This window comes from Serratia sp. C2(1) (assembly GCF_036352655.1).
Taxonomy (GTDB): domain Bacteria; phylum Pseudomonadota; class Gammaproteobacteria; order Enterobacterales; family Enterobacteriaceae; genus Serratia; species Serratia inhibens.
In genome coordinates this window covers 287,313-344,487 of the sequence record NZ_JAZFBA010000002.1, presented here as the reverse complement: position 1 = coordinate 344,487, position 57,175 = coordinate 287,313, and the positions used below count along the sequence as shown (strand labels likewise).

The window sequence follows — 57,175 nt, the reverse complement described above, 5'->3', positions numbered from 1 at the left end:
CGTGCTGGTTTCCGGTAACGGCCTGGCGGCCGTTCCGTGCCCGCTTAAGGGCGATTATTTCTTGTCTTTGACTTCTTCGAACTCAGCGTCAACCACGTCGTCGTCTTTCTGCGCCGCGTTGTCAGCACCGGCATCAGCGCCTTGCTGAGCCTGCTGCGCCTGAGCCATTTCCAGCAGCTTGCCGGAAACCTGCACCAACGCCTGGGTCTTGGCTTCGATATCGGCTTTGTCTTCGCCTTTAACCGCCACTTCCAGATCTTTCAGCGCCGCTTCGATAGCCGTTTTGTCTTCTGCCGGCAGTTTGTCGCCAGCTTCTTCCAACTGCTTACGAGTGCCGTGGATCAGGTGATCGGCCTGGTTACGGGTTTGCACCAGTTCTTCGAACTTACGGTCAGCTTCGGCGTTCAGTTCGGCATCGCGCACCATTTTCTGGATTTCTTCTTCGTTCAGACCAGAAGAAGCCTTGATGGTGATTTTCTGCTCACGGCCGGTATTCTTGTCTTTGGCGGACACGTGCAAAATACCGTCGGCGTCGATATCGAAGGTCACTTCGATCTGCGCCATACCGCGTGGAGCAGCCTGGATGCCGTCCAGGTTGAACTGGCCCAGCGACTTGTTATCGTTAGCGCGTTTACGCTCACCCTGCAGCACATGGATGGTTACCGCAGACTGGTTGTCTTCAGCGGTAGAGAACACCTGGCTGTGCTTGGTCGGGATGGTGGTGTTTTTGGTGATCAGCGGAGTCATCACGCTACCCATGGTTTCGATACCCAGCGACAGCGGGGTAACGTCCAGCAGCAGAACGTCCTTCACATCACCGGCCAACACGCCGCCCTGAACCGCAGCACCTACCGCAACGGCTTCGTCCGGGTTAACGTCTTTACGCGGTTCTTTACCGAAGAAATCAGCGACTTTCTTCTGAACCATTGGCATACGGGTCTGGCCGCCCACCAGGATCACGTCCTGAATGTCGGAAACCGACAGGCCTGCGTCTTTCAACGCCACTTTCAGCGGCTCGATGGAACGCGCAACCAGATCTTCGACCAGCGACTCGAGTTTGGCGCGGGTCACTTTGATGTTCATGTGTTTCGGGCCGCTCGCGTCTGCCGTGATGTACGGCAGGTTGACGTCGGTCTGCTGAGCGGAAGACAGCTCAATCTTCGCTTTCTCTGCAGCTTCTTTCAGACGCTGCATTGCCAGCGGATCCTTACGCAGATCCATACCCTGTTCTTTCTTGAATTCTTCAACCAGGTAGTTGATCAGACGACTGTCGAAGTCTTCGCCACCCAGGTGGGTATCACCATTGGTTGCCAGAACTTCGAAGGTTTTTTCGCCGTCAACGTCGTCGATTTCGATAATGGAAATATCGAAAGTACCGCCGCCCAGGTCATAAACCGCGATGGTGCGGTTGCCGACTTCTTTGTCCAGGCCGTAAGCCAGGGCTGCAGCGGTCGGTTCGTTGATGATGCGTTTTACTTCCAGACCTGCGATACGGCCGGCGTCTTTGGTCGCCTGACGCTGTGCGTCGTTGAAGTAGGCAGGTACGGTGATAACCGCTTCAGTTACCGGTTCGCCCAGGTAATCTTCCGCCGTTTTCTTCATTTTCTTCAGCACTTCAGCAGAAATCTGCGGAGGTGCGATTTTCTGGCCTTTCACTTCGATCCAGGCGTCACCGTTATCCGCGGCCACAATTTGGTACGGCATGATGTCTTTATCACGCTGTGCTTCTTCGTCCTGGAAACGACGGCCAATCAGGCGCTTGATCGCAAACAGGGTATTTTGTGGGTTAGTCACAGCCTGACGCTTAGCCGGCTGACCAACCAGAATCTCACCGTCTTGGGTGTAGGCGATGATAGAAGGAGTTGTGCGGTCGCCCTCGGCATTTTCCAGCACGCGCGCCTTACCACCATCCATAATTGCTACGCAGGAGTTGGTAGTCCCCAGGTCGATACCAATAATTTTGCCCATCTAAACGTCTCCACTAATAAATTCATAATCGGTCAGGTTGCTAACCTATATGCGGGCGATTTTTTGCTTTTCAACTGCCCGCTATCTCAGTCTTTCCCGCGGTCAGCAACTGCGGTTGCAAATAAGATGGGGCCATCCGACTCAGCATCAAGGGGCAAGGTGAAAAAAATTTCTTTTTTATCGTCACTCAGATCATTGTTTCCTGTTCAGGGGATCATTATGATGCCGCGCGCTCTGATGGAAGTTACGGGTTTTTCGGCCATTCAGACCATTTATGAATTTACTTAGCTATTTCCGTTAACTTTCTGTTATCGCAGAGGACATATGCACACCAACAAGTTGGCAAATCCCGGCCCTCTCGGCCTGATGGGCTTCGGGATGACCACCGTCTTGCTGAACCTGCACAACGCGGGCTTTTTCCCACTGACTTCCGTCATCATCAGCATGGGGATTTTCTTCGGTGGCCTGGCCCAGATTATGGCCGGCCTGCTGGAGTACAAGAAGGGCAACACCTTCGGCATGACTGCCTTTATCGCCTACGGCAGCTTCTGGCTGAGCCTGGTCGGCATTCTGCTGCTGCCACGCCTGGGTCTGGCCGAACCGACCGACGCTACCGTATTGGGCATCTATCTGGCGCTGTGGGGCGTTTTCACCCTGTTCATGTTCTTCGGCACGCTGTGCGCCAACCGCGTGCTGCAGTTCATCTTTGCCAGCCTGACGCTGCTGTTCGCCCTGCTGGCGATTGGCAACGTCACCGGCAACCACGCGCTGCTGACCTTTGCCGGTTATGAAGGGGTGATCTGCGGCGCCAGCGCCATTTACCTGGCGATGGCGGAAGTGCTCAACGAGCAGTTTGGCCGTACGGTGCTGCCGATTGGCGAAGTGACGGCCAAACGTGCGGAGCCCGCTCTGGCAACGGCGTAATTGCCTTTGTCCTGAAACAAAAAACCCTGCGTCGCAGGGTTTTTTGTTAGCTGTAGGAACCGGCGCGCTGCGCCTTGGTTTCACTGTTTAAATCGCGATGCAGGTAAATGCCCAGCAGCAGCCCGATGCCGGACAACGCCAGTACGTAGTAAGCAGGCGCTAATGGGGTTAACTTCATGATCAACGTGACAAATATTGGGGTTAAACCACCAAAAACAGCGTATGCAACATTATATGAGAACGAAATCCCGGTAAACCGCACTTCCGCCGGAAAAGCCCGCACCATCACGTAAGGCACGGCCCCTACGACCCCAACGCTGAAACCCACCAGAGCGTAACAGGCAAACAGCATTTCCGGGTGCACCCCCACCGTCCGATAGAACAGCCAACTGCAGCCGGCCAGCAATAAACTGCCGACGATAAAGGTTTTACTGGCGCCAAAGCGATCCGCCGACAGCCCGGCGGCAATGCATCCGGCAATCAGCATGACGGTGGCAATGCTGTTGGCCTGCAGCGACAGCGCCGGGGCAATGCCAAACTGCTTTTGCAGATAGGTGGGCGTCATCAGAATGACCACCACGATACCGGCGGAGAGTAGCCAGGTGAGCAACATAGAGACCGCCACTTCCTTGCGATGATTAAGCACCACGGATTTTAGCGGCAGCTCCTTGGCCAGCGCTTTGCGCGCCTGCATCTCGACGAAGATGGGCGTTTCCTGCAGCCAGCGGCGCAAATACATCGCCACCAGCCCGAAGATGCCACCGAGCAGGAACGGGATGCGCCAGCCGCCGCCGAGAATGGTTTGTTGGCTTAATGTGGTGTTGAGCACCGTCGCGATCAGCGATCCCAGCAGGATGCCGACGGTCAGGCCGGCGGTCAGCGTGCCGCAGGCGAAACCGATACGACGGCGCGGCACATGCTCGGCGACGAATACCCAGGCGCCCGGCACTTCACCGCCAATCGCCGCCCCTTGCAACACACGCATCAGCAACAGCAGCAGCGGCGCGGCAATGCCGATATTGGCGTAGGTGGGCAACAGGCCCATCGCCAGGGTCGGTAACGCCATCAGCAGAATACTCAGGCTGAACATTTTTTTGCGGCCAACCCGATCGCCGAAATGCGCCATCACGATGCCGCCCAGCGGCCGGGCCAGATAACCGGCGGCGAAGATACCGAAGGTCTGCACCTGTCGCAGCCATTCCGGCATGTCCGCCGGGAAAAACAGCTCGCCCATCACCGCGGCAAAGAAAACGAAAATGATGAAGTCATAAAACTCCAGCGCACCGCCGAGGGCAGCCAACGTCAGAGTTTTGTAGTCTTGCCGGTTTAACCGGCGATTATTATCGTGAGGCATAGGGTACCGTCGGAAAAGGCTGTAGAAGTAAAAGCCGCAGGCTTTCTGTAAACGAATTCTTACTATAGCGGCAAATTATTTTCACACCAGACGGACTGAAGCTAATCTCACAGATTGCTGAAATTTAGAGGTTTATCTCGCGGCGCGCGTTCTTCGGGCGAAATGCTGCTACCACCGCCTCCTGCGTTTCCACATAAGGCCCTTCGAGCAGTTGGATGCAATAAGGCACGCTGGCGAAAATGCCGTGCACCACCGTCTTGCCCTGCTCATCCCTCACCCCTTCCAGCGTTTCCTTGATCGACTTCGGCTGCCCGGGCAGGTTGATGATCAGCGCCTGTTTGCGGATCGCCCCCACCTGGCGTGAAAGAATTGCCGTTGGCACATAGTGTAGGCTGATTTGCCGCATTTGCTCGCCGAAGCCGGGCATCACGCGATCGGCTATCGCCAGGGTGGCATCAGGCGTCACGTCGCGTCGCGCCGGTCCGGTACCGCCGGTGGTCAGCACCAGATGGCAACCCATCTCGTCCACCAGCTCACACAGGGTTTGTTCGATAAGCGTCTGCTCATCGGGGATCAGGCGGGTTTCCACTTTAAAGGGCGAGACGAGCGCGGCGGTCAGCCACTCCTCCAATGCCGGAATGCCTTTATCCTGGTAAACGCCGCCGGAAGCGCGGTCGGAAACAGAAACCAAACCAATACGTAATATGTCCATGCTTAACCTCTACAGCCTGATGGGTTCACTTCCCATCCTGTTATTAATCCTGAGAGTATAAAGTGTCTGGCCCACCGCCGGGCGCGGCGAGCATAAAAAAAGGCGGCCTGAGCCACCTTTTTCGCGCTGATTGCGGTAATTACAGCAGATCGGCGATCATTTTTTCCAGCTTGCCCTGGTCTACGGCAAACTTGCGGATGCCGTCGGTCAGTTTCTCAACGGCCATTGGATCCTGGTTGTGCTGCCAGTAGAACTCAGGTTCGGTCAGCGCAGCAGGGCGCGCTTTTACTTCGCCGGTGTAAGCCAGTTTACGCTCCAGTGCGCCTTCGCTCTCTGCCAGTTCTTTCAGCAGCGCAGGGGCGATGGTCAAACGGTCACAACCGGCCAGTTCGATGATTTCACCCACGTTACGGAAGCTGGCGCCCATCACCACGGTTTTGTAACCGTGTTCTTTGTAATACTGGTAGATCTCGGTAACGGAAACCACACCCGGATCTTCGTTTGGCGCGAACTCTTTCTTGTCGCCATTGGCTTTGTACCAGTCGAGGATACGGCCAACGAACGGAGAAATCAGGAACACGCCGGCCTCAGCGCAGGCGCGCGCCTGAGCGAAGGAGAACAGCAGGGTCAGGTTACAGTTGATGCCTTCTTTTTCCAGCTGTTCCGCTGCGCGGATGCCCTGCCAGGTAGAAGCCAGTTTGATCAGGATGCGATCGTTGCTGATGCCGGCATCGTTGTACAGTTTGATCAGGCGCTTGGCCTTGGCAACGCTGGCTACGGTGTCGTAGGACAGGCGTGCGTCCACTTCCGTGGAGATACGGCCCGGAACCAGTTTAAGGATTTCCAGACCAATGTTGACGGCCAGCTTGTCGGCGGCATCGGCGATCTGCTGCTCGCGATCGCTGCTCTGCTCGCGCGCCCAGGCAACGGCTTCGTCAATCAGTTTACGGTATTCAGGAATTTGAGCTGCATTGAGGATCAGCGAAGGATTGGTTGTGGCGTCTTGCGGTTGATACAGCTTCATTGCCGCGATATCGCCCGTGTCCGCAACCACAGTAGTGAGCTGGCGCAGGGAAGTTAATTTATCGGTCATGTTGGCATTATCTCATCGTTTGTGCATGAACTTTTGGCATCGTTCAACCATGCCCTGCCTTGATAATAACATGCGCAAGGCCCGGTGCAAGGCTGGAAAATCGCGGCCAGACGGCGTTGGTTTTTTCCTTGGGCGAGCAACCGTTTACGCAGATATCTTTCGTCATTTCCGAACTAATGAAAAGGCAATAACGTGCTATCGATGAAATGAATTATGTTAAATTCGCGCCAAATCAGGCGATAGAGCCGAAGAGATGAGAAAAATCTCAATTCATCTGAACCCGACGACGCTCAGCTAAGCTCTTGTAAAAACTCGCTCAAGGTAGTTTCACCCGCAGTGGATGCTGTGCGGTACGCAACAAATTTCAACAAGGAGGGATCCGTGACGGACCTGATAGATTTTATAAACACCGTTTTATGGGGGTCGGTACTGATTTATTTGCTGCTGGGTACGGGCATTTATTTCACCCTGCGTACCCGCTTTATTCAGGTTCGCCATTTCAGCCACATGTTTTCGGTACTGAAGCACGGCAACAAGAGCGACAGCGCAGGCATCTCTTCTTTTCAGGCGCTGTGTACCACCCTGGCGGCGCGCGTCGGTACCGGTAACCTGACCGGGGTGGCGATAGCCCTCACCGCCGGCGGCCCAGGCGCGATCTTCTGGATGTGGGTGGTGGCGTTTATCGGCATGGCGACCTCATTCGTCGAAAGCAGTCTCGCCCAGCTCTACAAAACCAAAGACGATCAAGGTAATTACCGCGGTGGCCCGGCCTACTATATGGAAAAGGGTCTGGGCATGCGCTGGATGGGCGTGCTGTTCTCCCTTTTCCTGATCATCGCCTTCGGTCTGGTGTTCAATGCTGTCCAGGCCAATTCCATCGCCCAAGCCTCCGCCGTCGCTTTCAACGCGAAGCCGCTTTATGTGGGGATCGGTCTGGTGTTGCTGAGCGGCATCGTGATCTTCGGTGGCATCCGTTCCGTCGCGCGCGTGGCCGAACGGGTGGTGCCGCTGATGGCCGGTGCCTACCTGCTGCTGGCTTTCTGGGTGATTGGCCACAACATTGAACAGATGTCGGCAATCCTCATGCTGGTGATCAAGAGCGCCTTCGGGCTGCAGGAAGCGGCGGCCGGCGCCGTCGGCTATGGCATTTCGCAGGCAATGACCCAAGGCGTTCAGCGCGGTCTGTTCTCCAATGAGGCCGGCATGGGCTCCGCGCCCAATGCGGCGGCCTCCGCGTCACCTTACCCGCCGCATCCCGCCTCGCAGGGGTACGTGCAAATGCTCGGGGTATTCATCGATACCATCGTTATTTGCAGCGCCACGGCCGCGATCATTCTCTCCTCAGGCGTGTTGGATCAGCCGGTAGCCAGCATCAGCGGCATCGATATGACCCAGCGGGCCCTCTCCGCCGCCGTCGGCAGTTGGGGCGCGCCGTTTGTCGCCGTCGCCATTTTCTTTTTCGCTTTCACCTCGATCATTGCCAACTATGCTTACGCCGAGAGCAATCTGGTGTTCCTTGAGCACAACCACCCGGCAGGGTTGACGATTTTCCGCTGCGCGGCGCTGGGTATGGTGATGTTTGGCGCACTGGCCGAGCTGCCGGTGGTGTGGAAAATGGCCGACACGTCGATGGCGCTGATGGCGATCACCAACCTGACGGCGATCCTGCTGCTGTCGCGCGTGGCGTTGAAACTGGCCAACGACTACCACCGTCAACACAAGTTGGGGCAATTGCCCACTTTCAACGCCAACCGTTTTCCCGAGCTGAAATCCCAACTTGAACCTGGCATATGGGATAAAGGTTAACTTTTGCGGGTGCGTTTCGCCTATCAGACCCATTGCCCCTTTTTCTCGCGCTTTTTGCTACAGTACCCATTCTTGGATAAACAGGATTTGGCCATGCTCGTTATTATTTCACCTGCAAAAACCCTTGATTACGAAAGCCCGCTGGCGACAGAACGTTTCACGCAGCCCGAATTGCTGGACAAGTCGAAGCAACTGATCAAAATCTGCCGCGAACTGACGCCGGCACAAATATCCAGCCTGATGGGCATCAGCGATAAACTGGCCGGGCTGAATGCCGCTCGCTTCAGCGACTGGCAACCTAAATTTACCCCAGAGACCGCCCGCCAGGCGTTGTTGGCTTTTAAAGGCGATGTGTATACCGGCCTGCAGGCGCAGGACTTCAGCGAAGAGGACTTTGATTTCGCTCAGCGGCACCTGCGGATGCTGTCCGGCTTATATGGCGTGCTGCGCCCGCTCGATCTGATGATGCCTTACCGGCTTGAGATGGGCATCAGGCTGGAGAATCCGAAAGGCAAGGATTTGTACGGTTTCTGGGGCGAGCAAATCACCAAAAAGTTGAACGAAGCGCTGGAGCAACAGGGTGACGACGTGGTGGTCAATCTGGCTTCAGACGAGTACTTCAAATCGGTGAAACCGGCCAAACTGCACGGCACGCTGATCAAACCGGTCTTCCTCGACGAGAAAAACGGCAAATATAAGGTGATCAGTTTTTACGCCAAAAAAGCGCGTGGATTGATGAGCCGCTTTATCATCAAAAACCGCCTGACACAGCGCGAGCAATTGGTTGATTTTAATCTGGAAGGCTATGTCTTCGACGAAGCAGGTTCCCAGGGCAACGAACTGGTGTTCAAACGCCCCGAACAGTAAAAAAGAACGCAAAAAAAGCCGTCGCAATGACGGCTTTCGTTTTTAGGCTGAGCGATTTCAGGCAGGCAGAGCCATCAGGAATTTACGCAGCTCGGCGAAACCGGCCGGCAAGCTGTGGGACAGCAGCGGCAAATCGGCACGCAGCGCCAGCGCCTTCGGCAACGGCAGCTCCTGGCCGAGGATCTCTTCCACGCTCTCCTTGAACTTCGCCGGATGCGCAGTGCCGAGGAATAAACCAAACTCCCCTTCTTGCAACTGATCGCGCAAAGCGCGGTAAGCAATCGCAGCATGCGGTTCTGAGAGATACCCCAATTGCGCCAGTTCCCGCATGGTGTCTTTGGTGGTTTCATCGCTCACCGCCGCACGGCCCAACTCTTTCAACTGCCAGATTTTACGGCGGAACAGCTCCTCCACGCGCGGCCAGTTGTTCGGTTGGCTTACGTCCATCGCATTCGACAGCGTAGCGACCGTAGCGTGCGGCTGCCACTGACCGTTGGTCAGGAAGCGCGGCACGGTGTCGTTGGCATTGGTGGCAGCGATAAAACGCTTCACCGGCAGGCCCAGCGACTTGGCCAGCAGGCCGGCGGTCAGATCGCCGAAGTTACCGCTTGGCACCGAGATCACCAGTTGATTGCGCGCTTCCTGCGGCAATTGCGCCACCGCTTCGAAGTAGTAGCAAATCTGCGCCAGCAGGCGGCTGATATTGATGGAGTTTGCCGAGTTCAGGTGCAGCGCCTCTTTCAACTCCTGATCGTCAAAGGCCTGTTTCACCAGTGCCTGGCAAGCATCGAAGTCACCGTCGATCGCCACGGTGTGGATATTGCCGCCCAAGGTACAGAACAGTTTTTCCTGCAGCGGGCTGATTTTGCCCTGCGGATACAAAATGACCACGCGTACGTTCTTCAAGCCATAGAAAGCGTGCGCCACGGCGGCGCCGGTATCGCCTGAGGTCGCCGTCAGGATAGTCACCGGCTGATCGCCCGCCACTTCCGCCAGCATCTGCGCCATAAAGCGGCCGCCGAAGTCTTTGAACGCCAGCGTCGGGCCGTGGAACAACTCCAGACAGGCAATGTCGTCTTCTACTTGCGCAACTGGCGCAGGGAATTCAAACGCCGCCGCCACGCGCTTATGCAGCGCCTCTTCCGACACTTCATCGCCGATAAACGCCGACAGGATACGGGTGCTGCGGGTGACAAAGTCCTGCTCCAGCAGGTGATCGATTTCGGTCAGTTCGAACTCCGGCAGCTCCAGCGGGAAAAACAGCCCTTGCTGTTTGCCCAGGCCCTGTTTGATCGCCTGTGCGAAGCTGACCTGCTCGTTGTGATCCTTAAGGTTGTACAGTTTCATGCGTTATCCCAGTAGTCGTGCGCCTGCGGTATCCAGACGGCAAATATGAACAAAACCTTCGTCGTTTTGCAGATAATGATTGGTCAGCCAGTCGGCCATGCGTTGTGCGGTGGCGCCGTCGTCACAGACGGCAAACAGCGTCGGGCCGGAGCCAGAGATACCGCAAGCCAGCGCACCGATGTCCTGCGCGGCCTTGCGCGCGTCGGCAAAGCCCGGCAGCAGGCGGGTGCGGTACGGCTCGGCAATCACGTCCTGCATCAGTTTGGCTGCCAGACGCGGCTGCTGAGTGTGGCAGGCATGGATAAAGCCCGCCAGATAGCGACCATGGCTGATGCAGTCCTGACGGCGGTACTGCGCGGGCAGGATAGCGCGCGCTTCGGCGGTGGATACCTTGATGCCCGGATAGGCCATCACCCACAACCAGTCTTTAAAGCAGGGCACTTCCTGGCTGATGAATCCCTCTTCTTCCAGCATCAGTTGCAGGCCGCCCAGGTAGCATGGCGCCACGTTGTCGTAATGCACGCTGCCGGAGATGCGGCCTTCCAGCTCGCCCATCAGGCTCAGCAACGTCATTTTGTCCAGCGGACGATTGCAGAATTCATTCATCGCCATCAACCCGGCGACCACCGAACAGGCGCTGGAACCCAGCCCTGAACCGATCGGCATGTTTTTCTCAAGCCGCATCGCCACCGGGATCTGCCGGCCTATCTCCTGGCAAAAACGCTCCCAGCATTGATAGACGATATTTTCTTTCGGATCGTCGGGCAACTTGCTGACAAAGCGGCCGGCGTTTTGCAGGCTGAACGTTTCGGCGGCTTCCACGCTGACGCAGTCGCCCAACAAGGTGCCGTCGATTGGCGACACCGCCGCACCCAGAACGTCGAAACCGACGCTGACGTTGCCAATTGAGGCCGGTGCATACACCTTAACCATATTAAACTCCCAACTTCCATGACAGTGTGCGCAACAGGTCGGCAAATACCCCCGCCGCAGTCACATCATTACCGGCACCGTAGCCGCGCAGCACCAAAGGTAATGGTTGATAATAACGGCTGTAGAAAGCCAGGGCGTTCTCACCGTTCTTCACTTTATACAACGGATCGTTGCCGTCTACCGCATCAATGCGAACCTGACAGCGGCCATCTTCGATCACGCCGACATAGCGCAACACCTTACCCTGCTCGGCGGCGTTAGCCACGTTGCGGGCGTATTCTTTATCCAGCTCCGGCAGGCGTGCCAGGAAGGTTTCCACATCACCGGAAGCGTCAAAGGACGGCGGCAGCACCGACTCGACCTCAATATCCTCCAGCTCCAGCTTGTAACCCGCCTCACGGGCCAGGATCAATAGCTTGCGGGCCACGTCCATACCGGAAAGATCGTCACGCGGGTCCGGCTCGGTGTACCCTTTGGCCCTGGCCTCCAGGGTCGCCGCCGACAACGACATGCCTTCGTCCAGCTTGCCGAAAATAAACGACAGCGAACCGGACAGGATACCGGAGAAACGCGTCAGCTCATCGCCGGCGTTCAGCAGATTCTGCAGGTTCTCAATCACCGGCAAACCCGCGCCGACGTTGGTGTCGTACAGGAACTTGCGGCGCGACCCGGCAGCGGCGGTACGCAGCTGTTGATAGTAGTTCATCGACGACGTGTTGGCCTTCTTGTTCGGCGTCACCACGTGGAAACCATCGGCCAGGAAATCCGCATACTGGTCGGCAACCGCCTGGCTGGAGGTGCAGTCGACGATCACCGGGTTCAGCAGGTGGTACTCCTTCACCAGACGGATCAGGCGGCCAAGATTGAACGGCTCTTTAGCCTCGGCCAGTTCCTCGTTCCAGCTGTCCAGAGCAATGCCGTGCACATTGGTCAACATGGCTCGGGAATTGGCGATACCGCATATACGCAGATCGATATGCTTTTGCTTCAGCCATGGCTGCTGGCGATAAATCTGCTCGATCAACGCGCCGCCGACGCCGCCGACGCCGATGACAAACACTTCAATCACCTGATCGGTATTGAACAGCATCTGGTGGCAGACGCGAACGCCGGTGGTGGCGGAATCGTTGCTGACGACCACCGAGATGGAACGCTCCGACGAACCCTGGGCGATGGCGACGATGTTGATATTGGCGCGCGCCAGCGCGGAGAAGAAGCGAGCCGAGATGCCACGCAGGGTGCGCATGCCGTCGCCCACGACCGAGATAATCGCCAGCTTTTCCATCACGTCCAGCGGCTCAAGCAAGCCGTCTTTCAGCTCAAGGTAGAATTCGTCTTCCAGCGCACGGCGCGCACGCTGCAATTCGCTCTGCGGCACGCAGAAGCTGATGCTGTACTCGGAAGAGGATTGGGTAATCAGCACCACCGAAATACCGGTGCGCGACATCACGGCGAACACCCGTGCGGCCATGCCGACCATACCCTTCATCCCCGGTCCGGAAACGTTGATCATCGCCATGTTGTTCAGATTGGTGATGCCCTTTACCGGGGTATCGCTATCCACATTTTCACCGCCGATCAGCGTGCCGGGAGCCTGCGGATTGGACGTGTTTTTGATCAGGCAAGGGATTTGGAACTGGGCAATCGGGGCGATAGTACGGGGGTGAAGCACGCTGGCGCCAAAATAGGAAAGCTCCATCGCCTCCTGGTACGACATCGATTTCAGCAACCTGGCGTCCGGCACGGTGCGCGGGTCGCAGGTATAAACGCCATCGACGTCGGTCCAGATCTCGCAACAGTCGGCGCGCAGACAAGCGGCCAGCACCGCGGCAGAGTAGTCGGAACCGTTACGGCCCAGCACCACCAGCTCACCCTTGTCATTACCGGCGGTGAAACCGGCCATCAGCACGATATGATCCGCCGGGATAGCCGCTGCGGCGATGCGCAACGTGGATTCGGTGATATCTACAGTCGACTCCAGATAATGCCCTTGGGCCAGCAGTTTCTCTACCGGATTGATCACCGTCACCGGGAAACCTTTGGCACGGAATACGCCTTCCATGATGGCGATGGAGAGCTTCTCGCCACGGCAGATAATCGCCGCGTTCACACTGTCCGGGCACTGCCCCAGCAACGCTACGCCGTGCAGCACCTGCTTCAGTTGGGCGAACTCCTGATCGACCAGGGTCTTCAGGCGATCGTATTCAAAACCTGGCAGAGCCTGCGCCAGGCCGCTCAGCAGATCTGCGAAGATACGCTCCGCATCGCTCATATTTGGCAGAATGTCTTGCCCGGCCACCGTTTTTTCAATCATCGCCACCAAGTGATTGGTGATCTTTGCAGGTGCGGACAATACCGTGGCCACCTGTCCCTGACGTGCGTTACTTTCCATGATATCGGCAACGCGCAGAAAACGTTCTGCATTCGCTACCGAGGTTCCGCCAAATTTCAGCACTCGCATTTCTGATCTCTCCCGAATTTAAGCCGAAAAAAAAGCCCGCACTGTTTAGGTGCGGGCTTTTTTCTTTTGTTTCCTGTACGCGTCAGCCCGCCCCGTTACCTGTGGTTTCGGTGGTGGTAATAATTGTGATAATCAGGCTGATGTTTCGCATTTTTCTGTCTGTCTCATTAAATACTCTGTCCCCTCTATTGGTTAAAGCAATCGCTTTCCCAAGTCAAATTATTTCTTGTTTTTGCTCATTGGCCGCCCCGCCTGGCGGCTGAGTAATGCGATAGCAGAAAAACAAAATGACAGAACAAAAAAACAACCTGAAGGCACTTTTGCAGTGAATCATACTGCTTAAGGGCCAGCACTTGCGGGTATCACTTTGTGAGCTTTTTTTCGATGTCATGCAGCAAAGTATGCAACATCGCCGTATCCCGTTGTGGCAGCGCACCCAGCCGCTGATGCAGCCAATCGCGCAATTTTTGGTCATCACCGACCCCCAGCGCCCCCAATAATCCTTCGGCGCGCCGACGTAACGCTCGCAATTGCCCCTCATTGGCCATCGTCTCCTGAGGCGCGCTGACGCTCATCAGTTCCGACAACTGGTAGCAATACACCATTACCGCCTGACCGAGATTCAGCGAAGGGTAGTCCGCCTGCATAGGTACGCCGGTCAGCAGATCGGCCAGTTCCAGCTCTTCATTGGTCAGGCCGGAATCTTCGCGGCCAAACACCAGCGCCGCCTGGTTTACCCACTGGCTGCGCTCGCCCAACTGCCCCAACAGCTGCTGCGGTGTACAGTAATAATGGAAACGCGCGCGGCTGCGGGCGGTGGTGGCTACGGTGAAATCCACGTCCGCTAACGCCTGTGCCAGGGTGGGATAAGTTTGCACGCCGTCGAGGATATCCCCCGCCCCATGAGCGACCCAGCGCGCTGCCGGTTGCAGGTGCGCTTCGCTGTCGACGATGCGCAACGAGGTGAATCCCATGGTTTTCATCGCCCGCGCCGCTGCGCCGACGTTTTCCGGCCGTGCCGGAGCCACTAAAACAATATGAAGCTGCATCAATACTCCACAGAAAGAGGAATCGCGAGTTTTTGACTGTTCGGGATAGTCTGATTATATTTACAATTGCGCAACAAAAATCCCGGCAATTGCTACAGAAATGTGTAAATGGGTTATTGAACAGATAAATTGGCTGTAATAGATATTATTACTACTTATGTTTTACTGTTCTTATTAATCAATATGTTAAAATAACGCCCTCACCAATAAGCTCATAATTGTAACCCATTAAGCGTAACAATGCTGAATCGTAGACAGAATTTATGCTTCTGTGACTTAAGCTGGCAGTTCTGTAAGTGTTTTTCACAAAACTGTTAACGTGCTACAATTGAATTTGATATATGTCAACAAAGCGTAGTTTTGTTGGGTGATGAATTCGGCACGCACTGTTATATTGCTGTTAATAGGGTTAGGATAACCGCCGTTTTGGCACCTTTGGGGCGTAGGGAATAGCCGCTCCACCAAGCTAGCGATCTTGTTGACATTAGATGGAAAGTGCATCAAGAACGAGTTTACGTACTTTAGTCATTTGGTAAGAGGGAACGTGAGCGCTATCTCTGCCCTCGTCTAAGAAAACAAAGACTTCTGTACTTCCTATTTTCTATTTTGTTGGCAATTTTAGGTAGCAAATATGCAGACCCCGCACATTCTGATTGTCGAAGACGAGTTAGTCACTCGTAACACCCTGAAGAGCATTTTCGAGGCGGAAGGCTACGTTGTTCATGAAGCCAATGATGGTGCAGAGATGCACAACATCCTGTCTGAAAATGATATCAATCTGGTTATCATGGACATCAATCTGCCAGGCAAAAACGGCCTGCTGCTGGCGCGTGAACTGCGCGAACAGGCCAGCGTTGCGCTGATGTTCCTGACCGGCCGCGATAATGAAGTGGATAAAATCCTCGGATTGGAAATCGGCGCTGATGACTACATCACCAAGCCGTTTAATCCTCGTGAATTGACCATTCGCGCACGTAATCTGCTGTCTCGTACCATGAACCTGGGCAGCGTCGGCGAAGAACGTCGACTGGTAGAAAGCTATAAATTCAACGGTTGGGAGCTGGATATCAATAGCCGCTCACTGATCAGCCCGGCAGGCGAGCAGTACAAGCTGCCGCGCAGCGAATTCCGCGCCATGCTGCACTTCTGCGAAAACCCGGGCAAGATCCAATCCCGTGGCGAGCTGCTGAAGAAAATGACCGGCCGTGAGCTGAAACCGCATGACCGTACCGTAGACGTGACCATTCGCCGTATCCGCAAGCACTTCGAATCGACCCCGGATACGCCGGAAATCATCGCCACCATTCACGGTGAAGGCTACCGTTTCTGCGGCGATCTGGAAGAGTAATCATTCCTCCCGCTCCAAAAACATCGGGGGTTCAATTGAACCCCCGATGTTATTTCGCCTCACCCCAAGGGATGATTGGCACCGCACTCAACGCATTCTTCGGTGAACCATCCACCACACGGTCTGAATAACTCAGATAAATCAGCGCATTGCGGGTAGCATCGTAGAAACGCACCACCTGCAGCTTTTTGAATACCAGCGACGTCCTTTTCTGGAACACCACCGTCCCTTCCGCCTTGCCGTTTTTAATTTTATCGGTCAGGGTAATCGGCCCCACCTGTTGGCAGGAAATAGCCGCATCCGCGGTATCTTCCGCTAATCCCAGGCCGCCTTTGATACCGCCGGTTTTTGCCCGGCTGATATAACAAGTTACATTTTTAACATCCGGATCGTCGAACGCTTCCACCACAATTTTGTGGTCCGGACCAAAGAGTTTAAATACCGTATCGACCGATCCCACCTGTTCGGCCTGCGCGCCATTTACCGTTGCGCAAACTAAACCAAACAAAAATATCCATCCTTTTTTCATTCACTTAACTCCAACAGCCACGGCCTGAAAAAACAGGCTCAGCAATCAATATTGTTTATGTTTTAGGTCACAGAATCGGGATTTTTCTGGTCCGCACCGATCTTTTTAGCACAGAGCGTGAAAAAAATCTTTGAGAGTCTCGGAGGAAAAAAATTGCTATTATGCGGCGTCGTTATTTCTTTGCGCCCGTTTAAGGTGTGTCCCTGTCCAACTCTTGCGCAGCGAGCTGCAAGAAGCAAAGAGTGCTACGCAAAATGGCTCATGGATTGGTCTGATAGCGCAAGCACCTGCGTAATGAATAAACAGTTCGGGTTCCCACCCTAAAGCTCTACGAGGAAGATCTATGGATCAAGCCGGTATCATTCGTGATCTGCTTAGCTGGCTGGAAAGCCATTTGGACCAACCTTTGTCGCTGGATAACGTGGCGGCAAAAGCAGGCTACTCTAAATGGCATCTGCAACGGATGTTCAAAGATATTACCGGTAACGCCATCGGCGCTTATATCCGGGCAAGACGACTGTCTAAAGCTGCGGTGGCGCTGCGTTTAACCAGCCGACCGATTTTGGATATCGCCTTGCAGTATCGCTTCGACTCGCAGCAGACTTTCACCCGCGCGTTTAAAAAACAGTTTGCGCAAACGCCGGCATTGTATCGCCGTGCCGAAGACTGGAACGCGTTCGGCATCTGCCCGCCAATCCGCCTGGGGGCCTTCACCCTGCCGCAGCCGGAATTCGTCACGCTGGCGGAACAGCACCTGATTGGCCTGACACAGAGCTATTCCTGCACGCTGGAGCAAATCTCCAATTTCCGTACCGAGTTGCGCTCACAGTTCTGGCGCCAATATCTGGGCGAAGCCGAGACGCTGCCACCGGTGCTCTACGGGCTGCACCACTCCCGCCCGAGCCAGGAAAAGGACGACGAGCAGGAAGTGCTGTACACCACGGCGCTGGAACCGCACCACGTGCCGGATAAGGTACAGGAAGGCCAGCCGCTGGTGTTGCAGGGCGGCGAGTACGCGATGTTCAGCTATGAAGGGCCGGCCTCTGGCCTGCAGGACTTTATCCTGACGCTGTATGGCACCTGCCTGCCGGCGCTCAAACTGACGCGCCGCAAAGGGCACGACATCGAGCGCTTTTATCCCAAGGGTGACCGTCGGCCACCCCAACCGCCGACCGAGATCAACTGCGACTACCTGATCCCGATCCGCCGTTAACGTTGCAGTTCGTCCAGCGCGGGCATGTCCAGGTGCGTGACATCGCCCGCCGTTTCCACGATCCAACCGGAAGCCAACCACGGGCTCTGTTGATGATCAACGCGCGACAACGAACAGTTACGCAAACGCAGGCGGCGCTCGGCATAGGCCGGCAGCCCAAGCACGGTGCTGATCAGGCAGCCCAGCGCAATACCGTGGCTGACAATCAGCGGCTTACTGCCTTCAGGCAGCATCAGGCAACTTTCCAGCGAGGCGCGCATGCGTTCAGCCAACTCGTTCATGGATTCGCCTTGAGGGATACGGCCGTCGGCAGTACCGTCGACCATCTGCTTGCGCCACTGTTCTTCCTGCGGCGTCAGGCTTTCGATCAGACGTTCTTCCAGCACCCCCATATGCAATTCGCGCAAACGCGGATCGCTAATCACTTCGCAGCCGCAAGCTTCTGCGATGATTTGCGCGGTGCGGCGGGTACGCCCCAGATCGCTGGTAATAACGTGCGTGATGCCCTCTTTACTGACACGCCGGGCAACCAGATGCGCCTGATGTTCACCTTTGGCGGTTAACGGGCTGTCGGACTGGCCCTGGATACGGCGAGCCGCATTCCATTCCGTTTCGCCGTGGCGAACGAGGTATACCTGTAACATTTTGCTTTTCCGTTATACTGCGTGAAACCTGAGTTTATCTTCGTCAGAAGCAGCTTGCACAAGCTTCTGGTGTGGTGAATAGGCTCTTAGCTTAAGGATGCCAAACCCGTTATGTATCATGTTGTCGCTGCAACTACCAACCCGGCAAAGATCAAGGCTATTCAACTGGCCTTTGATGACGCCTTTGGCGCGGACCAATGTCGCATTGAATCTGTCGACGTCGCCAGCGGTGTCTCGCTGCAACCGATAGGCAATCACGAAACCCGTACCGGCGCACGCCAGCGCGTAATGGAAGCCCGTCAGGTTCGCCCTGAGGCCGACTTTTGGGTCGGCGTGGAAGCAGGCATAGAAGAGAATATGACCTTCGCCTGGATGACGGTGGAAAGCCCGCATACTCGTGGCGAATCGCGCTCAGCCAGCCTGATGCTGCCGGAGGCAATTTTACAGGGAATTCGCGCCGGCCGCGAACTGGGCGCGGAGATGGCTGCCATTACCGGCAATAGCGACGTGAAGCGCCAGGGTGGCGCTATCGGCATCTTTACCGATGGGCGATTGAGCCGCACCAGCGTTTATCATCAGGCTCTGCTGCTGGCATTGGTCCCTTTTCACAATCCTGTCTACCAAAGCCACAACGGCACGCCGAATAAATAATCTATACCGGGCGTTGCGCTATTGCGCATCGCCCAGTAACTGTTGCTCCAGCCACTGTTTCAGCGCCGGCGTCGCCGCTTTCAGGCTGTTCGAACCGCGAGTGATGGTGGCAATCCCCGCACCCAGTTCATTCTTCAGCTCGCGCTGGCTCATCTCACCGCGCATCAGCTCCTGAATAATCCGTACCCGCGTGCCTAACGCCGTACGCTCATCCGGTGTCAGCAACAGTTGCATCAGCGGTTGATGCAACTCCTGAGCGAACGAATTTTGCAGCAGCGCGACAAAGCGCAGCCAATCCTCATTACCTTGTTCTGAAAGAGCCGGATCGTTAAGCGATAATTGCGTCATGGCAAGCCACCATACTATTTAACTAGTACAGCAGCATACCATAGCGCCGTCAAAATCAATAACGTCTCTGCCACTCGGCATCGGTCAGTACCTTGGCCGGGCGGTGCATCAAATAACGGTAAAACGCGTCATAAGCCAGCACGTTCTTCACGTAGGAACGGGTCTCCGAGAACGGGATGCTTTCAACAAAAGCCACCGCATCGACACGCCCTTCGCTATTGCCCAACCAGGTATTCACCCGCGATGGGCCGGCGTTATAGGCTGCCGACGACAGGATACGGTTACGACCAAACTGCTGGTAGACGTACTCCAGGTAACTGGTGCCGATAGTGATATTGGTGCGCGGGTCAAGCAGTTGGCTCGGGCTTGAGTAACCGGGAATATTGTACATTTGCACGGTATGTTGCGCGGTCCGCGGCATCACCTGCATCAGGCCGCTGGCCCCCACCGGCGACTGGGCTTTCGGGTTCCAGGCGCTCTCCTGACGGGCGATCGCCATGGCGTAGCTCGGCGTGATGCCTTTGTCATCGGTAGCGCTGCGGAACTCTTGCGACCAGGCCACCGGGAAGCGCTCCTCGAGGTGATCCCACAGCTTGCCGACGATGGTCGCCTGCACGCTGAGATCGGCCCATTTCTGCTCGAAGGCATAACGCGCCAGCGCTTCCTGTTCAGGCCGGCTGCGGCTGGCAACGAACGAGGTCCACTCGCTGCGCGCCAGGTTATCCATGTTCCAGTACATCAGTTCACGCACGCGGGCAATTTCCGGCCCGTCCACCAGTGAAGCGCGGGGTTTTGCCGCCACCGCCACCATGACCGGGTACGGTTTATTCAGTTTCTGCGCCGCCACCATAGGGTAGAAACCGCGTTCGTTCATCAGACTGCGCAGGAGCTCTTCACCCTCGCTGCGCTTGCCTTCATCCAGCAAGATACTCGCACGCCAGTAACGCCATTCGTCTTTATTGCGTGATTCTGCCGGCAGGCGCGAAAGCCAGGTCGCCACACCCTGACGATCGCCGTTACCCAACGCCATGCGCACACGGCGTTCCAGCAGCGTCGGAGACTGGCTGCGCAGGATGACCTTATCGCGCCACTGGGTCTGCTCGAAAGTCGCATCGCTGCCCATCAGGCGCCACGCCACCGCCTCTTCCAACCCCAACCGCTCGCTGTCGCTCATTTTCTGCAGGCGGGCGATACTCGGGATCATTGCGCGGGCATTTTCAGCATCCTGACGCGCCAGCCGCTCGAAAGCGATGCCGGTCGCCGCACGGGTAAAGTCAGTCGGCCCTACGCTGCGGGCAAAAGCCTCTACGGTAGCGGGATCGTTTTGCAGGCGCACCAGCGCATCACCCATGGTCTGATATTCTGACGGCAACTGGCGATAGAGGCTGTTAACCAGGCTGCTGTTGCCCTCTTTTAACGCCAGTTTCATGCGCTCCAGGGTATTCAGCGGCGTTTGCTTGCCGGCACCCTGCCAGACGTTGAACAGTTTATCGCAGGCGCCCGGCAACGTTTTACCGCTCATCCAGAGATCGTCCGCGCCGCTCCAGGCCGCCTGTTGATCGCCGGTGGCCCATTTGGCGTAGTAATAGTTACAGCGTGCCGCGACCGGTTTGGGGGCCTGCGGGCTGAACGCCAACAGGGTGCGCCAGTCTTCACGGCGCGCCAATTCATTGACAAAACGCGGCGCCAACGACTTGGCGGGGGGCAGCGTCGGGTGCTGCTTGATAAAGTCATTCACCTCGGAGAAACCGGCCTGGCTGAGATCCTGCGTCAGTTCGCGGTATTCCAGATAAGGATAAAGCGGATAATCACGCAGCGTCGGCATCAGTTGCGCCACGACGTCCATCTGATTACTGTCCCACGCCTGCTTGATTTGCAGATAACGCTGACGCTGTGCGTCGAGGGAGTCCGCCATTGCCGCGCCCGAGAATGCCGTCAGGCACAGCCCCACGGCCAACAACCGCCACTTGTCTACCTTGACCATACTTACTCTTTCCTCGCTGGTTGTGTTGCCGGAACCCTTTCTCCCCTTGCCGCGCTGCGCCAGCGGTCAAGGCCCGGAGAAACCGGCTCTTCGAGTGTTTCGCGCCCTGAAGTGGAATACACGTCAGAGCAAAAGGATGTGCAGAGCGATAAGCTCAGGCATCTACCGTAGACAGCGCAATTGCCTATCCATTCAACTACTGTAGAAGAAGAAGTTTATCGTCATGAGGGGCGGCAGGTAAAAAACGTTTACCCTGGCTGACAAATTAAATAAAGGTGTCACGTAAGGTGCCGCACTGCCGCTCAACGCCGCTTCCTTTGCCGAAAACGCCTGGCAAACTCCCCGGGCCGTTTTTATACTGTTAAAAAAAGATAGGATAAATCCGAGAAAACGGCACATAAAGCGCGCAACAGCGATATCTTATAATACAATCCGCGCCAATTATGGGTTAGATAGTGTTCATCACACAGTGCGATTGATAGTACTTAGTATTACGTTTCCCCCTTCGGTCGGGTCAGGTTTCTCATTGTTAGATCACCGCTACCTTACTGCGGACGTTGGCAGGAATGGCAGATGAAGATGGCAAAAAATGCCGTGATGATAGCAGCCAACGCGAAAAGCTCATTCACGAGCTTCGTTTGCGCACGTCTGGGTGGCGACCGCTTGTTACCACTCATTGTAGTCCTGCTGCTGGCGTTTCCCGGATTGGCTCGCTCCGACACGGGCAATACCTATCAGAATCGCACTCATGCCGTCACCACCGTCGTGGTCGGCATCATCAGCTATGCCCGCTGGCCCAGTGAGCCCAAACCCATCCGCCTGTGCGTAACGGCACCGACCCACTATGCCGAAGGCTTGTTCGACCCTATTCTGCTGAGCGCTCCCCGGCCGATAAAAGCCGAGCGAGTGCCCTTTGACAGCCCTCTGCTGAGCACCGGCTGCGACGTAATTTATTTGGGTAATATCAATACCGGCCAAAAACAAAACTTTATACAGCGTATTCATGGCCATTCCATTCTCAGCATCAGCGAGAACGACGGTGAATGCTCTGCCGGCAGCGCTTTTTGCCTGCAAATTGACGGCGACCAGGCCAGTTTCAAGGTGAACCTGGACGCGCTGGCGCGCAGCGGCGTTCGCGTTCATCCTAACGTGCTGCAGCTGGCGCGCAAACAGGCGCCGCCGCTATGATGTGGTTGCGCAAGAACCGTTCCGGACATTCGCGGCCCACGCTGGGCCGGGTACTGCAACGAGCCAATCTCGGGTTGGCACTGATTGCCGTCGGCACCGCCGGGATTTTCTTGACGCTGGTGGCGCTGTTCGCGCTACGCGCCTACGCTAACCACAACCTGCACCTTATTGCGCGTTCCATCAGCTATACGGTTGAAGCTGCAGTGGTGTTTGGAGACCGCCCCTACATTCGCGAGGCGATGGTACTTATCGCCGCCAAAGAAGAGGTGTCGGAAGCCAAAATCCTGAACAACAGCGGTAACGTGCTGGCCAGTTGGCATCGCCCCAAGGATGGTCCGCTGCACGGCCTGGAGCAGATTGTCGCTCACTGGGCGCTGCCGGAGCCGGTGGTCTTGCCGATCACCCACGAGGGCAAGCAGGTCGGCAAGGTCTGGCTGAGCGGCAACGGCGGCAGCCTGTTGCGTTTTCTGCTGCGGGGTATTCTGGGCATGATCGCCTGCCTGGTGCTCAGTACCCTGTGCGCGCTGATTCTTTCCCGCCGCATGCTGCTGGGCATTGTCAGTTCGCTGGATGATATCGCCAAGGTGGCGCATGCGGTGCGGCGCGATCGCACCTTCGGGCTGCGGGTGCCGTCGGCGCCCATTGCCGAACTGCACGAATTGAGCAACGACTTCAACGGCTTGCTCGATGAGCTGGAGGCCTGGCAGGCGCACCTGAAACAGGAAAATGATTCACTGACCCACCGGGCGACCCACGACAGCCTGACCGGGTTGCCGAATCGCGCCTTTTTTGAAGGGCGGCTGAGTCGCGCACTGGGCGATATTGAGCCGACAGAAAAACTCGCAGTGTTGTTTATCGACGGCGATCGTTTCAAGGAGGTGAACGACAGTTACGGTCACGCCGCCGGCGACGCAGTGCTGACCACCATTGCCGGGCGCATTCGCGCGCAGCTGCGTGAAAGCGATCTGGTCGCGCGTTTAGGCGGCGATGAGTTCGCGGTGCTGTTGGCGCCGGTTCACAGTACGGAAGATGTGCTGCAAATTGCCGACAACATTATCGACTGCATGACCCAACCGGTAATTTTGCCGAACGACGAGGCGGTGACGACCTCTCTGAGTATCGGTATTGCGCTTTACCCTGAACATGCACTAACGCCTCAGGGTCTTTTGCACGAAGCTGACGATGCGATGTATCAGGCAAAGCATCGTTATAACGGAGGCTGGCGGCTGGCAATACAGAAATAGAGCCCCAGTTATAAAATTAAAACCAGGGATTTGATTATGATACAGCAAACACTAAAAAACCGTTTCTCACTGCTGGCGATAATGTTTGTCGCCTTGCTCACCCTTGCAGGGTGCCAGAGCAAACCGCAGGGCCTGACGCCCGAGCAGGTCGCGTTGTTGCAGTCTCACGGGTTCAAACTGACGGATAACGGCTGGGAATTCGGCCTCTCCGACAAAGTGCTGTTCGGCAACAACATCGGCAAGCTGAATCCGGAAAGCACCGAAACCGTCCAAAAAATGGGCCGCGCGCTGATGAGCGTAGGCATCACCAAGTTCCGTCTGGATGGCCATACGGATAACTACGGTGAAGATAGCTATAACGACCAGCTTTCGCTGCGCCGCGCCGATGCAGTGGCCGATTTGCTGGCCAGCGTAGGCATTCCGCGCGCCAATATCGAAACCCGCGGCATGGGCAAGCGCGATCCGGTCGCCGATAACCGCACCTCCAGCGGCCGTGCGGAAAACCGCCGCGTCGCGATCGTCGTCACACCTTAATCTGCCGTTATGCGCCTGTTAAAGGCGCATAACGGGTTATACTTAGCGATCGCTGATGATGTCTGGGATCCGTGTTCGAAACGGGCTACACTCCGCAACCACCAGACATCCTATAAAAACTGATATAGAGAGGCTTAGAGCAACGTGGCTCAATACGTCTATACCATGCATCGCGTCGGCAAAGTGGTCCCGCCGAAGCGTCACATCCTGAAAAATATCTCCCTGAGCTTCTTCCCTGGCGCCAAAATTGGCGTGCTGGGCCTGAACGGCTCCGGTAAATCCACCCTGCTGCGCATTATGGCCGGCATCGATACCGATATCGAAGGTGAAGCGCGCCCGCAACCGGGGATTAAAATCGGCTACCTGCCGCAGGAACCGCAACTTAACCTGGAACATACCGTTCGCGAATCGGTTGAAGAAGCGATGGCAGAAGTCGTCGGTGCCCTCAAGCGACTTGATGAAGTGTACGCGCTGTACGCTGAAGAAGGCGCCGACTTCGACAAGTTGGCCGCTGAACAGGGCCGCCTGGAAGAGATCATTCAGGCCCACGATGGTCACAACCTCAACACCCAATTGGAGCGCGCCGCCGATGCGTTGCGCCTGCCGGAGTGGGACGCCAAAATCGCCAACCTTTCCGGTGGTGAACGTCGCCGCGTAGCGCTGTGCCGCCTGCTGCTGGAAAAACCGGACATGCTGCTGCTGGACGAACCGACCAACCACCTGGATGCCGAATCCGTGGCCTGGCTGGAACGCTTCCTGCACGACTTCGAAGGCACCGTAGTGGCGATCACCCACGACCGTTACTTCCTGGATAACGTGGCCGGCTGGATCCTGGAGCTGGACCGCGGCGAAGGCATTCCGTGGGAAGGCAACTACTCTTCCTGGCTGGAACAGAAAGACGCTCGTCTGGCGCAGGAAGCCTCAACCGAAGCCGCTCGCCGCAAGTCGATCGAGAAAGAGCTGGAGTGGGTGCGTCAGGGTGCCAAAGGCCGTCAGTCTAAAGGCAAGGCCCGTCTGGCGCGCTTTGAAGAGCTTAACAGCACCGAATACCAGAAACGTAACGAAACCAACGAACTGTTTATCCCACCTGGCACCCGCCTGGGCGATAAAGTGGTTGAAGTTCACAACCTGCGTAAATCCTACGGCGACCGCCTGCTGATTGACGATCTGTCATTCGCCGTACCTAAGGGCGCGATTGTCGGCATCATCGGCCCGAACGGCGCAGGTAAATCCACGCTGTTCCGCATGATGTCCGGCCAGGAACAACCTGACTCCGGCAGCATCGTGCTGGGCGATACCGTCAAGCTGGCTTCTGTCGATCAGTTCCGCGACAGCATGGATAATGCCAAAACCGTGTGGGAAGAAGTGTCCGGCGGCCAGGACATCATGCGCGTGGGCAACACCGAAATGCCAAGCCGTGCCTATGTTGGCCGCTTTAACTTCAAGGGCGTCGATCAGGGCAAACGCGTGGGCGAACTGTCCGGTGGTGAGCGTGGCCGTCTGCATTTGGCCAAGCTGCTGCAGGTTGGCGGCAACGTGCTGCTGCTCGACGAACCCACCAACGACCTGGATATCGAAACCCTGCGCGCGCTGGAAAACGCCCTGCTGGAGTTCCCGGGCTGTGCGATGGTGATCTCGCATGACCGTTGGTTCCTTGACCGTATTGCCACCCACATTCTGGACTATCAGGATGAAGGTAAGGTGGAGTTCTTCGAAGGCAACTTTACCGAATACGAAGAGTACAAAAAGCGTACTCTGGGTGCCGATGCGCTGGAACCTCGCCGTATCAAGTACAAAAAAGTCACCAAGTAACGTCAGCTTGGCGATCTATGCTCTCAAGCCCGCACCTTGCGGGCTTTTTATTATCCCCAATCCAGCGCCTGCGCATAGTCCACAAAGACCGGGTGCTGCAGCACCACGTCGATAAAGCAGGCCAGCGCCGGCGAATTCAGCTTGCGGCTCGGGTAGACCAGATACAGTTCATTCCCCTCCGCCCGCCATTCCGGCAACACCTCCACCAGTTGCTTTTGCGCCACCACCTCGCGGCTGAGGAACGCCGGCAGCAGGGTAATGCCGGCGCCGGAGATGGCACACTCGCGCGCATACAGCAGGTTGTCAGTGATATGCAGCATCGGCAGTTGCCAGCGGTAATACTCGTCGCCCCGACGCAGGCTCCACGCCGGCCAGGCGCGGTGCGCAATGCAGCGGTGCTGCTGCAACTGCTGCGGATGAAGGAGCGGCGGGAACTGCGCCAGATAGGCCGGTGCCGCCAGCAAATAACGCGGAGTATGCCCCAGGCGGCGGCCAATCAGCGAGGAATCCTGGGGTTTGCCGGTGCGCAACGCGGCGTCATACCCCTCTTGCACCAGATCCACCATCGCGTCGGACACCGAGACTTCGAGCGAGACATCCGGATACTGACGCTGAAAATCCGCCGCCAGCCGCGCCAGCAGAGTCGCCCCCAACCCGGCTGGCGTCGAGATGCGCAACCGGCCGCTCGGGTTGTCACGCAGCCGCTGCAAGGCCAGATCGGCCCGTTCGGCAGCGGACAACATCTCCTGACAGTGCACCAGATAGCGTTCGCCGGCGAAGGTCAGGTTGAGCTGGCGGGTGGTACGATTGAGCAGCCGCAAACCCAACGTCTGCTCCAGCTGGCTGATGCGCTGGCTAACGCTGGATTTCGGCAAACCGGCGCGGTTGGCTGCGGCGGTGAAGCTGCTGCACTCGGCCACCAGCGCAAACAACGCCATGTCCTGCAGCTGTTTAAACATCATTGTTCACCTTAAACGAACACTTAGTTATTTATTGTCCATCTTATCACTCTTCTCTCGGAGGTCTACACTGAGGGTATTCATTCTAAAGGAGCACAATCATGCCGATTAAAGCCATTGCCGTAGACCCGAAAAACCCCGCCGGTTTCATTGAAATCAGCCCGGAAAAACCTGCCCCAGGCCAATACGATTTGCTGGTGGAGGTCAAAGCGGTATCGGTCAATCCGGTAGATACCAAAGTCCACGCCGGCCTGCAAAAAAGTGGCCTGCAACAGCCGCGTATCCTGGGCTGGGATGCCAGCGGCGTGGTGCTTGAGGTGGGCAACGGCGTCACAGGTTTCAAAGCCGGTGATGAAGTTTGGTACGCCGGTGATATCACCCGCCCAGGCAGCAACAGCACTCAGCAGTTGATTGATTCACGCATCGCTTCACATAAACCGCGCAGCCTGAACTGGGCTGAATCCGCCGCCATGCCGCTGACCGCGCTGACCGCCTGGGAAGCGTTGTTCGAGCACCTGAAAATCCAGGATGCGACGGAAGATAAAACCCTGTTGATTATCGGCGGTGCCGGCGGCGTTGGCTCGCTGGCGATCCCGTTTGCCGCCCAGTTGAGCAAGGTGAAGGTGATTGCCACCGCTTCACGCCCCGAGTCGGCGGCCTGGTGCCGGGAGCGCGGCGCCGATCTGGTGGTGGATTATCATGATCTTAAAGGGAATCTGGCGCAGCAGGGTATTGAAACCGTCGATTATATTCTTTGCCTGAACGATACCGATGGCCACTGGAAAGCGATCTCGGATCTGATCGCGCCGCTGGGCCATATCTGCACCATCGTGGAGAACCAACAACCGCTCGATCAGAACGCGTTGAAGCTGAAAAGCGCCGCGCTGCATTGGGAATTGATGTTTACCCGCAGCATGTTCACCACGCCGGACATCGCCCAACAGGGAGAAATCCTCAAGCAGGTGGCGCAGTTACTGGACGACGGAAAGCTGAGCACCACACTGAGTGAAACGCTGCAGGGGCTGACGGTGGAGACCCTGACCGCCGCGCATAAAAAACTGCTTGATGGGCATATGCAGGGCAAACTGGTGATTGTTTACTGAGGCAAGAGAGGCGCAGCATGCTGCGCCTCCGGCTTATTCCGACGTGGCGCCTACCAGTCGGCTGGCATCGGCCGCCAACAGCTGTTTTACCAGTTCGACGCAGCGCAGGAAGCGCTCCTCATAGTCGCTGGATTCCACGTGTGCATACTCGATATTGTTGGCGCGCAGCATCTCTTCCAGCAGGTGCTGGAACGCCTTGCGATCGGTCGGCGCGCCGAGGCTGCGCAGGCCATCCGCCACCCACGGGGTGTTATTTTCCAGCAGGATCACCAGATCAAACCGGTATTCGTCGATCAGCGCCTGCACGAAGGGGTGCTCGCGCCCTTCGTACTTTTTGCAGAACGCCTGGGTAGTGACGAAATCGGTATCGATAAACGCCACCTTGTTGGCGTATTTAACTGCAAAGTCAACGTACTGCGCCTGCCCTAACGCAATCTTGTCGTAGTCGGAGTACTGCAACGCCATCTCATCGCCGCCCAGATGCGAGAACACATAGTCGCGACCATATTCCCAGGCGCTGGTGGTGTTAAAAATGTTCGCCAGCTTGTTCACCAGCGTCGATTTGCCGCTCGACTCACCGCCGAGGATCGCCACGGTGCGCACGAAGAACGGCTTCACTTCGGTCGGAATGTAATCCCAATAGCGGAACGGATCCTGACGGATTTGGCTGCCGCTGATGTTCATGAATGAGCGTTCGGGATCGATCAGAATGGTTTCCATCGCCAGATGCTCGCGATAACGCGGGGCGTCTTGCGTTTCGCTGGAATAGATAAAGCTCGGCACTATGCCCTTCTGTTCCATGAAGGCTTTCATCCCGTCGCTCCACACGTTCCAACCGTGCGGATAGGGTTCGATGCCCTGCTCGTCGAACGAATGAATATGGATGTTTTTCTGGTACTTGAAGGTTTGCAGCAGCCAACGCAGACGGTCGCTGACCGTGGGCTGTTGCGACATCGAGCTGTTCTCGAACAGTTCCCGGTCACGCGGTTCGTCGTGACACAAAATCACGTGCAGCTCATCCACCTGGCTGCAAGCGCGCTGAATCAGGTAAATATGGCCGGTGTGCAGTGGGTAAAATTTACCAAACACCACACCGACCTTTTTCTCGCGACGCGGGAATTCCAGGCCAAGAAAACGGTGCAAAGCTTCCAGTTTCTGAGCGCTTGGGCTTTTGATTTTGTCATTCAACAGCTGGCTGAGGTAGCCTTTGGTCATGCCGCTGGCATCCGCCACCTGCTGCAGGGTACAGCTCTTCTGCTTGATAGATGCTTTCAGGTAATCGAATTGCCGCATAACCCCTCCGTTTAATATGCTAAACAAAATAGCATATTCTGCGCATCACATGGCAATTAATAGAATTGTTCCAGCACGTCCAGGGCGTCCGCCAGCTTTTTCACGCCGAACACCTGCATATTTGCCGGCGGCTTTTTCGGCACGTTGGCGTGCGGCACGATAGCGCGCTTGAAGCCGTGCTTTGCCGCCTCGGAAATACGCTCCTGCCCACTCGGCACCGGGCGAATCTCTCCCGCCAGCCCCACTTCGCCGAACACCACCAGATCGTTCGGCAACGGGCGGTCGCGCAGGCTCGACACCAGCGACATCAGCAACGCCAGATCGGCGCTGGTTTCACTGACTTTCACCCCGCCGACCACGTTCACAAACACATCCTGATCCGACATCTGCAACCCACCGTGGCGGTGCAGCACCGCCAGCAGGATCGCCAGCCGGTTCTGCTCCAGACCGACCGCGACCCGGCGCGGGTTGGACATCATCGAATGATCCACCAGCGCCTGGATCTCAACCAGCAGCGGCCGGGTTCCTTCCCAGACCACCATCACCGAACTGCCGGAAGTGACTTCGTCGCCACGGCTGAGGAAGATGGCGGACGGGTTGCTGACTTCACGCAGGCCCTGCTCGGTCATGGCGAATACCCCCAGCTCATTCACCGCACCGAAGCGGTTTTTATGGCTGCGCAGGGTGCGAAAACGGGAATCGGCATCGCCGTCCAGCAGTACCGAACAGTCGATACAGTGTTCCAGCACCTTCGGCCCGGCCAGCGAGCCGTCTTTGGTGACGTGCCCGACCATGACAATCGCCACGCCGCGCGTTTTGGCAAAGCGCGTCAGGTAGGCGGCGGTTTCCCGCACCTGTGCCACGCTGCCCGGCGAAGACTGAATATCCGCCATGTGCATCACCTGGATCGAGTCGATCACCATCAGCTTCGGCTGCTCTTGTTCGGCGATCAGGCAGATCTGCTCGATACTGGTTTCCGACAGCATGTTCAGGTTACCGGTCGGCAACCCGAGGCGGTGAGCGCGCATCGCCACCTGTTGCAACGATTCCTCGCCGGTGACGTACAGGGTTTTCATCTGCTCGGACAGCTTGCACAGCACCTGCAACAGCAGAGTACTTTTACCGGCACCGGGGTTGCCGCCGATCAGGATCGCGCTGCCCGGCACCACGCCGCCGCCCAGTACGCGGTCAAACTCAAGAAAGCCGGTGGAAAAACGCGGCAACTCGTCCAGGCTGATGTCCGAGAGTTTTTGCACCTTGCTGATGCCGGCATCACCGGCATAACCGCTTAAACGCTCGGAGCGAGAAGAAGAGGACACCGCAGCCAGACGAACTTCCGTAATGCTGTTCCAGGCGTGACAAGCGCTGCACTGCCCCTGCCAGCGCGGATAATCTGCGCCGCACTCATTACATACAAACGCCCGTTTTGCCGCTTTTGCCACGTATTACCTCTTACTCGATATTTTTAGCGAACTTCGTGTTTCAGGCTGCCGGTCAGTACGCACAGCACGCCCATCAGATCGGCATGGCGAATGGACACCTGCGCCTTGTCATACACTTTCGGTTTGGCGTGGTAGGCAATGCCCAGCCCGGCCGCCTGTATCATTTTCAAATCATTGGCACCGTCGCCGATAGCCACGGTCTGCTGCGGGGGAATGCCCAGCTTTTCCGCCAACGCGATCAGCGTATCGGCCTTGAATTGCGCATCAACCACCGGCCCCAGCACTTCGCCGGTCAGTTTGCCGTCGCGGATCCCCAGCTCGTTGGCCGCCACCGCCACCAGCTTCAGTTTGTCGCGCAGATACTCGGCATAGTAAGTGAAGCCGCCGGACGCGATCGCCACATGCCAGTCCATCGCCTGCAGCTTGCGCACCAGGTTGATCAACCCCGGCATCAGCGGCAGTTCATCGCGTACCTGTTTGAGGATATTGGCATCGGCACCTTTCAGCTTTCCAACGCGTTGACGCAGGCTGGCGGTAAAATCCAGCTCGCCGCGCATTGCGCGTTCGGTCACTTCCGCCACCTCATCACCGACGCCCGCCAGCTTGGCGATTTCGTCGATGCATTCAATCTCGATCGCAGTGGAGTCCATGTCCATCACCAGCAGCCCAGGGGTGCGCAAATGGGGGATCTTGCCGAGCGGCGCCACGTCCAGCCCGTTCTCCGCCGCCAGCATTTTGGCGCGCGCCGTCAGGGTGCCCGCCAGCCGGACGACCTGATAGTCCTCTACGCACCAGGCGGTGACGATCACCATCGCCGCACCCAGCTTGCGCTGGAAATGAGTAATGCGCGTTTTATCCAGCTCTCTGCCGTATAATAGCCAACCGGTATGGCCCGCCCGATAATCCAGCGGCATCACTTCGTCGCCGCTCAGCGAAAGGGGAAGACCCGGCCATTGAGAAATCTCTGCCGGGAGATCGCAATAGGTCAGACTATTCGACATCATTAACTCCTGAAAAAACGCTGCATGATAAAACGACGCATCAAGCTATCCTATCGCCATTGGTTCTGGCAACATAAAGTGTCCAAGATGCCCAAGGAACCTGAATGGCTCGCGCTAAACTGAAATTCCGCCTGCACCGCACCGCTATTATCCTGATTTGCCTGGCTTTGCTGGTGCTATTGATGCAGGGCGCGTCCTATTTTAGCCTGAGTCACCAGATGGCGCGATCCGAACAGGTGGAAGAACTGGCGCAAACGCTGACCAAACAGGTGGCCTCCAGCCTGGCGCCCCTGCTCGATGACGACAGCGACGTCGACAACCAGCGCGTCGACGCCATCCTCAAACAGCTTACCGACCACAGCCGCATTCTGGACGCCAGCGTCTATCAGTTGGACGGCACGCTGGTTTCCCACGCCGGTGAACAGATCAGTATACGCGATCGCCTGTCGCTTGACGGCAAACGCGCCGGCAGCTATTTCAATCACCAGTTGGTGGAATCCATTCAGGGTAAAGACGGCCCGATAGGCTTTATCCGCATTACGCTGGACACCCACGTGCTGGCGACCGAGTCCAAACAGGTGGATAACACCACCAACCTGCTGCGCCTGATGATCCTGCTGGCGCTGGCCATCGGCATTATCCTGGCGCGTACCCTGCTGCAACATCGCCGCAGCCGCTGGCAGCAATCGCCGTATCTGCTGACGGCCAATACGCCGCTGGAAGAAGGCAATACGGTGGAAGACGACGACGATGACAAGCCTCAGGATAAGGAAGAAGCGAAACAGCCTTAAGCCAGGCGCATCACTTGCTCGACATTATTCACGTGTGAATAGATCGGTGAATAGATTACTGGCGCCAACTACCTGCACGGTAAAGCACTCGAAGAGAATCCTTGCGGAGGATGAATAGATTGGTACAGAGGCGCAGCAGGATGCTGCGCCCGCAGTATGCTTACTCTTTGTCGCCCAGCAGCACGGATTCCAGCGCGATAACGATCATCTCGTTAAAGGTGGTTTGGCGCTCTGCGGCGGTGGTGGCTTCGTGACGCAGAATGTGGTCGGAAACGGTACAGATGGTCAGCGCCTTGCAGCCGAACTCTTCATACAGCTCAGCCGCCACGCCGTAGATGCCGGCCGCTTCCATTTCTACGCCCAGGATGCCGTACTTCTTCATCACCTGGAACATGTCCGGATCCGGCGTGTAGAACAGATCGGCGGAGAAGATGTTGCCCACGCGCGCCGGGATACCTTGCGCCGCGGCCGCGTCTACCGCGTTGCGCACCATGTCGAAGTCGGCAATCGCCGCATAGTCATGATCTTTAAAACGCATGCGGTTCACTTTGGAATCGGTGCAGGCACCCATGCCGATCACTACGTCGCGCAGCTTGATATCGTCGCGCACTGCGCCGCAAGAGCCCACGCGGATGATCTTCTTCACGCCGAACTCGGCAATCAGTTCACGCGCATAAATGGAACAGGACGGGATACCCATACCGTGGCCCATTACGGAGATTTTGCGGCCTTTGTAGGTGCCGGTGAAGCCCAGCATGCCACGCACGTTGTTCACTTCCACCGCGCCTTCCAGGAAGGTTTCCGCAATGTATTTTGCACGCAGCGGATCGCCCGGCATCAGTACTACGTCAGCGAAATCACCCATTTCAGCATTAATGTGCGGCGTAGCCATAATTGTCTTCCTTCGAATCGTATTAAATAAAAACGTTAAACGTATAAGCCTTTGGATGTCGAGTCGCAGCCAACAAGGCTGCGGCTTGAAAAACGGGGCTTAGAACATGGATTTACCGTATTCCATCGGCGACACGCCAAAATAGCTGGCAACGGTCTGGCCAATGTCGGCAAAGGTCTCACGGTGGCCCAGCGAGCCCGGTTTCACTTTCGGGCCGTAAACCAATACCGGAATGTGCTCACGGGTATGGTCGGTGCCCGGCCAGGTCGGGTCGCAGCCGTGGTCGGCGGTGAAGATAATGATGTCTTCATCTTTCACCAGTTTCAACAGCTCCGGCAGGCGGCGGTCGAACAGCTCCAGCGCGGCGGCATAACCCGCCACATCGCGGCGGTGGCCGTAAGAAGAGTCAAAATCAACAAAGTTAGTGAACACGATGGTGTTGTCGCCGGCTTTTTCCATTTCGATCAGGGTCGCGTCAAACAGCGCGTCGATGCCGGTAGCCTTCACCTTTTTGGTGATGCCGACGTTAGCGTAGATATCGGCGATTTTACCGATCGACACCACTTCGCCGCCCTTCTCGTCCACCAGTTTTTTCAGCACGGTAGGTGCCGGCGGCTCTACCGCCAAATCGTGACGGTTGCCGGTACGCTGGAACTCGCCCGGCTTGTCGCCGAGGAACGGACGCGCGATCACGCGACCGATGTTATAACCGCCTTCGGTCAATTCTTCGCGAGCGATTTCACACAGCTCATACAGACGGTCCAAACCGAAGGTCTCTTCGTGACAGGCAATCTGGAACACCGAGTCGGCTGAGGTATAGAAAATCGGCTTACCGGTTTTCATGTGCTCTTCGCCGAGTTGATCGAGGATTACGGTGCCGGAGGAGTGGCAGTTACCGAGGTAACCCGGCAGATTGGCGCGCTCGACCAGCTTGTCCAGCAGTTCCTGCGGGAAGCTGTTGTGTTCGTCGCTGAAATAGCCCCAATCGAACAAGACCGGTACGCCGGCGATTTCCCAGTGGCCTGACGGCGTATCTTTACCGGAAGACAGTTCGCTCGCATAAGCGTAGGCACCGATAATATCCGCATTGCTGTCCAGCCCCTGCGGGAAGGTACCGGTGGACTCTTCCGCCGCTTTACCCAGGCCCAGACGGCTCAGGTTAGGCAAGGTCAGCGGGCCCTGACGGCCAACGTTGGCTTCACCGCGCGCGCAAACCTCGGCAATGTGGCCCAGGGTATCGGAGCCCTTGTCACCAAAACGCTCGGCATCTTCGCTTGCGCCGATACCAAATGAGTCCAATACCATAATAAATGTGCGTTTCATCTGTGCTCTCCTGCGTGTTCTCACGCTGTGGGCGACAGCGAAAAGGCCGCTGCCGCTCCTGATTCGTTAATTATTCCGTGATGCGCTTATACACCACTGGCGTTTCTTCCGGCGCTTTGTCGCTCAGCACCATAGCGCTGCGTACCGCTTCGGCCGCCTGCTGCCAAGTCTCTTCGTCGTTGGCGTGGATCACCGCCAGCGGCTGCTGGGTATCCACTTTATCGCCCAGTCGCGCCATGCCGGTCAGGCCGACGCTGTAATCGATACTGTCGGTCGCGCGGCGGCGACCGCCGCCCAGCGATACCACCGCCATGCCCAGCGCACGGGTATCCATCGCGCTGATAATGCCCTGTTTTTCGGCATACACCGGCTTGCTGAGGGTCGCGGCCGGCAGATAGCTGTCGTAGCGCTCGACGAAATCGGTCGGGCCCTGCTGCGCCGCCACCATGCGGCCAAACACTTCTGCCGCTTTGCCATTGTCCAGCACTGCCTGCAGCTTGGCGCGCGCGTCGGCGTCATCTTTCGCCAGGCCACCGGAAAGCAGCATTTCCACGCACAACGCCATCGTCACTTCCAGCAGGCGCGGGTTGCGGTATTCGCCGGTCAGGAAACGTACCGCCTCGCGAACTTCCACCGCATTGCCGGCGCTGGAGGCCAGGACCTGATTCATGTCGGTCAGCAGTGCGGTGGTTTTACACCCTGCGCCGTTGGCCACGCCAACGATCGCCTGCGCCAGATCGGCCGACAGCGCATAGGTCGGCATAAAGGCGCCGGAGCCGACTTTAACGTCCATCACCAGCGCATCCAGCCCTTCCGCCAGCTTCTTCGCCAGAATGGAGGCGGTAATCAGCGGAATGGAATCTACGGTGGCGGTGATATCGCGGGTGGCGTAAAAACGCTTGTCCGCCGGGGCCAGCGAGCTGGTCTGGCCGATAATGGCCACGCCAACGTCCTGAATAATCTTGCGGAAGGCGTTGTCGTCCGGGAAAATGTTAAAGCCCGGGATCGCCTCCAGCTTGTCCAGCGTACCGCCGGTATGGCCCAAACCACGGCCGGAAATCATCGGCACGTAGCCGCCGCAGGCCGCCACCATCGGGCCGAGCATCAGCGAAGTGACATCGCCCACGCCGCCGGTGGAGTGCTTGTCGACCAAGGGCCCGTTCAGCGACAGGCTTTTCCAATCCAGCACGGTACCGGAATCACGCATCGCCATGGTGAGCGCCACGCGCTCCGGCATGGTCATATCGTGGAAATAAATGGTCATCGCCAGCGCGGCGATCTGACCTTCGGAAACCACATTGTCGCGGATCCCATTGATGAAAAAGCGGATTTCCGCCTCGTTCAACGGCTGACCGTCACGTTTTTTACGAATAATTTCTTGTGCCAGGAACAAAGCATCCCCCTGATTGAGCGAATGTAGGGTGCAGGCAGGCGCTGCATCGCGCCTTGCCGACGTTATCGATCAGTATCCGCTGCCGGGCGCTGCGGTGCTGTGGCCCAGCGTCGTCAGCAGGCTGGCTAACAGGCTGGAGGCGCCGAAACGGAAATGACGCGCGTCGGCCCAGCCTTCACCCAGAATACGATCGGCAAGTTGCAGATAATGCAGCGCGTCTTCCGCCGTGCGCACGCCGCCGGCCGGTTTGAAACCCACCGTTTTGGCGACGCCCAGATCGCGGATCGTCGACATCATCAACTCTGCGCTTTCCAGCGTGGCGTTGACCGGCACTTTACCGGTAGAGGTTTTGATAAAATCGGCACCGGCGTTAATGGCAATTTCCGACGCTTTACGGATCAGATTGGCCTGCTTCAATTCACCGGTTTCAATAATCACTTTAAGCAGCACGTTGGCCGCCTGGCAGGCTTGCTTGCACTGCTTCACCAGCTCAAAACCGACCTGCTCATTACCGGCGATCAACGCGCGGTAAGGGAACACCACGTCGACTTCGTCGGCACCATAGGCGATAGCCGCACGGGTTTCCGCCAGCGCGATGTCGATATCGTCGTTGCCATGCGGAAAGTTGGTGACGGTCGCGATGCGGATGTCCGGCGTCCCTTGCTCACGCAGGGCCTTGCGCGCCACCGGAATAAAGCGCGGATAAATGCAGATGGCCGCCGTATGGCCGGCCGGGCTGTTGGCCTGACGACACAGCGCGATCACTTTCTCATCGGTGTCGTCATCGTTAAGCGTGGTTAAATCCATTAGGGCCAGCGCACGTTGCGCTGCTGCGGTTAATTCGGTCATAAAACTCTCCAACTGCGAACCTGGGTGTTGGCGAGCGGACTTGGTTCCTTGAAGATAGCGCCGGGGAACGGGTTCCCGCGGCGGCAACTGAGATCCTTCTCACCGCACTTGGCCCTGCATATCGAGCAGGGTCAGTAATAGCTATTTGAACACGATCGCCCGGGGCAATTCGCGCTCAGAGTCACACTATATGAAATAACACTGTAACAGGACGGAATTATATGTGAAGAGCATCACAAAATAACGCGATATCGTTCACAAATTCGCTAAAGAAACGGATGCAGACGACGAGCACGACATCCTGTGCCCGTTTTAGAGTATAGGCGGTGTCCCGCAATAGGGCCTGGTGCGCCATTGCGGAACCTTGCCTGGCTTACAGCGCCAAAAAGAACCCGGCGATGGTGGCGCTCATCAGGTTGGAGAGCGTGCCGGCCGCGACCGCCTTCAGGCCGAAGCGCGCGATATCGTGCCGACGGTTCGGCGCCATGCTGCCCAGGCCGCCGAGCAGGATCGCCACCGATGACAGGTTGGCAAAGCCGCACAGCGCAAAGGAGATGATCGCCTTGGTATGCGTCGACAACACCTGCAATCCTTCCGCCGCCACCACGTCGTCCGGGCGCAAATAGGCGCCGAAATTCATGTAAGCGACAAATTCGTTGACGATAATCTTCTGGCCGATAAACGAGCCGGCGGCCATCGCCTCATGCCACGGCACGCCGATCAGGAAGGCGATAGGTGAGAAGACCCAACCGAGCATCAGCTCCAGCGACAGCTGCGGGTAGTCGAACCAGCCGCCGATACCGCCAAGGATGCCGTTCAGCAAGGCGATCAGCGCAATAAACGCCAGCAACATGGCACCGACGTTCAACGCCAGTTGCATGCCGGATGCCGCACCGGACGCCGCCGCATCGATCACGTTGGCCGGGCGGTCATCTTCGGCGATCAGTTTCGTCGCATCGTCTTTATCGTGGGTTTGTTCGGTTTCCGGCACCATCAGCTTGGCGAACAGCAGCCCGCCCGGCGCGGCCATAAACGACGCGGCAATCAGATACTCCAACGGTACGCCCATCTGGGCATAGCCGGCCAGCACCGAACCGGCCACCGAGGCCAGGCCACCGCACATGACGGCGAAAAGTTCTGACTGGGTCATGGTGGCGATATACGGACGCACCACCAGCGGGGCTTCGGTTTGGCCGACGAAGATATTGGCGGTCGCCGACAGCGATTCGGTGCGTGAGGTGCCCAACAATTTGTGCAAGCCGCCACCCAATACGCGGATCACCAGTTGCATGATGCCGAGGTAGTACAGCACGGCAATCAACGAGGAGAAGAACACGATCACCGGCAGCACGCGCAGAGCGAAAACGAAACCGCCGCCACCGAACACCTCAAACATCTTGTCGGAAACCAGCCCGCCGAAGATAAACGAAATCCCCTGGTTACCGTAGGCGATCACGTTAGCCACACCGGCCGACATGCCGCCGAGAATGCTGCGGCCCACCGGCACGTACAGCACCAGCGCGCCAATGGCTACCTGAATGATGAATGCCCAGACAACGGTGCGCAATTTAATGGCGCGTCGGTTGCTGGAGAGCAGCACGGCGATGGCGATCAGTGCCGCCATTCCTACCAGGCTCATAATGAGTTGCATGCAAAGTATCCCTGTTGCGAAAAAGAAATGCATCCCTACCCGGTAGAAACGAGAGGTCCGCCGAAAAGTGATTTCGGGGTGCGATTATACGGCGCGGGACAGTCCCCGCACCGATTTATGTCACAAATGTATACAACAGGAAGCAAATGAAAATCTTATAACGTGACAGTTGTCACGCTTTTTAAGGATTTTATCGTTCAGAGACGAAACAGGGCGTGGGTATTGCGTTGCAGGTGGGCGGCAATGTCATCCGGGGATTCCGGACGCAGTTGGCACAATATCTGGAACACTTCTGCGGCGCGTTCAGGGCGATTCGGTTGCCCCTGATAACCGGCCAGCGGCATGTCCGGCGCATCGGTTTCCAGCAGCAGGGAGGCCAGCGGCAACTGGGCCATCACGCCGCGGGTTTTCTGCGCGCGCTCATAACTGATGGTGCCGCCGACGCCAATGTAATAGCCCAGGCGAATAAATGCCTGCGCCTGCGACAAGCTGCCGGCAAAGCCATGGACCACGCCACGGCGCGGCAAAGGCACGCGGCGCAGCGCGGCGGCCAGTTGATCGTGCGAACGGCGAGAATGCAGGATCACCGGCAGATCATGCTGTTTTGCCAGCTTCAACTGGGCAATCAACAACCGCTGCTGGCGCTCAAACTGCGGGTTTTCCATGTACAGATCGAGCCCTATCTCCCCAACCGCCACCAGCTTCGGCGGCCGGCTGGCCAGAAACCCGGCCAACTGCTCAAGCTGCGGTTCCTGATGCTGGGCAATATACAGCGGATGCAACCCCAACGCGGCATACAGTGGCTGATGATCGCGCGCCAGCTTCAACACCCGAGCAAAACGATCGGCAGTTACCGTCGGCACGATAATTCGCCGCACACCCGCTTGTTCGGCCAGCGCCAGGCTTTCGCTCTCATGATCGCTGAAAGGCGGAAAATCGAAATGACAGTGGGTGTCGGTAAAATCGTGACTCACAGCCCGCCCCCCTCGCCCGGCGGCACGTCACCCGGCAGGATAATTTTCGGCGCGACCAGGCTGGCTTCCGATTGCGCCGCAAGACCTTGCGGATGATTGACATCGGTGATGATCGGCGATGGCATTCTGACGTTCTCCGGCTGGAGCAGACGGCGCGACAGCGCTTTTTTCACTTTTATGCCGTCCAGTTCCTCTTGCTGCATCAGCCAGTGGCCAACGGTCGCCAGGAAGTAACGTCCACAGCGGCGACCCAGATGATAATCCTGATTCAGCGACGTCACGCGGCTGCCCAACGCATTGCTGGCCAGCGGTTTTGGCGGGAAAATCTCAAAGATGCGCAGCTTGCCCGGCGGTTTCTCAATAAACTGCTGGATGCGGTGATAGCTTTGCTCATGGTGTTGCAGGATGCGCACCATCTGCTGCAGGCTGCTTTCGCTCAGCCAGTGCTCCATGCGTTTCATCCACTGCGGCGTGTAATACATCTGAGAAGGCACGGTACGAATGACCACGATAGTATCGGCACCGCGGCGGTAGGCCTCTTCAACGGGGATAGCGTCACTGATGCCGCCGTCTTGATAGCTGACCCCATCCAGCTCTACGCCCATGCGGTAAAAGCCGGGGATGGCGCTGGAGGCTTTGATCGCCGGCAGCCAGCTGGCACGTTGCGCCGGCAGGTAAGTCGGTTCGAAGTCATCGCTGCGGCAGGCGCACATCAGGAATTCACGGCCATCGACCAGGTGCTTTTCGGCCACGTCCATCGCCAACGGCAAGTGTTGCGAGGTGGTGTCGACCAGCCAGTCGAGGTCAATCAGGTGCCCACCGCGCACAAAGCGCAGCGGGTTAAAGAAGTCGGCGGTGGTGGTGTAGCGGGTGATGACCCGTCGTGCATAGCCCATCTGGCCGCAAATAAAGGCCGAGAGGTTTTGCGCGCCGGCAGACGTGCCGATCATCAGGTCAAAAGGGTTAAAGCGGGCACGCTGAAACTCGTCCAGCACGCCGGCGGTAAAAATGCCGCGTTGCCCGCCCCCTTCACATACCAACGCCATTTTACCGGGCCGGTATGGTTTATACGCCAGCGGTTCTATATTGCCGAGCGTGATGGGTATTCTGTATCCCAACCCAGTATCCTCAGTGAGACGTTTTTTCCGAGGATACCTCGTCTTGCTCTCTTCCGTAATCCTCTTGCAGTACGCCAGAGAGGCAGTCATTGCTGCCCATCAGCCAAATGCAGTCACTGCCGGACCATTCCGCCACGGCCTGACATACCTGCCCCCTCAGCTGTTTCCAGCGTCCGAGGATGATGTCGCTGTTCATGACGCACCTCCCTACTGCAAGAAAAGGAATCAAGCTTTGTTACACTTTGAGGGAAGCTACGGGCGTCGGCGGCCGGTAAACAGGCTGACCAGGAACAGGATAATCCCCACGACGAAGACGATTTTTGCGGCCCAGGCGGCGGTACCCGCCAACGTCCCAAAACCTAACGCCGCAGCAATCAATGCAATGACTAAAAAGATAATGCCCCAACGAAACATAAGCCTCTCCTTACCATAGTGAAAAAAATCATCACAGCCTGCGTCTTTTTCGGACATCCTCAGGCTGCGGGTTAATTTCTTTTTTTGGTGGTGCATCCTGGGTTGACCTCATCACCAACCCAGGATCTCGTGCTTGTTGTTACGCGTACCAAGAATTATGGCTTAACGACCAGGTCGTTCTTGACGCTTTTCACGCCGTCGATAGCCTTGGCGATGCTCTCTGCGCGTTCAGCCTGCGCCTGGGTTTTCACTTCGCCGGAAAGCTGCACCACACCGTCGGTGGTTTCTACTTTCACGTTGCGCGAAGGCACGATGTCATCGGCCAGCAGTTTGGCTTTCAGTTCGCTGGTGGTTGCGGTGTCACCGGCGTAAGCCTTCACCGATTGTTTGGCTTCGTCTTTCACGTGCAGCTTGTCGCTGACGGATTTCACGCCTTCCACCTTACCGGCCACCTCGACCGCGTGCTCGGCCTGCGCCTGGCTGCCGACAAAACCGCTCAGAGTCACGGTGCCTTTTTCCGTTTTCACCGAGATGTCGGTGCTTTTGATAGTTTTATCGTCGACCAGCGCACTTTTAACTTTAGCCGTTGTTGCGCTGTCATCCATGTAACCGTCAACTTTTTTCATGGAGCTATCGATTTTGGCACCCGCGCTATCAGCGGCACTTGACGCTTTATTGAGCAGCGTATCTTCAGCCAGCGCGCTGCCACTAACCAGTACGGAACCCAAAACAACAGCCATCAGTGATTGTGCAAATTTGGTATTTTTCATCGATCTCTTCCTTTGGTTACGGATCCAAATGATTGCGGATCCTTCAGCCGCCATGATGCGGCCCACTCAGTAAATACTTCACGATTTCTATACGATCAAACGTTCACGCTAAAACGATTGCTGTCACACAAGGATGATTGCAACACCTGTGCCAACCTTAAAATAACATTAAAAATCAATAAGAAATAAAAACAAGCTCATTATTTAACCCAAAAACCGTCGCCGATCAGCGACAATGGTAACGAGCAAAAACAACACTTTAGCTATCTTATTGATCTTTAACAGAACGACCTGTCTCCAATTAGCAACACTACCGAATAACTCTCTACCTATAAAGTAAAAAGCAGTGAATTACGCTTAATGGATACGCCCTCCCCTGTTAAATATAGACTATAGGGAGGAAAACGCAGGGAATACCGGTGAAATCCTGGCGGCAGCGGGGTAAAGGAACTGATGAGGGAGATTTATTAATTAGCAGAATGTGGTGCGGCAACATAACAACGGGGCACCCTAAGGTGCCCCGTTGTGCTATCAGTGTTCGCGCGTCTTGCGGAACACCACTTCCGGATAACGCTCCTGCGTCAAGTTCAGATTCACCATGGTCGGCGCGATGTACGACAAATTGTCGCCACCGTCCAACGCCAGGTTAAGCTCGCTCTTGCGCTTGAACTCTTCGAATTTTTTCACGTCGCTGCACTCAACCCAACGGGCGGTCGAGACGTTGACCGACTCATACAAGGCTTCCACGTTGTATTCGCTTTTCAGGCGTGCAACCACCACGTCGAACTGCAACACACCCACTGCACCGACGATAAGATCGTTGTTGGCAATCGGCCGGAACACCTGCACTGCCCCTTCTTCGGACAGCTGAACCAGGCCTTTCAGCAGCTGTTTCTGTTTCAGCGGATCGCGCAGACGGATGCGGCGGAACAGCTCCGGCGCAAAGTTCGGGATACCGGTGAACTTCATGTTTTCACCTTGGGTGAAGGTATCGCCGATCTGAATGGTGCCGTGGTTGTGCAGGCCGATAATATCGCCAGGATAGGCTTCTTCCACGTGCGAACGGTCGCCCGCCATGAAGGTCAGCGCATCGGAGATCACCACGTCTTTGCCGGTACGTACCTGGCGCAGCTTCATGCCTTTCTCATAACGGCCGGAAACCACACGCATAAAGGCTACGCGGTCGCGGTGTTTCGGATCCATATTGGCCTGGATCTTGAACACGAAGCCGGTGAATTTATCTTCCGCAGCCACCACTTCGCGGGTGTCGGTGTTGCGCGGCATCGGCGCAGGCGCCCACGTCACCAAACCGTCCAGCATATGGTCCACGCCGAAGTTGCCCAGTGCGGTACCGAAGAACACCGGGGTCAAGTCGCCGCTCAGGAAAGCTTCGCGATCGAACTCGTGGGAAGCGCCTTGCACCAGCTCCAGCTCTTCACGCAACTGCGCGGCCAGATCCTCGCCCACCGCGACGTCCAGTTCCGGGTTGTTCAGGCCCTTGACGATACGCACTTCCTGAATGGTGTGGCCTTTGCCGGTCTGGTAAAGGTAGGTTTCATCCTTGTACAGATGATAAACCCCTTTGAACAGCTTGCCGCAGCCGATAGGCCAGGTGATTGGCGAGCAGGCGATTTTCAGCTCACGCTCAACCTCGTCCATCACTTCCATAGGATCGCGAATATCGCGGTCCAACTTGTTCATAAAGGTCAGGATCGGCGTGTCGCGCAGACGGGTAACTTCCATCAACTTACGGGTACGATCCTCAACGCCTTTCGCGGCGTCAATCACCATCAGACAGCAGTCAACGGCGGTCAGGGTACGGTAGGTATCTTCGGAGAAGTCCTCGTGCCCAGGGGTATCCAACAGGTTAATCAAACACTCGCGGTACGGGAACTGCATCACCGAGGTGGTGATCGAGATACCACGCTGCTTTTCCATCTCCATCCAGTCGGATTTCGCGTGCTGGTTCGAGCCGCGGCCTTTTACCGTACCGGCGGTCTGGATAGCCTGTCCGAACAGCAATACCTTTTCGGTAATGGTGGTTTTACCGGCATCGGGGTGCGAGATGATGGCGAAAGTTCTTCTTTTCGAGACTTCGCGGGCAAATTCACTAGGAGACATGTTTTTCAGATTCTACGGTTAGTCCGCCCTGCGACATCATCAGAACGCGCCGCGCACGGCGCCAGGCAAAGCGGTAAATAAAAGATAATAGCCGGGCATTTTCGCTGATTTGTCAACCGGTGACAATCAATGCTTTTTCCGGCGGGAAAGATAGGCTAGGTACACCCGCTATGCCAGCGGCAGCGCCATGACTATCGCATCTTCACGCCCGTTGGCGCTTGGGTAGTAATTGCGACGGAGGGTCACTTCGTTAAAGCCGAGATCTTCGTACAGCGCAATGGCCGCACGGTTAGAGGCGCGCACCTCCAGCCACAGCGTGACCACGCCGCGGGCTTCCAACTGCGCAATCAGCGCTTCCAGCAGAAAACGGCCGAAACCGCGACGCTGCCAATCCGGATGAATCGCGATATTGAACAACGTCGCTTCATCAAGCACGATCTGGGTAATGGCGAAGCCCGCCATCTGCCCTTCGGCGTCCAGTTTCAGGTTAAGGTAACGATCGCCCTGATTGCCGGCAAAGGTGGCTTGCGTCCAGGGAAAGGCGTGGCTGGCCTGCTCAATCTTGAAGGCTGTGGCCAGATCGGCCGCCGTCAGGGTAGAAATACTGTTCATGATGACAAATCTGCTGCCAGAGTGCGCGTTTGGCACTCGCGTCGAGGGAAAGCTCGGCCAGCGCCGGGCTGTGTAGTTGTGCGCCGGCCACCGCGAGCGGCTCCGCCACGCCCAGCCGCCAGCTGTTGCATTCGGTATCCTCAGGCAGCATCGCTACCTGGTCCGGCGTCAGGCCATAGGTTTGCGCCGGGGTCAGTCCCAGGCTGCGCAACACGTCGCAAAACAGCGGATCGTTATGCTCGGGCAGCGGCTGCGCCACCACCAGCAAACGCACGTCGGGCGGCAGGCTGACCGCTACTTCGCCCTGCAACACGCCCGGGCGGCGCAATGTCCACTGCGTAATACCCAGTTGTTGTAACAGCCAGTCGCGTTTTGATGCCATGCCGATTCCTGTCAGGAGCTACCCGTTGTGGTGCGCCATGCCTGCCATGCGCCGCGCTATGCTAACAAACCCGCGCGGCCTGCGCCAACAAACCCGTCGAACATATCGCCACAAAGCTCTATAATCCCCAGCTTAATTTCCAGGAGCAAAAAACCGATGTCTGCATTAACCCCCGCCAGTGAAGTCATGCTGCGCCACAGTGATGAGTTTATTGAACGCCGCGTACTGTTCGCCGGTGACCTGCAGGACAGCCTGCCGGCCCAATTCGAAGCCGCGGATGTACGTGTCCATACCCAGCAATACCATCACTGGCAGTTACTGAACCGGGCGATGGGCGACAACGTGCAGTTCGGCCTGACCGTAGACGCCGCGTTCGTCGCCGAATGCGATACGCTGATCTACTACTGGCCGAAGAGCAAACAGGAAGCGCAGTTCCAGCTGTGCAACATTCTGGCGTTGCTGCCGGTGGGCGCAGAAGTCTTCGTGGTCGGTGAGAACCGTAGCGGCGTGCGCAGTGCGGAACAGATAATTGAAGACTACGCCACCTTGGTGAAAATCGACAGCGCCCGTCGCTGTGGCCTGTATCACGGCCGCCTGGATACTCAAACCGAATTTGATCTGGAAGACTGGTGGGAAAGCTACTCGTTGCACGATCTGGAAGTGAAAACCTTGCCGGGCGTGTTCAGCCGCGATGGGCTAGACGTAGGCAGCTCGCTGCTGCTGTCGACCCTGGAAAAACACATGAAGGGCAAAGTGTTGGATCTGGGCTGTGGCGCCGGCGTGATGGCTTCGGTGCTGTCGAAACTGTCGCCTAAGGTGAAACTGACGCTCAGCGACGTCAACGCCGCCGCCGTGGAGTCCAGCCGCGCTACGCTGGCCGCCAACGGTATCGAAGGCGAAGTGATCGTCAGTAACGTCTATTCCGACATTACCGGTCGTTTCGACATGATCATCTCCAACCCGCCGTTCCACGATGGCCTGCAAACCAGCCTGACCGCAGCCGAAACCCTGATCCGCGGTGCGTTAAAACACCTGCCGATAGGCGGTCGTCTGCGCATCGTGGCCAACGCCTTCCTGCCGTACCCGGACATTCTGGACGCCACCTTCGGCAGCCACGAAGTGCTGGCGCAGAACGGCCGCTTCAAGGTATATCAAGCCACCGTCGCCCGCGCGCCGCGTGAGGCGAAGAAAAAGAAGTAACGGCTAGCCGCTGAATATCATGGCCAAGAGCGCAGCGTGGAAACGCTGCGCTTTTTTTAGCCGTTGATATAGGTCATCGACTCGGCGCCATAGCGCGGGCCCGCCGCCGCCTGGAACGGGAACACCGCCTCAATCGCCGCCAGTTCGGCCTCGCTCAGCGTTAGCTCGGCCGCCGCGATATTCTCCTCCAGATAACGACGACGCTTGGTGCCCGGGATCGGCACTATGTGTTCACCCTGCGCCAACACCCAGGCCAGCGCCAGCTGTGACGGCGCGACACCTTTGCTTTTCGCCAGTTCAGCGACCTTCTCCACCAGCGCCAGATTGCGGGCAAAGTTTTCTCCTTGGAAGCGCGGGTTGCTGCGGCGGAAATCGTCGGCGTCCAGATCTTCCGGCCGCCGGATCGCCCCGGTCAGGAAACCGCGGCCCAGCGGGCTATAAGGCACAAAGCCGATGCCCAGCCGCGAGCAGGCCGCCAACGTTCCCTGTTCGGCATCGCGCGTCCACAGCGAATATTCGGTTTGCAATGCGGTAATCGGGTGCACCTTGTGCGCACGCTCCAGCGTGGCGACCGAAGCCTCGCTCAGCCCGATATAACGAATTTTACCTTCGCTAATCAGGTCCGCCATGGTGCCCACCACCTCTTCAATCGGCACCTCGGGATCCACGCGGTGCTGGTAGTAAAGATCGATCACGTCCACCCCAAGGCGCTGCAGGCTGCCCTCCACCGAGCGGCGAATATATTCCGGCCGGCTGCTGACGCCCCGGGCGGCGGGATCGGTCGGATCGCGCAGAATGCCGAACTTGGTGGCCAAAAAGACCTGATCCCGTTTGCCCTTGATCGCTTTGCCAATCAGTTGCTCATTGGTATGCGGCCCGTACATATCGGCGGTATCCAGCAGGGTTACCCCCAGCTCCAGTGCCCGATGCAAAGTGGCAATGGCTTCTTTTTCATCGGAATCGGTCGAATAAAAGTCACTCATGCCCATGCATCCCAAACCCAGAGCGGAAACGGCCGGCCCGTTAAATCCTAATGTGCGCTGTTGCATTGTGTTGCCCTCTTGCTGTTTTTTTAAACCGGAGTGGTGTCGCAACAAAGTCTGGTTGTTTACCCTATAAAGATAAATAATGCAGATTACTCATCACTGTTCAAAAATCGCCAACAATCACGGACGGTAAAATGGATCAGGTTCAGGCCATGCGTATTTTCACTCGGATCGTCGAGCTGGGCAGCTTCAGCCGGGCGGCCGAGCGTTTGCAACTGCCCCGCGCCACGGTCAGCAACGTGCTGAAACGGCTGGAGCAACGTCTCGGCGTACGGTTGCTGATCCGCACCACCCGTCAGGTGCAGGTGACCAGCGAAGGCACGCTCTATTATCAGCGTTGCGTACAGCTGTTGGGCGCGCTGGAAGAAGCGGATACGTTGTTCAGCCGCCATAAGCTGCAGCCTTCCGGCAAGGTGCGTATCGATATGCCGCATTCGCTGGCGCGTGAAATCGTTATCCCGGCGCTGGATGATTTTTATCGGCGCTATCCGGACATTACGCTGGCGTTAGGCGCCAACGACACCCACGTGGATCTGCTGCGCGAAGGCGTGGACTGCGTGCTGCGCGCCTGGGAAACCGAGGACGACAGCCTGGTGGCGCGACGCATCGCCATGCTGCCGCAGTTGACCTGCGCCTCTCCCGGTTATCTGGCGGAGTTCGGCGTTCCGCAGTCCATTGACGACCTGCAGCAACACCGCGCGGTGGGGTATTTTTCCCTCGCCAACAACCGCGATTACCCGCTGGAATTTTGCCGCAACGGGAAACTGGAACTGCGCGAGCTGCCCGCCAGGCTGAGCGTCAGCGGTGCCGATGCTTACACCAGCGGCTGCCGCGCCGGCATCGGGCTGATACAGGCGGCGCGCTATTCACTGGCACCGTGGCTGGAAAACGGGGAATTGGTGGAAGTGCTCGCGGAAACGCCACCGCCGCCGATGCCGATTTACATCATGTATCCGCCCGGCCGATTCCTTGCGCCACGGGTCAGAGTATTGATTGACTGGCTGATTGGGCTGTTTGAAAACCCTAAAAGCAGCGATATGGCTGTTTTTCCAGCAAACGCCCGCAAACAGGGGAAATAACTATTGACGTACCCGCCAAAATCTCTAGAATTCGCCTCCGTGGTAACGTTACTCCGGTAATGTTTCTGGAATGCGAAGGTGGCGGAATTGGTAGACGCGCTAGCTTCAGGTGTTAGTGTCCTTACGGACGTGAGGGTTCAAGTCCCTCTCTTCGCACCAAATAACCACATGATTTATATTGCACGCAGCATCGATGCGAAGGTGGCGGAATTGGTAGACGCGCTAGCTTCAGGTGTTAGTGTTCTTACGGACGTGAGGGTTCAAGTCCCTCTCTTCGCACCAAGCTGGCGACGTAATATAAATCAAAAAGCAACAACATCGACTGTGCGAAGGTGGCGGAATTGGTAGACGCGCTAGCTTCAGGTGTTAGTGTCCTTACGGACGTGAGGGTTCAAGTCCCTCTCTTCGCACCAATTGATGAGTTTCCTCCGGTTGTTCCTCTGAAGTCCCCCAAAAAATACCAAAGACTCTCCGCTCAAGCGGTTTTTTGCGTTTTTAACTGAAGCTGAAATTCAGGCTGACCGCCGCCAATCCACCGGCCAGCGCCATGCACGAAGGCAGCAGCAAATAATGACGCCAGCGGCTGTTAAACAACATGACCAACGTCGCTAACATGGCGATCACGATGAGCGTGCGCAGTTGCATCATATCCAGGTCGATCAACGCCAGTAACGGCATTAAGGCACAGGGCAGCAAAACGCCCCAGGCGCTGGCCAGGCGGTTGCCAAGGCACCAGCTAACACCCCACAATCCACATGCGGTAATCATGGCTGCAATCATGATAACCCTACCCTTTAAGTGATAATGATAACCAATATCATATAACACTTTTTTTCACTGCGCATCATTTTCGCCGCAGCGGCCAAACGCGGATGACAGAATGGTGAAAAAATGATAGTTTGCCATAAGAAAATTCTTAGTCGCAATAGCGTGCTAATAATCACAATTAAAAACCATTTAGTACGGGTGTTTAATTTGCACTGCAAGAATTTTTCTAACCTTAATTTTTCGACAGATCGATATTGTAAAGAGTGAACTCCGTATGAACGCGCGTTCTTATCAGGAACTGCTGACCAGCAAGCACCGCTTATCATTGTTTTTATTTTTGTTGATGAATGCGGCCTCTTCTTTATTTACAATATTGGTCCCATTTCAGGATAAACCTGCATTTACCCTGCCTTTATTAGCCATACCGCTATTTTGTCTGGCTGCATTGTTATTTACCCTGCATTCCATGCGGCAATTCGTCAAAAAACTTAATCTTTTTGCCTGCGTTATTGGCCTGCTGTGGGCGGCACATATTTACATTAAAAGTCAGTACTTTGCGCCTAATAATCAAAGCTTTTTATTAATTAGTCTGTTCAGTATGTTCTTTATCAGCGCCATTGCCTTAACCGATAACTTTATCGCTTTTTGTCTGCATGCCGTCCCTTCCGCGCTGGTCATTCTATTACTGGACGGTATGCACAATACCGTACGGATAGTATTCACCACGGTACTACCCATTATCGCTTTCTCAATCCATCACCTCATGCTCAAGCGCAGCGAAGCCTTTACCCAAACGTTGGTGGCTAATCTGTATAACGAACGAGACAGATTCAGTAATTTAAGCATGATCGATCCGTTAACCGGCCTTTATAATCGGCGTGGTCTGGAAAACAAGATCAATATGTTGCCGGAATCCCAATCGGGCCGCCATTTCGTTCTGCTGCTCGATATCGATCACTTCAAGGCCTATAACGATAACTATGGGCACACCATGGGCGATCAAGCGCTGGTACAAGTGGCTATTGCCATCCGCGACTCGGTACGTTCGCGCGATATTGTGGTGCGCTACGGCGGGGAAGAGTTTCTGGTGCTGCTGACCAACGTCAAAGAAGATTACGCCGCGCAACTGGCTGAAAGGGTGCGCCAGCGCGTGCAAGAATTGAAAATTCCCCACCGCTTTAACCAGTTAGAGGTGACTACCGTCACGCTCAGCGCCGGCATCGCCATGCTGGACAAGCTTGACGTGGCCTCGGCGATCCGCGCGGCCGATGCGGCGCTGTATCTGGCTAAAAACAACGGCCGCAACAATATTCAACTGGCAGATAACGTACAGGTTGCGGCAACCTTGTAACCCGCTAATAATCCCCGCGTTATGATTTGCGGGGAGTAAGCGATCAACCTCAGGCGCTCGTCGCCGAGGCCGGCAAAGGTTTCAACCCGTTCAGCAACAGTTCCACGCCATCCAACGCCTGCGCCAGCGCCTGGGTTGCATCAGGGCGATTGGCAATCCAAAAGGCCGCGTCCATCAAACCGCCATTAATCAAATGTGCCAACACTTCGGGCGAGGTCGGCGCGATATGTTTTTCTTCCATCAACGTTTTCAGCATCAGGGTCATCGAAGCGACGCATTGCTGTTTGCCGGCCTGCAAATGCTCCGCACCAAGCACTGAAGGCGAATCGCGCAGCAAAATACGCTGCACTTCCGGCTCCATCGTCATTTCAAGATAGGCCCGGCAGCGCCCTTTGAATGCGCTCCAGCTATCCGGCGCATGGGCGGAAATATCGGCCAGGCGCGCATCCATTTCTGCATCAATTTCCTGCGCTACGGCAAGAAACAACCCTTTTTTATCGCCAAAGTGGTGGTACAGCGCGCCGCGCGTCATGCCGGCCTGCGCCGTGAGCTCATCCATCACCGTATCGGCATACCCGACGCTGCCAAATTGCCGACGCGCGGTCGCAACCAGCTTTTTGCGCGTTTCTTCAATCATTTCCGTTCGTGCTTTACGTGCCATTTTGACGCTCCGGGCTTAGGGGTGATGACGTTATAATTGACATACGAGGCGTATGTCAATTAGGTTTACATACGCCTCGTATGTCAATGAGGGCGAATATACCCATCACTACTCTGGAGTTTTTATGGCCAACCCTTACCTCGAGCTTTTCAGCGCGCCGGGCAGCAAAGCATTTTCCCTTGCCGGGCTTATCGCACGCATGCCCATCTCCATGCTCGGGATCGGCATTATCACCATGCTCGCCCAATTGCGGGGGTCTTATTGGCTGGCGGGTGCCGTGGCGGCGACCTTTGCGTTTTCAATGGCGCTGCTGGCGCCGCAGATCTCACGCGCGGTTGATCGCCTGGGGCAGCGCCGCGTGCTGCCTTGCGTCACCGCCGTCAGCGTAGCCGGCATGCTGTCATTGCTGCTTTGTACGCATTATCAGGCACCCGATTGGACCCTGTTCGTCTTCGCGGCGGTGTCCGGTTGCATGCCCAGCATGCCGGCGATGGTCAGAGCCCGCTGGACCGAACTCTTGCGGGGAACACCGCGCTTGCACACCGCCTTTTCGTTTGAGTCCGTGCTCGACGAAGTCTGCTTTATTATCGGTCCCCCCCTTTCAGTAGGCCTCAGCGTAGCGGTCTTTCCAGAGGCGGGGCCATTGGCCGCCGCCATTTTGCTGACGATGGGCGTCACGGCCTTTGTCTGGCAAAAACGCTCGGAACCGCCGGTGTATCCTGACGACGGCGCGGATCGCGGTTCCGTCATCAAGCAGGTGCCGATGCAGATACTGGTGCTGGCGTTAGTCGCGTTGGGCACCATTGTCGGCACTGTCGACGTCATCAGCGTCGCCTTTGCCGAGCAGCTTGGACAGCCCGCCGCAGCCAGCCTGGTTCTGTCGGTGTACGCCATAGGTTCTTGCCTGGCCGGGTTGGTTTTCGGCGCCATGAAAATCGCGGTTCCCCTGCCCCGCCTGTTTTTATACGCCGCTCTGGCCACGGCGATAACCGCGTTGCCCTTGCTGCTGGTTGAGGATATTTTCACGCTGGCGGCCACGGTGTTTGTCGCGGGTTTGTTCTTTGCGCCGACCATGATCATTGCGATGGGGTTGGTTGAAAATATCGTTCCGCCCTCCCGGTTAACGGAGGGGTTAACCTGGATGATCACCGGGCTGGGGATTGGCGTAGCCCTCGGCGCCGCTCTGGCGGGATGGGTTGTCGATGAAGCCGGCGTAAAAACCGGCTTCATCATCACGCTTTCTGCCGGCCTGGTGGTATTGCTGGTCGCCGCCGGCGGTTACCGATTAATGCAAAAATCCGTGCATGCAGCCTGACGGGAAATTACCCTCCGTGCGCGTTAGGCCGGTTCCCAAATGGCCTTGCCGCCCCATCGGCTTTCTATCGCTCCCACGAATCGTTTCACTTTGGGCGACAGATAGCGCCGGGTGGGATAAACGGCGCATATGGGCGCTTCAGCCCGGCAATATCGCTCCAGTACCGGCACAAGCGTGCCGGCCGAGAGTTGTTCGCCAACCAGAAAAGCGCCGAGTTGGCACAGACCAGCACCCGCGAGCGCCGAGTCCCGCAATGCTTCGGTGTTGTTGAAACGCATTCTTCCGCCGACCGGTTCGTCACGATGTTGTCCATTCACCTGATAGCGCCAGGGAACCGGCATACCCTGGTGCGAGAACACCAACCGATGGTGATCAACCAGATCGTCCGGCGTCTGAGGCACGCCATGGTTATCCAAATAGCGCGGTGAAGCACAGGTTATCAGCCGGTGCGGCGCGAGGACTTTGCGCACCAGCCGGCTGTCATCGTTACCGCCAATGCGGATAGCCAAATCGATCCCTTCGCGCACCAGATCGCTGTAGTCATCGGAGAACGTCACCTCTACATCCACTTCCGGCCATTGGACCAGAAAATCCCTCAAAATGGGTAAAATATGCAAACGACCGAGGGCGACGGGAAGATCGATACGCAAGCGTCCTCTGGGCGTTTGATGCCGCTGATTTATCGCCGTTTCCGCTTCGTCGACCTCCGCCAGAATCCGCAGCGCATGTTCATAAAACACCAGACCTTCTTCGGTCAGGCTCACGCTGCGCGTCGTCCGGTGCAGAAGCCGGGTGGCCAACCGCTCTTCCAACCGATTCACGCTTTTCCCCGCCGACGAGCGGGATATGCCGAGTCTCTCGGCCGCCAGAGTAAAACTACGCGCATCAGCGACCCGCACAAACACCAGCAGATCGGACAGGTTATCAAGCGGCATCGCCATTAAATTAGCCACGTTTCTTCCCCAATGTTGCTCATTAAGGCCAGTTTATCACCCGTTAGTGCGCGTATACACTGTGTTCGTCCCCCTATGCCCGCTATCAAACCCAGCAAACGAGGAAACTTAATGAGCACATCTCACCAGGCCGCCGGGCAACCGGCAAGCGCCCCAGGGCCCTGGCTGGCGGTATTTTCAATCGGGCTGGCCACATTTTCCGTCGTCACCACCGAAATGTTACCCGTCGGCCTGTTGAATCCCATTGCGGACACGCTAAACGCCACTGTGGGTCAGGCGGGCCTGATGATTTCATTGCCGGCACTACTGGCCGCCTTTTTTGCTCCGCTGGTTGTTCTCGCCTTCGGGGGGATTGACCGCAGGACGATCCTCCGCTGGCTTCTTGTGTTACTGATCGCGGCTAATATTGCTTCAGCCACGGCAGCCAGCATGAACGGGCTGTTGACCGCCCGCGTCGTCGTCGGTTTCTGCATGGGTGGAATTTGGGCCATTGCCGGGGGCATTGCGGGGCGGCTGGTACCGCAAGCTTCCATAGGTCTGGCAATATCGATAATTTTTGGCGGCGTCGCGGCCGCTTCGGTATTAGGCGTGCCCTTAGGGGCGTTTATAGGTGATGCATTCGGCTGGCGTACCGCCTTTCTGGCGATGGCCCTTTTAGCTCTGCTGGCGCTAATCTTGCTCATCAAATCGTTCCCATCGCTGCCTGCGGAACGCGCTGTCACCTTAGGGCTATTCGCCGAACAACTGGCAAACCCAAAGCTTCTTGCCGGGCTCCTGGTGACAGTCCTGTTGGTCGCCGGACATTTCATGGCTTTCACCTTTATTCGACCGCTGCTGCAGACGGTATCCCATTTTGACGACAACTGGATTGGCCCGCTGCTGTTCGCCTACGGTCTCGCTGGCATTGCCGGGAATTTTCTCGCCGGCAGCGCGGCGGCAAAACACCTTCGCCCGACGCTGGCGCTGATCGCCCTCGGGCTAACTGCCGCCGTCATCCTGTTTTCCTGGTGGGGAGCAACCGCCGTAAGCGGCGGTCTTATTACCCTGCTGTGGGGGCTTGCCTATGGCGGGGTTTCCGTATCGCTGATGACCTGGATGATGATCGCAGCACCCCGGTCAATCGAGGTCGCCACGTCTCTCTATATCGCCACCTTTAATATCGGTATTTCTCTCGGCGCCGTAACAGGAGGGCAACTTGTCGATCAATATGGTCTGGTAACCAACGCCCTGATGGCCGGCGCCACCACAGGTCTGGCATGGGTGGTTATCGCGCGGGTAAAAATCAGGGCTGAACCTACACCCTGATGGCAACCAGCGGCCCGCCGCTGCCTGAGCCGACGGGCCGTAGATTTAGCGGCGGCGCTGTTGCATGCCGTAGACAAACACCACGGCAAAGCACAGCAACGGCAGCAGGTACGACAACGCGGTGCTGTATCTGTCCGCCAGCGCCCCCATAAAGTAAGGCATGATGGCGCCGCCGACGATCGCCATGATCATAAAGGAACTGGCGCGCTTGGTGTGTTTACCCATATTTTTCACCCCCAGGGCGAAAATGGTCGGGAACATGATCGACATAAAGAAGAACACGCCAATCAGCGCCACCACCGAGATCCCGTCGATACTGAGCATCACCACGCCGCACAGCAGAATATTGATCAGCGAGTAAAGCATCAGCAATGTGGCAGGTTTCACTCTGCCCATCAGCCAGGTGCTGAAGAAGCGCCCGATCATAAAACAAATCATGGCGATAGAGAGCAGGTAGGAAGCGCTCTGATTGGAAACGTCGCTCCAGTGTTCGGTGGCGTAGTTAATAAAGAACGCCCCCACGCCGACCTGCGCCGCCACGTAGAAGAACTGGGTTATCACCCCGCCGACAAAGTGCTTGTGTTGCCACAACCCTTGCGCGATTTCACCCTGCTCCGGCCGCTCTTCCTCACGGATATCCGGCAGCCGGGTGCGGCTGAACAGCAAGGCAATCAGCAGCACCAGCACGGCGATCGCCACATAAGTCACCTTCACCGCGCTCTGGTCACCGCCGCTTGCCCCCTGGGTTGCGGAGAAAAACAGCGTACCGCCGATCATCGGCCCGATGAACTGCCCCAGGCCGTTAAAAGACTGGGCGAGGTTGAGCCGCCGTTCCGCGCCTTGCGTATCGCCCAGCACCGTAGCGTAAGGATTGGCCGCGGTTTCCAGGCAACCCAGGCCGCAGGCAATGACAAACAGCGCAAGCAGGAAGGCGCCGAAGCTGTTGGCGGAGGCCGCCGGCACAAACAACAGTGCCCCCAGCGCATACAGGCACAGCCCTACCAGAATGCCGGCCTTGTAACCTTTCTTATCCATAAAATAGCCGGCGGGCAACGCCACCAGGAAATAAGCGCCGAAATACGCCGCCTGCAATAACCCCGACTGCGCCTTGGTCACGTGCAGGGTTTCCTGAAAGTGTTTATTCAATACGTCCAACAGGCCATATGACAGCCCCCACATAAAGAACAGGCTGGTGACCAGGATAAAGGCCCAGCGTAAATTGGAAGTCGCCTTGACGCCCAGCTGTGGCGGGGCCGCACTTTTTTCAGCAAGCATTGATATATCCTCGGGTAGGGTAATGAGATGTTGTTATTGCTGTTGCAAAGAGAATATCCGCTCCATCGCCACCCATTTTTCGCCCTGCGGCGTCCAGGGGGTAGCCACCTGGTATTTCCACATCAGGGCTTCCCAGCGCTGCACATGGGGATTGCTCAGACCGGCGGCGTCAAACTGCCCGGCATCGAACGCCGGGCTGACCTCGACGATCATGAACAGCCGGGTGCCCAGCCGGTAAATCTCCATATCCAGGATGCCGTACTCACGCAGATGGTCGGCAATTTCCGGCCAGATGCGTTGGTGGTGGCGCTGATACTCCTCAATCAGCGCCGGTGAATCGACCAGATCGAGCGCCTGGCAAAAGCGCCGCGGCAAACCCGCAGAACCGCTCATGTGATCGCCCGATCAAGATGCAAATAGCCGCCGTCCACCGACAGCCACTGCCCGGTGGTGTGCGACGACCGCGATGAGATCAAAAACACCACGGTGTTGGCGATTTCCTGCGGCGTGGTCATCCGCTGTTCGAACGGAATGCGCGCGGTAATTTTCTCAAGTTGCAGCTCCGGCTGTTCGAAGGTATTGATCCAGCGCTGATACTGCGGCGTGATCACTTCCGCCGGTACTACGGCATTCACTCGCACGCCGTCATGGCGCAGCGACACCGCCCACTCGCGCGTCAACGCCAGTACCGCTCCCTTGGCGGCGGTATAACCGCTGGTCCCGCCCTGCCCGCTGAGTGCGGTTTTGGAGGCGATGTTGACGATGGTCCCCTTGCTGCTTTGCAACGCCGGCCGGCACAGGTGCGCCATCAGATAGTAATGAATCAGGTTTTTCTCCAGCGATCCGACAAACGCCTCTCGCCCCGCCTCCAGCCCGACGCCGTCGTTCACCCCGGCGTTATTCACCAACCCGTCGAGGCGGCCGAAGGTTGCCAGGGTTTGCGCCACCGCTCGCCGGCAGTCGTTTTCTTCACAAAGATCGGTGATGATCACTTCACTCTGCGGCTGCAACCGGCGCAGCGCCGTCAGGAAATCCGCCTCCGGCTCCGCGTTGGTGACAATCACCGGAATCGCCCCTTCTTCCGCCAGCAGACGGGAAATGGCCGCGCCGATGCCGGAGCCGCCG

At 56.9% G+C, this 57,175-nt stretch carries 54 protein-coding genes, 3 tRNA genes and 1 other annotated feature (1 of these 58 running past the window's edge); of the genes, 20 read left to right on the top strand and 37 right to left on the bottom strand.

All coding sequences use genetic code 11. From position 1 onward, the window contains the following. Positions 1–54: 54 nt before the first annotated feature. Positions 55–1,968: a molecular chaperone DnaK gene (gene dnaK, locus V2S86_RS17200; RefSeq protein WP_311994055.1), complete on the bottom strand. Its 1,914-nt coding sequence runs from the start codon at positions 1,966–1,968 to the stop codon at positions 55–57. Positions 1,969–2,292: 324 nt separating this feature from the next. Between dnaK and satP the strand changes: the two genes are divergently transcribed. Next, positions 2,293–2,892, top strand: a complete 600-nt coding sequence (satP, locus tag V2S86_RS17195; protein WP_330763437.1) for an acetate uptake transporter — start codon at positions 2,293–2,295, stop codon at positions 2,890–2,892. Positions 2,893–2,938: 46 nt separating this feature from the next. On the opposite strand, the gene V2S86_RS17190 is transcribed toward satP, so the two are convergent. The 3 genes from V2S86_RS17190 to tal form a co-directional block, all read right to left on the bottom strand. Then, the gene (locus V2S86_RS17190; RefSeq protein ID WP_330763436.1) at positions 2,939–4,246 is read right to left on the bottom strand and encodes an MFS transporter; all 1,308 of its coding nucleotides are present in this window, start codon (positions 4,244–4,246) and stop codon (positions 2,939–2,941) included. Between the two features lie 124 nt (positions 4,247–4,370). Next, the gene (mog, locus tag V2S86_RS17185) at positions 4,371–4,958 is read right to left on the bottom strand and encodes a molybdopterin adenylyltransferase (protein ID WP_311994058.1); all 588 of its coding nucleotides are present in this window, start codon (positions 4,956–4,958) and stop codon (positions 4,371–4,373) included. Positions 4,959–5,097: 139 nt separating this feature from the next. Next, positions 5,098–6,051 (bottom strand): transaldolase, encoded by a 954-nt coding sequence (tal, locus tag V2S86_RS17180; RefSeq protein WP_126480147.1) that lies wholly within the window; start codon positions 6,049–6,051, stop codon positions 5,098–5,100. A gap of 381 nt (positions 6,052–6,432) precedes the next feature. On the opposite strand from tal, the gene V2S86_RS17175 reads away from it, so the two are divergent. Together V2S86_RS17175 and yaaA are read left to right on the top strand one after the other, a co-directional pair. Then, complete coding sequence (locus V2S86_RS17175; protein ID WP_330763435.1) at positions 6,433–7,857, top strand: alanine/glycine:cation symporter family protein; 1,425 nt, start codon at positions 6,433–6,435, stop codon at positions 7,855–7,857. 93 nt (positions 7,858–7,950) lie between these two features. Continuing rightward, positions 7,951–8,724, top strand: a complete 774-nt coding sequence (gene yaaA, locus V2S86_RS17170; protein ID WP_330763434.1) for a peroxide stress protein YaaA — start codon at positions 7,951–7,953, stop codon at positions 8,722–8,724. A 57-nt stretch (positions 8,725–8,781) separates the two neighbouring features. Here the strand turns inward: yaaA and thrC are convergent, their stop codons facing one another. From thrC to V2S86_RS17145, 5 genes are all read right to left on the bottom strand, one after another. Continuing rightward, positions 8,782–10,071, bottom strand: coding sequence for a threonine synthase (thrC, locus tag V2S86_RS17165; protein WP_311994060.1), 1,290 nt, complete (start codon positions 10,069–10,071; stop codon positions 8,782–8,784). A gap of 3 nt (positions 10,072–10,074) precedes the next feature. Continuing rightward, positions 10,075–11,004, bottom strand: a complete 930-nt coding sequence (gene thrB / locus V2S86_RS17160; RefSeq protein ID WP_006320063.1) for a homoserine kinase — start codon at positions 11,002–11,004, stop codon at positions 10,075–10,077. Position 11,005: 1 nt separating this feature from the next. Continuing rightward, the gene (gene thrA / locus V2S86_RS17155; RefSeq protein WP_330763433.1) at positions 11,006–13,465 is read right to left on the bottom strand and encodes a bifunctional aspartate kinase/homoserine dehydrogenase I; all 2,460 of its coding nucleotides are present in this window, start codon (positions 13,463–13,465) and stop codon (positions 11,006–11,008) included. A gap of 25 nt (positions 13,466–13,490) precedes the next feature. Continuing rightward, positions 13,491–13,609, bottom strand: a sequence feature (Thr leader region). After that, entirely contained in the window at positions 13,548–13,616 is a 69-nt protein-coding gene (gene thrL / locus V2S86_RS17150) for a thr operon leader peptide (protein WP_071919942.1), read from the bottom strand. (Overlaps the previous feature by 62 nt.) Positions 13,617–13,827: 211 nt before the next feature. Beyond that, entirely contained in the window at positions 13,828–14,514 is a 687-nt protein-coding gene (locus V2S86_RS17145) for a tRNA/rRNA methyltransferase (protein ID WP_330763432.1), read from the bottom strand. A gap of 631 nt (positions 14,515–15,145) precedes the next feature. Here V2S86_RS17145 and arcA point away from each other — a divergent pair. Then, positions 15,146–15,862: a two-component system response regulator ArcA gene (arcA, locus tag V2S86_RS17140; protein WP_004949989.1), complete on the top strand. Its 717-nt coding sequence runs from the start codon at positions 15,146–15,148 to the stop codon at positions 15,860–15,862. A gap of 49 nt (positions 15,863–15,911) precedes the next feature. On the opposite strand, the gene creA is transcribed toward arcA, so the two are convergent. Further along, positions 15,912–16,391 (bottom strand): protein CreA, encoded by a 480-nt coding sequence (gene creA, locus V2S86_RS17135; RefSeq protein WP_330763431.1) that lies wholly within the window; start codon positions 16,389–16,391, stop codon positions 15,912–15,914. Positions 16,392–16,734: 343 nt separating this feature from the next. Between creA and robA the strand changes: the two genes are divergently transcribed. Continuing rightward, complete coding sequence (gene robA, locus V2S86_RS17130; RefSeq protein WP_311994063.1) at positions 16,735–17,604, top strand: MDR efflux pump AcrAB transcriptional activator RobA; 870 nt, start codon at positions 16,735–16,737, stop codon at positions 17,602–17,604. Here the strand turns inward: robA and gpmB are convergent. After that, a complete protein-coding gene (gpmB, locus tag V2S86_RS17125; protein ID WP_330763430.1) occupies positions 17,601–18,248 on the bottom strand; it encodes a 2,3-diphosphoglycerate-dependent phosphoglycerate mutase GpmB in 648 nt (215 codons plus the stop codon). The two genes, robA and gpmB, sit on opposite strands and share 4 nt — an antisense overlap. 111 nt (positions 18,249–18,359) lie before the next feature. Between gpmB and yjjX the strand changes: the two genes are divergently transcribed. Next, positions 18,360–18,899 (top strand): inosine/xanthosine triphosphatase, encoded by a 540-nt coding sequence (yjjX, locus tag V2S86_RS17120; protein WP_330763429.1) that lies wholly within the window; start codon positions 18,360–18,362, stop codon positions 18,897–18,899. Positions 18,900–18,917: 18 nt separating this feature from the next. Here yjjX and trpR read toward each other — a convergent pair whose 3' ends face one another. Next, positions 18,918–19,247 carry a trp operon repressor gene (gene trpR, locus V2S86_RS17115; RefSeq protein WP_004949979.1) on the bottom strand — a complete coding sequence of 110 codons (330 nt, stop codon included), beginning with the start codon at positions 19,245–19,247 and terminating at the stop codon, positions 18,918–18,920. A gap of 55 nt (positions 19,248–19,302) precedes the next feature. After that, the gene (gene sltY / locus V2S86_RS17110) at positions 19,303–21,231 is read right to left on the bottom strand and encodes a murein transglycosylase (protein WP_330763428.1); all 1,929 of its coding nucleotides are present in this window, start codon (positions 21,229–21,231) and stop codon (positions 19,303–19,305) included. Positions 21,232–21,804: 573 nt separating this feature from the next. On the opposite strand from sltY, the gene V2S86_RS17105 reads away from it, so the two are divergent. The 4 genes from V2S86_RS17105 (at position 21,805) to ettA (ending at position 26,009) form a co-directional block, all read left to right on the top strand. After that, positions 21,805–22,419, top strand: coding sequence for a YfiR family protein (locus V2S86_RS17105; RefSeq protein ID WP_330763427.1), 615 nt, complete (start codon positions 21,805–21,807; stop codon positions 22,417–22,419). After that, entirely contained in the window at positions 22,416–23,663 is a 1,248-nt protein-coding gene (locus V2S86_RS17100; protein WP_330763426.1) for a diguanylate cyclase domain-containing protein, read from the top strand. The genes V2S86_RS17105 and V2S86_RS17100 overlap by 4 nt, the downstream gene beginning before the upstream one ends. A 36-nt stretch (positions 23,664–23,699) precedes the next feature. After that, positions 23,700–24,197, top strand: coding sequence for an OmpA family protein (locus V2S86_RS17095; RefSeq protein WP_330763425.1), 498 nt, complete (start codon positions 23,700–23,702; stop codon positions 24,195–24,197). 144 nt (positions 24,198–24,341) lie between these two features. Next, positions 24,342–26,009 (top strand): energy-dependent translational throttle protein EttA, encoded by a 1,668-nt coding sequence (gene ettA / locus V2S86_RS17090; protein WP_330763424.1) that lies wholly within the window; start codon positions 24,342–24,344, stop codon positions 26,007–26,009. A gap of 50 nt (positions 26,010–26,059) precedes the next feature. On the opposite strand, the gene V2S86_RS17085 is transcribed toward ettA, so the two are convergent. Continuing rightward, on the bottom strand, positions 26,060–26,971 hold the full coding sequence (locus V2S86_RS17085) for a LysR family transcriptional regulator (protein ID WP_330763423.1): 912 nt from the start codon (positions 26,969–26,971) through the stop codon (positions 26,060–26,062). Between the two features lie 98 nt (positions 26,972–27,069). Between V2S86_RS17085 and V2S86_RS17080 the strand changes: the two genes are divergently transcribed. Next, positions 27,070–28,071 carry a zinc-binding alcohol dehydrogenase family protein gene (locus tag V2S86_RS17080; protein WP_330763422.1) on the top strand — a complete coding sequence of 334 codons (1,002 nt, stop codon included), beginning with the start codon at positions 27,070–27,072 and terminating at the stop codon, positions 28,069–28,071. 33 nt (positions 28,072–28,104) lie between these two features. Here the strand turns inward: V2S86_RS17080 and nadR are convergent, their stop codons facing one another. The 3 genes from nadR to serB are packed head-to-tail and all read right to left on the bottom strand — an operon-like array spanning position 28,105 to position 31,807. After that, a complete protein-coding gene (gene nadR / locus V2S86_RS17075; protein WP_330763421.1) occupies positions 28,105–29,364 on the bottom strand; it encodes a multifunctional transcriptional regulator/nicotinamide-nucleotide adenylyltransferase/ribosylnicotinamide kinase NadR in 1,260 nt (419 codons plus the stop codon). Positions 29,365–29,420: 56 nt separating this feature from the next. Beyond that, positions 29,421–30,806, bottom strand: a complete 1,386-nt coding sequence (gene radA / locus V2S86_RS17070) for a DNA repair protein RadA (protein WP_004949941.1) — start codon at positions 30,804–30,806, stop codon at positions 29,421–29,423. A 23-nt stretch (positions 30,807–30,829) separates the two neighbouring features. Then, positions 30,830–31,807, bottom strand: a complete 978-nt coding sequence (gene serB / locus V2S86_RS17065) for a phosphoserine phosphatase (RefSeq protein WP_330763420.1) — start codon at positions 31,805–31,807, stop codon at positions 30,830–30,832. 104 nt (positions 31,808–31,911) lie between these two features. On the opposite strand from serB, the gene V2S86_RS17060 reads away from it, so the two are divergent. After that, positions 31,912–32,598: a YtjB family periplasmic protein gene (locus tag V2S86_RS17060; RefSeq protein WP_330763419.1), complete on the top strand. Its 687-nt coding sequence runs from the start codon at positions 31,912–31,914 to the stop codon at positions 32,596–32,598. Between the two features lie 160 nt (positions 32,599–32,758). Here the strand turns inward: V2S86_RS17060 and deoD are convergent, their stop codons facing one another. The 13 genes from deoD to V2S86_RS16995 form a co-directional block, all read right to left on the bottom strand. After that, positions 32,759–33,490, bottom strand: coding sequence for a purine-nucleoside phosphorylase (gene deoD / locus V2S86_RS17055; protein WP_006320026.1), 732 nt, complete (start codon positions 33,488–33,490; stop codon positions 32,759–32,761). Positions 33,491–33,589: 99 nt separating this feature from the next. Next, positions 33,590–34,813 carry a phosphopentomutase gene (gene deoB, locus V2S86_RS17050; RefSeq protein ID WP_013811425.1) on the bottom strand — a complete coding sequence of 408 codons (1,224 nt, stop codon included), beginning with the start codon at positions 34,811–34,813 and terminating at the stop codon, positions 33,590–33,592. Positions 34,814–34,883: 70 nt separating this feature from the next. Then, complete coding sequence (gene deoA, locus V2S86_RS17045; protein ID WP_330763418.1) at positions 34,884–36,206, bottom strand: thymidine phosphorylase; 1,323 nt, start codon at positions 36,204–36,206, stop codon at positions 34,884–34,886. A 69-nt stretch (positions 36,207–36,275) separates the two neighbouring features. Next, a complete protein-coding gene (gene deoC / locus V2S86_RS17040) occupies positions 36,276–37,055 on the bottom strand; it encodes a deoxyribose-phosphate aldolase (protein WP_330763417.1) in 780 nt (259 codons plus the stop codon). A gap of 373 nt (positions 37,056–37,428) precedes the next feature. Further along, the gene (locus V2S86_RS17035; RefSeq protein WP_330763562.1) at positions 37,429–38,694 is read right to left on the bottom strand and encodes a NupC/NupG family nucleoside CNT transporter; all 1,266 of its coding nucleotides are present in this window, start codon (positions 38,692–38,694) and stop codon (positions 37,429–37,431) included. A 209-nt stretch (positions 38,695–38,903) separates the two neighbouring features. Continuing rightward, positions 38,904–39,680: a TatD family hydrolase gene (locus V2S86_RS17030; RefSeq protein WP_330763416.1), complete on the bottom strand. Its 777-nt coding sequence runs from the start codon at positions 39,678–39,680 to the stop codon at positions 38,904–38,906. Continuing rightward, positions 39,677–40,798: a patatin-like phospholipase family protein gene (locus V2S86_RS17025; RefSeq protein WP_330763415.1), complete on the bottom strand. Its 1,122-nt coding sequence runs from the start codon at positions 40,796–40,798 to the stop codon at positions 39,677–39,679. The genes V2S86_RS17030 and V2S86_RS17025 overlap by 4 nt, the downstream gene beginning before the upstream one ends. A 10-nt stretch (positions 40,799–40,808) precedes the next feature. Next, the gene (locus tag V2S86_RS17020) at positions 40,809–40,994 is read right to left on the bottom strand and encodes a CsbD family protein (RefSeq protein WP_006320012.1); all 186 of its coding nucleotides are present in this window, start codon (positions 40,992–40,994) and stop codon (positions 40,809–40,811) included. A gap of 56 nt (positions 40,995–41,050) precedes the next feature. Then, positions 41,051–41,212, bottom strand: coding sequence for a DUF1328 domain-containing protein (locus tag V2S86_RS17015; RefSeq protein ID WP_004955572.1), 162 nt, complete (start codon positions 41,210–41,212; stop codon positions 41,051–41,053). A 155-nt stretch (positions 41,213–41,367) separates the two neighbouring features. Beyond that, positions 41,368–41,982 (bottom strand): molecular chaperone OsmY, encoded by a 615-nt coding sequence (gene osmY, locus V2S86_RS17010; protein ID WP_004949915.1) that lies wholly within the window; start codon positions 41,980–41,982, stop codon positions 41,368–41,370. 531 nt (positions 41,983–42,513) lie between these two features. Continuing rightward, the gene (prfC, locus tag V2S86_RS17005) at positions 42,514–44,103 is read right to left on the bottom strand and encodes a peptide chain release factor 3 (protein WP_330763414.1); all 1,590 of its coding nucleotides are present in this window, start codon (positions 44,101–44,103) and stop codon (positions 42,514–42,516) included. 168 nt (positions 44,104–44,271) lie between these two features. Then, positions 44,272–44,715, bottom strand: coding sequence for a ribosomal protein S18-alanine N-acetyltransferase (gene rimI, locus V2S86_RS17000; protein ID WP_013811417.1), 444 nt, complete (start codon positions 44,713–44,715; stop codon positions 44,272–44,274). Beyond that, positions 44,660–45,097, bottom strand: coding sequence for a DNA polymerase III subunit psi (locus V2S86_RS16995; protein WP_330763413.1), 438 nt, complete (start codon positions 45,095–45,097; stop codon positions 44,660–44,662). The genes rimI and V2S86_RS16995 overlap by 56 nt, the downstream gene beginning before the upstream one ends. 156 nt (positions 45,098–45,253) lie before the next feature. Between V2S86_RS16995 and rsmC the strand changes: the two genes are divergently transcribed. Continuing rightward, positions 45,254–46,297, top strand: a complete 1,044-nt coding sequence (rsmC, locus tag V2S86_RS16990; protein WP_330763412.1) for a 16S rRNA (guanine(1207)-N(2))-methyltransferase RsmC — start codon at positions 45,254–45,256, stop codon at positions 46,295–46,297. 56 nt (positions 46,298–46,353) lie between these two features. Here rsmC and V2S86_RS16985 read toward each other — a convergent pair whose 3' ends face one another. Beyond that, on the bottom strand, positions 46,354–47,346 hold the full coding sequence (locus V2S86_RS16985) for an aldo/keto reductase (RefSeq protein ID WP_330763411.1): 993 nt from the start codon (positions 47,344–47,346) through the stop codon (positions 46,354–46,356). 131 nt (positions 47,347–47,477) lie between these two features. On the opposite strand from V2S86_RS16985, the gene V2S86_RS16980 reads away from it, so the two are divergent. The 4 genes from V2S86_RS16980 (at position 47,478) to V2S86_RS16965 (ending at position 48,835) form a co-directional block, all read left to right on the top strand. Beyond that, on the top strand, positions 47,478–48,422 hold the full coding sequence (locus tag V2S86_RS16980) for a LysR family transcriptional regulator (RefSeq protein WP_330763410.1): 945 nt from the start codon (positions 47,478–47,480) through the stop codon (positions 48,420–48,422). 72 nt (positions 48,423–48,494) lie between these two features. Beyond that, positions 48,495–48,581, top strand: a tRNA-Leu gene (locus V2S86_RS16975). A 36-nt stretch (positions 48,582–48,617) separates the two neighbouring features. Next, positions 48,618–48,704: transfer RNA gene (locus V2S86_RS16970), tRNA-Leu, on the top strand. Between the two features lie 44 nt (positions 48,705–48,748). After that, positions 48,749–48,835 (top strand) — tRNA-Leu (locus tag V2S86_RS16965). A gap of 82 nt (positions 48,836–48,917) precedes the next feature. Here V2S86_RS16965 and V2S86_RS16960 read toward each other — a convergent pair. Further along, the gene (locus V2S86_RS16960; protein WP_330763409.1) at positions 48,918–49,202 is read right to left on the bottom strand and encodes a DUF1435 domain-containing protein; all 285 of its coding nucleotides are present in this window, start codon (positions 49,200–49,202) and stop codon (positions 48,918–48,920) included. A 262-nt stretch (positions 49,203–49,464) separates the two neighbouring features. Between V2S86_RS16960 and V2S86_RS16955 the strand changes: the two genes are divergently transcribed. Then, positions 49,465–50,541 carry a diguanylate cyclase gene (locus V2S86_RS16955; protein ID WP_330763408.1) on the top strand — a complete coding sequence of 359 codons (1,077 nt, stop codon included), beginning with the start codon at positions 49,465–49,467 and terminating at the stop codon, positions 50,539–50,541. A 49-nt stretch (positions 50,542–50,590) separates the two neighbouring features. On the opposite strand, the gene V2S86_RS16950 is transcribed toward V2S86_RS16955, so the two are convergent. Further along, complete coding sequence (locus V2S86_RS16950; protein WP_330763407.1) at positions 50,591–51,202, bottom strand: TetR/AcrR family transcriptional regulator; 612 nt, start codon at positions 51,200–51,202, stop codon at positions 50,591–50,593. A 124-nt stretch (positions 51,203–51,326) separates the two neighbouring features. Here V2S86_RS16950 and V2S86_RS16945 point away from each other — a divergent pair, with 124 nt between their 5' ends. Continuing rightward, the gene (locus V2S86_RS16945) at positions 51,327–52,517 is read left to right on the top strand and encodes an MFS transporter (RefSeq protein WP_330763406.1); all 1,191 of its coding nucleotides are present in this window, start codon (positions 51,327–51,329) and stop codon (positions 52,515–52,517) included. 23 nt (positions 52,518–52,540) lie between these two features. Here V2S86_RS16945 and V2S86_RS16940 read toward each other — a convergent pair whose 3' ends face one another. Then, positions 52,541–53,458 (bottom strand): LysR family transcriptional regulator, encoded by a 918-nt coding sequence (locus V2S86_RS16940; protein ID WP_330763561.1) that lies wholly within the window; start codon positions 53,456–53,458, stop codon positions 52,541–52,543. 123 nt (positions 53,459–53,581) lie between these two features. Between V2S86_RS16940 and V2S86_RS16935 the strand changes: the two genes are divergently transcribed. Next, a complete protein-coding gene (locus V2S86_RS16935) occupies positions 53,582–54,775 on the top strand; it encodes an MFS transporter (RefSeq protein WP_330763405.1) in 1,194 nt (397 codons plus the stop codon). Positions 54,776–54,820: 45 nt separating this feature from the next. Here V2S86_RS16935 and fucP read toward each other — a convergent pair whose 3' ends face one another. The 3 genes in view from fucP to V2S86_RS16920 are tightly spaced (at most 33 nt apart) and all read right to left on the bottom strand, a layout consistent with a single transcriptional unit that may run on beyond the window. Continuing rightward, positions 54,821–56,050, bottom strand: coding sequence for an L-fucose:H+ symporter permease (fucP, locus tag V2S86_RS16930; RefSeq protein ID WP_330763404.1), 1,230 nt, complete (start codon positions 56,048–56,050; stop codon positions 54,821–54,823). Positions 56,051–56,083: 33 nt separating this feature from the next. Next, on the bottom strand, positions 56,084–56,443 hold the full coding sequence (locus V2S86_RS16925; protein ID WP_330763403.1) for an L-rhamnose mutarotase: 360 nt from the start codon (positions 56,441–56,443) through the stop codon (positions 56,084–56,086). Beyond that, positions 56,440–57,175: the 3' portion of an SDR family oxidoreductase gene (locus tag V2S86_RS16920; RefSeq protein ID WP_330763402.1), read on the bottom strand. It continues 41 nt past the right edge of the window; the window shows 736 of its 777 coding nt (coding positions 42–777); the start codon falls outside the window, past its right edge; it ends in the stop codon at positions 56,440–56,442. The genes V2S86_RS16925 and V2S86_RS16920 overlap by 4 nt, the downstream gene beginning before the upstream one ends.

Bases quoted from the DNA above. Each gene is read 5' to 3' on its own strand.
- fucP (WP_330763404.1), bottom strand. From the start codon at position 56,050: ATGCTTGCTGAAAAAAGTGCGGCCCCGCCACAGCTGGGCGTCAAGGCG.
- deoD (WP_006320026.1), bottom strand. From the start codon at position 33,490: ATGGCTACGCCGCACATTAATGCTGAAATGGGTGATTTCGCTGACGTA.
- V2S86_RS16995 (WP_330763413.1), bottom strand. From the start codon at position 45,097: ATGGCATCAAAACGCGACTGGCTGTTACAACAACTGGGTATTACGCAG.
- yjjX (WP_330763429.1), top strand. From the start codon at position 18,360: ATGTATCATGTTGTCGCTGCAACTACCAACCCGGCAAAGATCAAGGCT.
- V2S86_RS16955 (WP_330763408.1), top strand. From the start codon at position 49,465: ATGAACGCGCGTTCTTATCAGGAACTGCTGACCAGCAAGCACCGCTTA.
- V2S86_RS16960 (WP_330763409.1), bottom strand. From the start codon at position 49,202: ATGATTGCAGCCATGATTACCGCATGTGGATTGTGGGGTGTTAGCTGG.
- V2S86_RS16945 (WP_330763406.1), top strand. From the start codon at position 51,327: ATGGCCAACCCTTACCTCGAGCTTTTCAGCGCGCCGGGCAGCAAAGCA.
- V2S86_RS17095 (WP_330763425.1), top strand. From the start codon at position 23,700: ATGATACAGCAAACACTAAAAAACCGTTTCTCACTGCTGGCGATAATG.
- V2S86_RS17060 (WP_330763419.1), top strand. From the start codon at position 31,912: ATGGCTCGCGCTAAACTGAAATTCCGCCTGCACCGCACCGCTATTATC.
- V2S86_RS16940 (WP_330763561.1), bottom strand. From the start codon at position 53,458: ATGGCGATGCCGCTTGATAACCTGTCCGATCTGCTGGTGTTTGTGCGG.
- V2S86_RS17035 (WP_330763562.1), bottom strand. From the start codon at position 38,694: ATGAGCCTGGTAGGAATGGCGGCACTGATCGCCATCGCCGTGCTGCTC.
- thrB (WP_006320063.1), bottom strand. From the start codon at position 11,004: ATGGTTAAGGTGTATGCACCGGCCTCAATTGGCAACGTCAGCGTCGGT.
- V2S86_RS16985 (WP_330763411.1), bottom strand. From the start codon at position 47,346: ATGCAACAGCGCACATTAGGATTTAACGGGCCGGCCGTTTCCGCTCTG.
- arcA (WP_004949989.1), top strand. From the start codon at position 15,146: ATGCAGACCCCGCACATTCTGATTGTCGAAGACGAGTTAGTCACTCGT.
- trpR (WP_004949979.1), bottom strand. From the start codon at position 19,247: ATGACGCAATTATCGCTTAACGATCCGGCTCTTTCAGAACAAGGTAAT.
- gpmB (WP_330763430.1), bottom strand. From the start codon at position 18,248: ATGTTACAGGTATACCTCGTTCGCCACGGCGAAACGGAATGGAATGCG.
- dnaK (WP_311994055.1), bottom strand. From the start codon at position 1,968: ATGGGCAAAATTATTGGTATCGACCTGGGGACTACCAACTCCTGCGTA.
- V2S86_RS16980 (WP_330763410.1), top strand. From the start codon at position 47,478: ATGGATCAGGTTCAGGCCATGCGTATTTTCACTCGGATCGTCGAGCTG.
- tal (WP_126480147.1), bottom strand. From the start codon at position 6,051: ATGACCGATAAATTAACTTCCCTGCGCCAGCTCACTACTGTGGTTGCG.
- rsmC (WP_330763412.1), top strand. From the start codon at position 45,254: ATGTCTGCATTAACCCCCGCCAGTGAAGTCATGCTGCGCCACAGTGAT.
- osmY (WP_004949915.1), bottom strand. From the start codon at position 41,982: ATGAAAAATACCAAATTTGCACAATCACTGATGGCTGTTGTTTTGGGT.
- V2S86_RS17080 (WP_330763422.1), top strand. From the start codon at position 27,070: ATGCCGATTAAAGCCATTGCCGTAGACCCGAAAAACCCCGCCGGTTTC.
- deoB (WP_013811425.1), bottom strand. From the start codon at position 34,813: ATGAAACGCACATTTATTATGGTATTGGACTCATTTGGTATCGGCGCA.
- satP (WP_330763437.1), top strand. From the start codon at position 2,293: ATGCACACCAACAAGTTGGCAAATCCCGGCCCTCTCGGCCTGATGGGC.
- prfC (WP_330763414.1), bottom strand. From the start codon at position 44,103: ATGTCTCCTAGTGAATTTGCCCGCGAAGTCTCGAAAAGAAGAACTTTC.
- V2S86_RS17085 (WP_330763423.1), bottom strand. From the start codon at position 26,971: ATGATGTTTAAACAGCTGCAGGACATGGCGTTGTTTGCGCTGGTGGCC.
- nadR (WP_330763421.1), bottom strand. From the start codon at position 29,364: ATGCGGCAATTCGATTACCTGAAAGCATCTATCAAGCAGAAGAGCTGT.
- V2S86_RS16950 (WP_330763407.1), bottom strand. From the start codon at position 51,202: ATGGCACGTAAAGCACGAACGGAAATGATTGAAGAAACGCGCAAAAAG.
- V2S86_RS17020 (WP_006320012.1), bottom strand. From the start codon at position 40,994: ATGAACAGCGACATCATCCTCGGACGCTGGAAACAGCTGAGGGGGCAG.
- creA (WP_330763431.1), bottom strand. From the start codon at position 16,391: ATGAAAAAAGGATGGATATTTTTGTTTGGTTTAGTTTGCGCAACGGTA.
- V2S86_RS17190 (WP_330763436.1), bottom strand. From the start codon at position 4,246: ATGCCTCACGATAATAATCGCCGGTTAAACCGGCAAGACTACAAAACT.
- deoC (WP_330763417.1), bottom strand. From the start codon at position 37,055: ATGACCGAATTAACCGCAGCAGCGCAACGTGCGCTGGCCCTAATGGAT.
- V2S86_RS17105 (WP_330763427.1), top strand. From the start codon at position 21,805: ATGAAGATGGCAAAAAATGCCGTGATGATAGCAGCCAACGCGAAAAGC.
- rimI (WP_013811417.1), bottom strand. From the start codon at position 44,715: ATGAACAGTATTTCTACCCTGACGGCGGCCGATCTGGCCACAGCCTTC.
- thrC (WP_311994060.1), bottom strand. From the start codon at position 10,071: ATGAAACTGTACAACCTTAAGGATCACAACGAGCAGGTCAGCTTCGCA.
- V2S86_RS17100 (WP_330763426.1), top strand. From the start codon at position 22,416: ATGATGTGGTTGCGCAAGAACCGTTCCGGACATTCGCGGCCCACGCTG.
- V2S86_RS16935 (WP_330763405.1), top strand. From the start codon at position 53,582: ATGAGCACATCTCACCAGGCCGCCGGGCAACCGGCAAGCGCCCCAGGG.
- V2S86_RS17015 (WP_004955572.1), bottom strand. From the start codon at position 41,212: ATGTTTCGTTGGGGCATTATCTTTTTAGTCATTGCATTGATTGCTGCG.
- mog (WP_311994058.1), bottom strand. From the start codon at position 4,958: ATGGACATATTACGTATTGGTTTGGTTTCTGTTTCCGACCGCGCTTCC.
- sltY (WP_330763428.1), bottom strand. From the start codon at position 21,231: ATGGTCAAGGTAGACAAGTGGCGGTTGTTGGCCGTGGGGCTGTGCCTG.
- robA (WP_311994063.1), top strand. From the start codon at position 16,735: ATGGATCAAGCCGGTATCATTCGTGATCTGCTTAGCTGGCTGGAAAGC.
- V2S86_RS17145 (WP_330763432.1), bottom strand. From the start codon at position 14,514: ATGCAGCTTCATATTGTTTTAGTGGCTCCGGCACGGCCGGAAAACGTC.
- V2S86_RS16925 (WP_330763403.1), bottom strand. From the start codon at position 56,443: ATGAGCGGTTCTGCGGGTTTGCCGCGGCGCTTTTGCCAGGCGCTCGAT.
- yaaA (WP_330763434.1), top strand. From the start codon at position 7,951: ATGCTCGTTATTATTTCACCTGCAAAAACCCTTGATTACGAAAGCCCG.
- thrA (WP_330763433.1), bottom strand. From the start codon at position 13,465: ATGCGAGTGCTGAAATTTGGCGGAACCTCGGTAGCGAATGCAGAACGT.
- serB (WP_330763420.1), bottom strand. From the start codon at position 31,807: ATGTCGAATAGTCTGACCTATTGCGATCTCCCGGCAGAGATTTCTCAA.